We start from the raw sequence: 57671 nt of genomic DNA on the forward strand, positions 1-57671 counted from the left end.
AGTGGCGCAACCTCGCCAAGCGGCAGCTTGAGGATATCGTGCCCCCGGCCGAGCTGCCCGACTGGCTGAACGGCCGCAAGCTCGATGCCGTGATCCATCTCGGTGCGATTTCCGAGACCACCGCCACCGACGGCGATCTCGTGATCGAGACCAATTTCCGCTTCTCGATGCGTCTGCTCGACTGGTGCACGGCCAATGCGGTGCCGCTGATCTATGCCTCCTCGGCGGCGACCTATGGTGACGGCGCACAAGGTTTTGACGACGACGCCTCGCTCCCGGCGCTCAAGAAGCTGCGGCCGATGAATCTCTACGGCTGGAGCAAATACCTGTTTGATATTGCGGTTGCCGAGCGCGTCGCACGCGGCGACAAGCTGCCGCCGCAATGGGCGGGGTTGAAATTCTTCAACGTGTTCGGGCCGAACGAATACCACAAGGGCTCGATGATGAGCGTGCTGGCGCGCCGCTTCGACGACGTCAAGGCGGGCCGTGTCGTGCAGCTGTTCAAGTCGCATCGCGAGGGCATTGCCGACGGCGACCAGCGCCGCGATTTCATCTATGTCGACGACGTCGTGCGCGTGATCATGTGGCTGCTGGCGACGCCATCGGTGTCGGGGCTGTTCAATGTCGGGACCGGCAAGGCGCGCAGCTTCAAGGACCTGATGCTGGCGGCCTATGCCGCGCTCGGCACCAGGCCAAACATCGACTATGTCGACATGCCCGAGCAGATCCGCGGCAGCTATCAATATTTCACGGAGAGCAAGGTCGATCGTCTCCACCGTGCCGGCTATAACGGCGGCTTCACGACGCTCGAGGACGCGGTGAAGGCCTATGTCGGCGACTATCTCGACCGGCCCGACCGCTTCCGCTAAGGCCACAAGATCATGCCGACGCCCATTCTCGATTTCGATGCCCTGGCGCAAGCCATCTCCGGTCGCACGGTGCTCTGCATCGGCGACATCATGCTGGACGAGTTCGTATATGGCGAGGTGTCCAGGATTTCGCCGGAGGCGCCGACGCCCGTCATCGCCGCCCAGCGCAGCGAGATCCATATCGGCGGCGCCGGCAACGTCGCGCGCAATATCGCCTCTCTCGGCGCGCGCTGTGTCTTCGTCGGTCTTGTCGGCGACGACGATGCGGGGGCGCGGCTGAAGGCTGCGCTGGCAGACCATGCCGGCATCGAGAGCGCGCTGGTGTGCGATCCGTCGCGCCCCACCACGCGAAAGGTTCGCTTCGTTTCCGAGCACTTCTCCACGCATATGCTGCGGGCGGATTGGGAGCAGGCGATCGCGGCCTCCGATGAGGTCGAAACCAGGCTGATCGAGGCGATCCTGCCGCAGATCGCGCGCGCCGACATCGTGCTCCTGTCCGACTACGCCAAGGGCGTGCTGACCGCGCGCGTCATCCGCCACACCATCGATGCCGCGCGCCAGGCCGGCAAGCGCGTGATCGTCGATCCCAAGAGCCTGAACTGGGCGATCTATCGCGGCGCCACGCTGCTGACGCCCAATCGCAAGGAATTCTCGGAAGCCACCCGCAGCCGCGCCGACACGCCGCAGAGCATCGTCGATGCCAGCGAGGACGTGATGCGGCTCGCCGATTGCGAGGCGATCCTGGTGACCCAGGGCGAGCACGGCATGACGCTCGTGCCGCGCCATGGCGAAGCCGTTCATGTGCCCGCTTTCCCCGTGAAGGTGCGCGACGTCTCCGGCGCCGGCGACACCGTCGCGGCGGCGCTCGCGGTCTCGATCGCGGCGGGCGCGGACTGGGACACGGCGCTGCGGATGGCGAGCGCGGCGGCCGCGGTCGCCGTCGGCAAGCAGGGCACCGCCACGGTGAGCGCAGACGAGCTGCGCCGCAAGATCCTGCCCCATGCCACGCTCGCGGCCGAGGAGAAGGTTGTGAGCGCGGCTGATACGCTCGATGCCCGGCTCGCCGAATGGAGGCAGGAGGGGCTGCGCGTCGGCTTCACCAATGGCTGCTTCGACATCCTGCATCCCGGCCACGTCAAGGTGCTGACCGCGGCACGCGCCGCCTGCGACCGCCTGATCGTCGGGCTGAACAGCGATGCCTCGGTGCGGCGCTTGAAAGGCGCGGATCGTCCGGTCCAGGACGAGCGGGCGCGCGCCGAGGTGCTGGCCGCGCTCGAAGCTGTCGATCTCGTCGTCATCTTCGAGGAGGATACGCCGATCAACCTGATCACGCGCATCACCCCGAGCGTGCTGGTGAAGGGCGGCGACTACACCCGTGAGCAGGTGGTCGGCCACGAGGTCGTCGAGGCCGCCGGCGGGGTGGTCGTGCTGGTGGACATCCTGAAGGGTTTCAGCACGACGGCGCTGGTTCATCGCGCACGCGGAGGGACAACGTGACGGCACTTGCGCAGGAGACGACCGTCCAGATGCTGTGGCGGCGTTTCCGCAGCCCGGCAGCCTGGGGCGAGACGGTCGATCTGTTTGCGATCCTCACGGTGGCCTCGCTGCCGTGGTCGACCTCGCTCACAGCGATCTTCAACGCCGCGTTCCTGGTCTGCATGGTGCCGTTCCTCGACTGGAAGGCCTTCCTGCAGTCGCTGGCGCGCCCGATCTGCGCGGCGCCGATCGCGCTGGTCCTGCTCGCGCTGGTGGGAACGCTGTGGTCGGACGCGGCCTGGGGCGCGCGCCTCTATGCGCTCAGTCCCACCGTCAAGCTGCTCGTGCTGCCCGTGCTGCTCTACCATTTCGAGCGCTCGCCGCGCGGACACTGGATCTTCGTCGCCTTCCTGGTGTCCTGCGCGCTGCTGTCGGTGATGTCGTGGCTGGTCGCCTTCTATCCCAGCCTGTCGCTGAAGCCCTATGACCCGCTCGAGCGTGGCATCTTCGTCAAGAACTACATCGACCAGAGCCAGGAGTTTACCCTGTGCGCGGTTGCGCTCGCTTATCCCGCGCTGCTGTTGCTGCGCGAGAAGCGCTTCTGGCTCGCCGGCCTGCTCATCGCGCTGGCGCTGAGCTTCATGGCCAACATGGTTTTCGTGGTGGTGTCGCGTACCGCGCTCGTTACCGTGCCCATCATGCTCGCAGTCTTCGCAATGCTTCATTTGAGATGGCGCAGCATCGCCATTATCTCCGCCGCACTGATCGTCGGCGCCGCCATTGCCTGGCAGGCCTCGCCTCAATTGCGCAAGACGGCCGACACGTTTTCGCGGGACTATCGGCTCTACATGCAGGAGAACGTCCCTACCTCCATGGGCGAACGCCTCGAATATTGGCGGCACGCAATCCGGTTCTTCGTGCAAGCTCCGCTTGCGGGGCATGGCACAGGCTCCTCGCAAGGACTGTTTGAGCGGGCCGCCAACGAGCCGTCATGGATTCCCGGCGTCAGGGTCTTCCCAAATCCGCATAACCAGACCCTGCACGTCGCCGTGCAATGGGGCGTTATCGGCATCGTCGTACTGTACGCGATCTGGATTTCTCATTTCCTGCTGTTTCGCGGCGAAGGGTTTGCGAATTGGATCGGCCTTCTGGTGGTGGTGCAGAACGTCTTCACGTCGCTGTTCAACTCCCATCTGTTCGACTTCCATGAGGGCTGGATGTACGTCATCGGCGTCGGCGTTGCCGGCGGCATGGTGATTCGGGCGCAACAGACCGACGCCAAGATGGGGGAAGCGGGTTCCTGAACGGCCGTGCGGCTGGCAAGTCCGTCTAAGATGGGCTATCAGCGCGGTCAGGTTGCACTCACCAGGTTTTCATCGGTCGGCGGATGACGCGTCTTTCGCATCTTACTTTGCGCAATTTCATGATCGCGCTGCACGACCTGCTGGCGACGGCGGCCGCGCTGTTCGTGGCTTTCTATCTGCGCTTCGAGGGTGGCGAGGGCTTCTACGAGCGCCTGCCGCTGCTGTTCCAGATCCTGCCCTATTTCCTCGCCTTCAGCGTGGTCGTGTTCTTCATCTTCAACCTGACCACGACGAAGTGGCGCTTCATCTCGCTGCCTGACGCGATGAACATCATCCGCGTCGCGACCGTGCTGACGGTTGCGCTGCTGGCGCTCGACTACATCTTCGTCGCCCCGAACGTCCGCGGTGCCTTCTTCCTCGGTAAGGTGACGATCGTCCTCTATTGGTTCCTCGAGATCTTCGCGCTCAGCGCCTTGCGCATGGCCTACCGCTACTTCCGCTATACGCGGGTGCGGCGCCATGCTCGCACCGAGGATGCCGCCCCGACGCTCTTGATCGGCCGCGCTGCGGATGCCGAGGTGCTTCTGCGCGGCATCGAGAGCGGAGCGATCAAGCGGATCTGGCCGATCGGCGTGCTGTCGCCGTCGAGCTCCGATCGTGGCCAGCTCATCCGCAACGTGCCGGTGCTGGGCGGGGTCGACGATATCGAGGACGTCGTCGCCGACTTCGCCAAGCGCAACAAGGCGATCACGCGCGTGGTGATGACGCCGTCGGCGTTCGAGCCGGAGGCTCATCCGGAATCGATCCTGATGCGCGCGCGCAAGCTGGGCGTGATCGTCAACCGCATGCCTTCGCTGGAGAGCGGCGACACGCCGCGGCTGACCGCGGTCGCGGTCGAGGATCTCCTGCTGCGGCCGAGCGAAAAGATCGACTATGCGCGCCTCGAAGCCCTGATCAAGGGCAAGGCCGTGATCGTCACCGGCGGCGGCGGCTCGATCGGCTCGGAGATCTGCGAGCGCGTCGTCGCCTTCGGCGCCGCGCGCCTCCTGATCCTGGAGAATTCCGAGCCGGCGCTCTATGCGGTCACCGAGACGCTCGCCGCGGATGGCACGGGTGCCACGATCGAGGGGCGGATCGCCGACATCCGCGACCGCGAGCGCGTCATGCGGCTGATGGCCGAGTTCAAGCCTGACATCGTGTTCCATGCGGCCGCGCTGAAGCACGTGCCTATCCTGGAGCGCGACTGGAGCGAGGGGGTCAAGACCAACATCTTCGGCTCGATCAACGTCGCCGACGCGGCGCTGGCCGCCGGCGCCGAAGCCATGGTGATGATTTCGACCGACAAGGCGATCGAGCCGGTGTCGATGCTGGGCCTGACCAAGCGTTTCGCCGAGATGTATTGCCAGGCGCTCGATCACGATCTTGCGGCGGGGGCCGCCGGCGCCAAGCCGCCGATGCGGCTGATCTCGGTGCGGTTCGGCAATGTGCTGGCCTCGAACGGCTCGGTGGTGCCGAAGTTCAAGGCCCAGATTGAGGCCGGCGGCCCGGTGACGGTGACGCATCCGGACATGGTCCGTTACTTCATGACTATCCGCGAGGCCTGCGATCTCGTCATCACCGCGGCGACGCATGCGCTCGGCACGCAGCGTCCCGACGTCTCGGTCTATGTGCTCAACATGGGCCAGCCGGTGAAGATCGTCGATCTCGCCGAGCGCATGATCCGTCTCTCCGGTCTGCAACCCGGCTACGACATCGAGATCGTGTTCACGGGGATGCGGCCGGGCGAGCGACTGCACGAAATCCTGTTCGCCTCGGAGGAGCCGACCCGCGAGATCGGCGTCCCCGGCATCATGGCTGCGCAACCGAACGAGCCGCCGATGCTGACGCTGCGCAAATGGATCGCCGCGCTCGACCAGGCGATCGCGCGCGATGATCGGGCGACCATCAGGACCATCCTGAAGGATGCGGTCCCCGAATTCGGGTCGACCGCGGCCTGACCATGCAGCCGCAAGACAAGATCGAAGACAAGATCGCTGGCAAGATCGTCGTCGCGAGCCAGCATTATCCGCCGGATCCGAGCACGACCGCGGCGATCATGGCCGAGATCGCCTGCCGTCTCGCCAGGGAGCACGAGGTCGTCGTGCTGTCGGGCTCACCAGGCGCGCTGCCGGCCTCGCAGCGAGGTGCGGACAAGCCGCGCGTGATTGCCGTCAGGAACCGGATGGCGGGGAAGGCGGCGTTGCTCCGGCGCGGCCTCTCCGAGCTGCTGTTCGTGCTGCGCATCTTCATCGCGCTGCTGCGGTGCCTGCGACGCGGCGACGTCGTGCTGACGGTCACGGCGCCGTTCATGCTGCCTTACGCGGTGGCGGTCGCGGCGTGGCTCAAAGGCGCGCGCTCGGCGCTGATCATGCACGACCTGTTTCCCGACGTGCTGGTGATGACGGGCCTGTTGAAGCCGCGCTCGATCGTTGCGGGCGTGATGCGCGCCGCCAACAGCCTGATGTTCCGCCTGCTCAATGCCGTCGTCACCATCGGCCGCGATGCGGAAGCCCCGCTGCTCAGCTATTCCGGCATGACGCGGAACAAGATCCGCTTCATCCCGAACTGGGCGACGTTGGCGCCGGCCGTGCGGCCGGTGTTACAGGACAATCCGTTCCGCAAGCACCTTTCGGCCCGCTTCATCGTCGGGCTGTCGGGCAATCTGGGTTTCACCCATGATCCCGAGATCGTGTTCGAGGCGGCGCGCCGGCTCAAGGACGACGCGAACATTCACTTCCTGCTCTCCGGCTGGGGCATCGGCTTCGAGCGGCTGAAGCAGTTGCAGGCGGACACAAACCTCGCCAATGTCTCGTTCGTGGCGCGGGTGGAGGATGCCGAGCTCGAGGCGTTCCTGGCCGCGGCCGATCTCTGGATCATTCCGTACCGCAAGGATGTCGCCGGGGTGTCGGTGCCGAGCCGCTTCTATAATCTGCTGGCGGTCGGCCGGCCGGTCGTGCTGGTCTCCGAGCCCGAGGCCGAGGCGGCCTTGACCGTGGTGGAGAACGGGCTCGGCTGGGTGGTGACGCCGGGGCGCGCCGATCAGCTCGCCGCTTCGATCCGCGCGGCGTCCGAGTCCCCGGACGGTGCCATGGCCGAGCGTGCGGTGAAGGCGGCAGCGAAGTTCGATCGCAGCGCTGCGTTGAACGGCTATGCCGCGCTGATCGAGGAATTGTTGCACAACCCGAAGCTGAGGGAGCAACGATGAGCGAGAACAAGCGGGTTGTGCTGGTGACGGGGGCGAGCGGATTCGTCGGCCGTCACGTCGTGCCTGACCTGGTGCGCGAGGGATGGTCGGTCCGCCGCGCGGTCCGCAGCCCCGAGGGCCTCGACGACGAGGTCGTCATCGAGACGATCGGTCCCGACACCGATTGGACGGCAGCGCTCGAGGGCGTCGATGCCGTCGTTCATCTTGCCGCGCGTGTGCATCACAAGCACGAGGAGCACGCGGTCCAGCTCTACCGCAACGTCAACATCGCCGGCACGCTGCACCTGGCGCGCTCTGCGGCGACTGCCGGCGTGCGCCAGTTCATCTTCGTCAGCACCGTCCTCGTGCATGGCCGCAGCAATGAGGGCCGTGCCCCGTTCAGCGAGGGTGACGTGCTGACGCCGCGCGGCCTCTACGGCATGTCCAAGGCGGCAGCCGAGGCGGGCCTGCGGACGCTGGCGCGCGAGAGTGACATGAAGATCTCGGTGATCAGGCCGCCGCTGGTCTATGGCGCCGGCGCCAAAGGCAATTTTGCACTGCTGACGCGCGCGGTGAATTTGGGAGTGCCGCTGCCCTTTGCCGCGATCCGCAACCACCGCGCCTTTCTTGCCGTGCAGAACCTCTCGTCCTTCATCCTGCGCCGGCTGGCCCATCCGGACCTCGCGAGCAATTTCGAGATCTTCCTGGTGGCCGACAGGGAGCAGGTCTCGACACCCGAATTCATCGAGCGCCTGGCGCGGGCGTCGGGCAAGAGCCCGCGGCTGTTCGGCATGTCGCCGGAGCTGCTGGGCTCGCTGTTCGGTCTGCTTGGTCGGCAGGATACGCATGACAGCCTGATCGGCTCGCTCGAGCTCGACGTCTCCAAGGCAATCGCGACGGGATGGCAGCCCGAGGTGTCGCTCGACGAAGGTCTGCGGCTGGCGCTGGCGGCTCAGGACGCCTGAGGGCGGGAGAAACGTCGCAGCACGAAGGCGACCGCGATCGCGCCCGCAACAAGCGCGAGCAATGTGATCGTCGTCGAGCCGGCGCGAACCGTGACGAGGGCAAGCGCCGCCAGCACGAGGTTGAGCGCAAATACTTCGCCGGTGACGCGCGAAACCGTAAACCCGTTGTCGGTGGCGCGCTGGTAGAAATGCGAACGGTGCGCCGACCAGAATTGCTCGCGCCTGATGATGCGGCGAAACAGCGTGATGGTGGAATCGGCGAGATAATAGGCCGGCAGCAGCAGCGCCGCGATCGGTTGCCCGTGCCAGGCGAGCTCGAGCAGGCACCAGCCGAGCAGAAGGCCGATCGGCAGGCTGCCGACATCGCCCAGAAACACCTTTGCGACCGGCTTGTTGAACGGTGCAAAGCCGAGCATGGCGCCGCACAGGGCCGTGGCGAGCAATGTTGTCGACAGCGAGAGGTCGCCAAACCATCCGAATAGCCCGAGCGCGGCCGTCACAGGCACTACCTCGACCACCGTCATCAGGTCGAGCCCGTCCATGAAATTGACGAGGTTCACGAACCAGATTCCAGCGATGAGAATGAGAGTGCGTTCAACGGCAGGCGGCAAGGCCGGAACGATCCGCAGCGCCTCCGGCGCGGTGAATACGATGAAAGCCACGGCTCCCGCCTGCAGAAGAAGTCGAAGCCAGACAGGCAAGGGCCTAATGTCGTCGACGAGCCCGACCAAAGCGATCAGCACGGCGGAGCCGATCAAGGGCAGGGAAATCGAGACGAGAGCACCGGCGACAAGCAGGGTAGCGGCGACAACAGCGATACCCCCACCTTGCGGTGTCGGAATCTTGTGTGACGAGCGCGCGTTCGGACGCGCCAGCGCGTAACGCTGCAGCAGCGGCATGCTCAGCCAAGTGGTGCAGGCGGAGATCGGCGCAGCCAGCACAGCCGGTGCGAGCACCAGCAGCGCCAGTCCGGTCGCACCGCCTTCGGGAGCGAAGAACGTGGTCACTCCGGCACCCCAAGCTGCGCCGAGCCTTGCGCGGCTTTCTCCGCGCTGAGGATCCAGACCAGGCCGCCGAACGCGCCGACGATGAACGAGACCGCGCCGAACAGCAGCGAGATGTTGACGCCTTCATTGGCCGCGAGCCCGGCGAAGCCGAAGGCCAGCCCCATGCTCGCCTCGCGCACGCCCCAGCCGGCGATCGAGATCGGCATCAGGGTGATCAGCATCACCGGCGGCACCAGCAGGAAGACCTGGGCGAAACTGACCGGCGCTGCGATCGACTGCACCACGCACCAGGCGATGACGACGGCGAGCACGTGAACCAGCAGCGACAGGACCGCGATGATGGGTCCGCGCGTCCGATTGAAGATGACGCGGTTGGCGATTACGGCACAGGCGTGGATGTGATGGGTGGCCCACCAGGTCTTCAACCGCGACCATTTCAGCGCGCCGAAGATCAAAAAGCCGATGCCGCCGGCAAGCGCGGCGAAGTCGACCAGCAGCAGCGCCGAGCGGCCGTTCGGATCTGTGATGAGCCGATAGCTCCAGGGCAGGCTCGCGACGATGAGGATCGCGAGGGCGACGAGGCCGATGGCGCGATCGACGAAGATCGAATAGGTCGCCGCGCGCCATCCGGCGCCGGCGCGCGCCACCAGCCAGAGCCGGACCGCATCGCCGCCGATCGCGGACGGCAGGGTCTGGTTGAAGAAGGAACCGATCACGTTGTAGCGCATGGCGCGGGGAAGTTCGAGCGGCGCACCGCATTCGGCGCTGATCTCACGCCAGCGCAGCACGCCGACGAAGATCTGCAGGAACGTGACCATGATCGCCATGGCGATCCAGAACAGGCTTGTCGCGGTGAAGCGCGACAGCAGCTCGGTCAGGTCGACCTTGCGCAGCGCCAGATAGAGCAGCGCCGCGGAGATCAGGATTTTGGCCGTCGACAGCAGGATTCGGCGCATCTCGTCCGCGGGGTTTGCGAAGATGGGAGGCAACCCGACGCGAGGCGCCGAATTCGGCCACTTTGGTATGGTTTTGGCGCCGATCTTGCAATAGCTGACATGGCCAGAGCTGGCATGGCAGGAGCTGACATGGCTGGCCAGCCGATCCGGCCCTTTAACCATGGCAAAATGCGCTGCGGCTTCACCTATCTTGACGCCGCGGCCCGTGTAGTATCCAAGCCGATCGCACGGGGTCCACAATATTGTCACCTGGTATCGGGTCGAGTTCAAGGTTTGAGATGACGATGGACAAACGCATAATCCCCCTGATCATGTGCGGCGGCGCCGGCACGCGGCTGTGGCCGGCTTCGCGCGAGGTGCGCCCGAAGCAGTTCCTGCCGCTGTTCGGCGCGCGCTCGACCTTCCAGGACACGCTGCTGCGTGTTTCAGACGCCGCGCTGTTCGACCGTCCTGTCGTCATCACCAATGCGGCCTATCGCTTCATGGTGCTGGAACAGCTCGCCGAGATCGGCATCGAGGCCGACGTGATCCTCGAGCCGATGCGGCGCGACTCCGGCCCCGCCATCGCGGCCGGCGCGGCGTTCGCGCAAAACCGCACCAGTGAAGCGATCGTGCTGGCGCTCGCCGCCGACCACGTGGTGCAGGACAACGCCGCCTTCGTCGCGGCCTGCCGCGAAGGTCTTGCGGCTGCGAGCACGGGACACATCGTCACCTTCGGCGTCAAGCCGGAGCGGCCGGCGACCGAATACGGCTATATCAGTCCGGGCGAGGGGATATCAGGTGAGGTGCACGCGGTTGCGCGCTTCGTCGAGAAGCCCGATGCGGTGACGGCCGCCGACTACGTCAATTCCGGCTATCTCTGGAACAGCGGCAACTTCATGTTCCCCGCAAGCCTGCTGCTCGACGAATATCGCAAGGTGGATGCGGCAAGCGTGGAGGCGGTGGTCAGCGCTGTCGCCAATGCCGGCCGCGATCTCGGCTTCGTCACGCTGGAGCCGCAGGCGTTCGGCGCGGCAAAGGCGATCTCGATCGATTATGCGGTGATGGAAAAGACCTCGCGCGCGGCGGTGGTGCCGGTGTCCTGCGGCTGGTCCGACGTCGGCTCCTGGCGCGCGGTGTGGGAATTGTCCGAGAAGGATGCGCAAGGCAATGCCGCGCACGGCACCGCCGTGTTCGAGGATTCGCGCAACTGCAACGTCACGACGGATCATGCGCTGGTCGCGCTCGAAGGCGTCGACGATCTCGTCGTGGTCGCGACCGCCGACGCTGTTCTGGTCTCGCGCCAGAAGGATGCCAACGGCCTGAAACGTCTCGTGGCCAAGCTGAAGGCGATCGCGCCGAAGGTCACCGAAGAGCATCTCAAGGTGCATCGTCCCTGGGGCAGCTATCAGTCGGTCGACAATGGCGAACGCCACCAGGTCAAGCGCATCGTGGTGAAGCCGGGCGGGCGGCTGTCGCTGCAGAAGCACCACCACCGCGCCGAGCACTGGATCGTGGTCCGTGGTGCGGCCCGCGTCACCGTCAACGACACCGTGAAGACGGTGCACGAGAACGAGTCGATCTACATCCCGATGGGCGCCGTCCACCGCATGGAGAACCCCGGTAAAATCATGCTGGAACTGATCGAGGTCCAGACCGGCTCCTATCTCGGGGAAGACGACATCATCCGGATTGAAGACGACTATCAAAGGTCGTAACCAGCGAACTCCGAATCACGCGATCCGGGTCCCAAAAGCCCGCTTTCTACGGCTAAGGCCCGGAGAACGTGTAATTTTTTGAATCAAATCGTGTCCGGCCAATTCGACCAGCATTCGCCACATCTGTGGCGGCCGTGCTAGAAGCGGCTCGGGGATTTTGCGTTGAATCGGGGTTTGCTCAGATGAGTTCCATGGGATCACGACCGGCCAAGGCCGGCTTGCGCGTCGGTGTCATCGGCGCCGGCGTGATGGGGAGCAATCATGCGCGCGTGCTGGCCGGTCTGCCAGGCGTCAGCCTGGTCGGCGTGGTCGATCCTTCGCCGGCGCATCGGACGCGCGCCACCGAGCTCGCCGGCTGCAACAGCTTCGAGACGCTCGACCAGCTCCTCGCCGAAGGCGTCGATGCCGTCACCATCGCAGCGCCAACCCATCTGCACCACGAGGTGGCGCTCGCCTGCATCGCCAAGAACATCCACGTGCTGGTCGAGAAGCCGATCGCCTCCACGGTGGAAGAGGGCCGCGAGATCGTCGCCGCCGCGCACAAGGCCGGCGTCACGCTGATGATCGGCCATGTCGAGCGCTTCAATCCGGCGGTCGCCGCCGTCAAGCAGGCCATCGCGGGCGAGGACATTCTCTCGATCGCGATCACGCGCGTCGGCCCGTTCCCGCCGCGCATGTCCAATGTCGGCGTCGTCATCGACCTTGCCGTGCACGACATCGATCTCATTCGTTGGTTCACCGAATCCGACATCGTCGAGGTGCAGCCGCAGCTGTCGAGTGCGGTTGCCGAGCGCGAGGACATCGCGCTGCTGCAGTTCCGCACCGCCAGCGGCGTGCTCGCGCACATCAACACCAACTGGCTGACGCCGTTCAAGGCGCGTAGCGTCACCGTTGCGACGCGCGGCAAATATGTGATGGGCGATCTGTTGACGCGCCAGGTCACCGAATGCTTCGGCTTCAAGCCTGACGGCAGCTATTCGATGCGGCATCTGCCTGTGGGCCATGACGAGCCGCTGCGCGCCGAGCTGATCGCCTTCCTCAAGGCCGTGCGCAACGGCGAGACCCCCGCGGTCACCGGCGACGAAGGCGTTGCCAGCCTCGAGATCGCAACGCAGTGCCTCGAGACGCCGTCGCGGCCCGCAGCGACGTCGCCCGCCCGCAAGAGCCCGCGCCGCGTCGCCGGCTAACACCCTTTCCATGTCGACCAATCAGGAAGGCGCCAGGAAGCAGGCCATGAACCAGCATCTTCGTTCCGAACCCATTCCCTTCATCGACGTCGCCTCGCAGCGCGCCCGGCTCGGCGCCTCGCTCGATGCCGCCGTCAAGCGCGTGATGGACCACTGCCAGTTCGTCAACGGTCCTGAAGTTTTCGAGCTCGAGAAGCAGCTTGCGGCCTATTGCGGCGCCAAGCACGTGGTGGCCTGCTCCAACGGCACCGATGCGCTTCTCATGGTGCTGATGGCGAAGAACGTCGGGCCCGGCGATGCCGTGCTGTGTCCCTCCTTCACCTTCATCGCGACCGCCTCGCCGGCGGCACGGACCGGCGCGACGCCTGTCTATGTCGACGTCGATGAGACGACTTTCAACATGGATCCGGAGTCGCTCAAGCGCGGCATTGCGGCCGCGCGCAAGGCCGGCTTGAAGCCGGTCGCGGTCATTCCGGTCGATCTGTTCGGACAGCCTGCCGACCACGATGCCATCGCCGAAATCGCCGCGGCCGAAGGCCTCTTCATCATCGATGACGCCGCGCAAGGTTTTGGCGCAAGCTATAAGGGCCGCAAGCTCGGCACCTTCGGCCTCGCCACCACGACCAGCTTCTTCCCGGCAAAGCCGCTCGGCTGCTTCGGCGATGGCGGCGCGATCTTCACCGATGACGACGAGCTCGCCGCCACGCTGCGCAGCATCCGCGTGCACGGGCAGGGCGCCGACAAATACGACAACATCCGCCTTGGCCTGACCGGCCGGCTCGACACTATGCAGGCCGCGATCCTGATCGAGAAGCTGAAGATTTTCGACGACGAGATCGCGGCCCGCAACAGGGTGGCCGAGCGCTACGCACGCGGCCTGTCCAACGTGGTCACCGTGCCGCGGCTCAGCCCCGGCAACACCTCGGTCTGGGCGCAGTACACCATCCGTCTCCCCAAAGGCACCGACCGCGATGGCTTCGCCGCCGCGCTGAAGGCCCAGGGCGTGCCGACGGCGGTCTATTACGGCAAGTCGATGCATCAGCAGTCCGCCTACAAGCACTATCCGGTGGCCGACGGCGGTCTGCCTGCTTGCGAGAGCCTGTCGCAGGACGTCATCAGCCTGCCGATGCACGCCTATCTGACCGAAGCCGATCAGGAGCGAATCATCGCCGCCGTCCGCGGCGCGATTGCGGGGTGATTTCACTTTTCTTCACCTCTCCCGCTTGCGGGAGAGGTCGGCGCGTAGCGCCGGGTGAGGGTTCTCTCCTCTGGGGGAGTCTTTGTCGTCGAGACACCCTCTCCCCAACCCTCTCCCGCAAGCGGGCGAGGGGGCGCACCTTCTTCGCCGCTACCACCTAGACCTAATCCTGCCATGCTCTAAAACAGACGCATGCTCGGACGCATTTTCACGGTCGGTGGTTACACGCTGCTCTCGCGGCTGACGGGGTTTGCCCGCGATATCATGCTCGCGGCGATCCTCGGCGCCGGCCCCGTGGCCGACGCCTTTTTCGTGGCACTGCGGCTGCCCAATCATTTTCGCGCGATCTTCGCCGAAGGGGCCTTCAACGCCGCCTGGGTGCCGGCCTATGCGCATGTCCATGGCGAGAAGGGGGAGGCGGCAGCACACCTGTTCGCCGATCGCATCTTCACGCTACTGCTGGCCTCGCAGGTGGTGCTGCTGATCGTCGCCTGGCTGTTCATGCCGCAGGCCATGAGCCTGCTTGCGCCCGGCTTTTCCGACGACGCCGAGCAGCGCAAGCTCGCGATCGAGCTGACCCGCATTACGTTTCCCTATCTGCTCTTGATCACGCTGGTGACACTCTATGGCGGCATGCTGAACGTGATGCAGCGCTTTGCCAGCGCCGCGGCCGCGTCCATCTTCCTCAACGTCGCGATGATGATGACGCTGGCGGTTGCCGTCTGGTTTCCGACCGCGGGCCACGCCGCGGCCTGGGGCGTGCTGATCTCGGGCTTCATGCAATATTTCCTGCTCGCCGGCGATCTCGCCCGCCATGGCGGTCTGCCGCGCTTTGCGCCGCTCAAGCTCGACGAAGACGTCCGCGGCTTCTTCAAGGCGCTGGGGCCGGCGACACTGGGCTCGATGGGCACGCAGGTCGCGCTGTTCGCCGACACCATCATCGCGACCTTCCTGCCGGCCGGCGCACTGTCGGCGCTGTATTATGCCGACCGCCTCAATCAATTGCCGATCGGCGTCATCGGCATCGCCATCGGCACCGTGCTGCTGCCGGAGATGTCGAAACGGATCACGGCCAATGACCATGACGGCGCAATGAAGGCGCAGCGCCGCGCCTTTGATTTCACGCTGCTGTTCTCGATCCCCTTCGTCGCGGCCTTCCTCACCGTGCCCGACGAGATCATGCGCGCGCTGTTCGCACGCGGCGCGTTCTCGAAGGCCGATGCGGTTGCCGCCGGCGGCACGCTTGCGGCCTATGCCATCGGCCTGATCCCTTTCGTGCTGATCCGCAGCGCGGTCGCGACCTTTTACGCGCGCAAGGATACGGCGACGCCGGTGCGGGCGTCTCTGACCGGCATCGCCGTCAACGTCGCCCTGAAGGTGGCCCTGATGGGATCGCTGGCCCAGATCGGCCTCGCGCTGGCAACCGCCGTCGGTGTCTGGACCAATCTGCTGCTGGTGCTGTTCTTCGCCGTGCGGCGCGGCTTCCTCGTGCTCGATCGCGCCTGGCTGATGTCGCTCGCCAAATTTCTGCTGACCGGGGTCGTCCTCGCCGCCGCCTTCTGGCTGATTGCGCGTGTCAGCGGATCTTCGCTAGGTGCGATGCGCTTCCACGATGAAGTGACGCTGGTCCTGCTCGCCGTCGGCGGCACCATCGTCTACGCGCTCGCGATCCTCATCCTGTTCGGCCGCAGCTGGCTGGTCTCGCTGGTGCGCGGCTAGGGACGCGTTTCAACGGCTGGCCGACGGAGGTCCGCTCGGCCCCTTGGCGAGCCGTACGAAATTTCGGCCGCGGCGGCTGTAACCTTTTGGCTGAACCATCCGAACCTTGGGTCACGAGCCAGCTGCATTGCTGGACGTTCATGAGCCGCCAGGAGATGACGATGCGCTTTACGAGAATGACCGCTGTGGCCTTATTCGCCGTTGCTATGGGGTTCGGCTCCGCCGCTTTCGCTGCGACGGAGGTGCCGTTCACCCAGCAGGCCTTCGATGCAACCCAGCATGAGGGCAAGCCAATCCTGGTCCACATCATCGCTCCATGGTGCCCTTATTGCGCCAAGCAGCGGCCGATCCTGAATAATCTTGAAAATGACCCCGCATTCAAGGAGCTGGTCGTCTACACCATCGATTTCGATACCCAAAAGGACTCTGTGCGCGCCATGGGCGCCCAGAAGCAAAGCACGCTGATCGTATTCCACGGTGCCGTCGAGAAGGGGCGCTCGACCGGTGATACCGATGCCAATTCGATCAAGACGCTGCTCCAAAAGGCGACGGACTAGGTCCGGGGAACATCGCCGTGACCTTGCCATTCGTCGGCATGGGATTCGGGTTCGTCGCGGGCATGCTCTCGACCCTGTCCCCGTGTGTCCTGCCGCTGCTGCCGCTCGTGCTCGGGCCCGCGCTCGCCGTGCATCGCCTGGGTGTCGCTGCATTGCTGGCGGGCCTTGTCCTGTCCTTCTCCGGCATCGGGCTTTTCGTCGCGACCGTGGGCTTCGCGATCGGTCTCGATGGTGACGTCTTCCGCGACATTTCCGCCATCCTGTTGGCCGGATTGGGCGGAGTCCTGCTGAGCGGCGCGTTGCAGCAACGCTTCGCATTGGCAACCGGCGGCGTCAGCAATGCCGGAAGTCGCCTCATCGCTCGCATGACCCCGACCGGCATCAAGGGGCAATTCCTGGTCGGCGTTCTGCTGGGCGCCGTCTGGAGTCCCTGCGTCGGGCCAACGCTCGGCGCTGCGTCGGTCCTTGCGTCCCAAGGGCGGGATCTCGCAGTGTGGCGGCGGTCATGGTGGCATTCGGGTTGGGGACATCCGTTCCCTTGCTGATCGTCGGATCACTTTCCCGAGCGGCGATGATGCGCTGGCGCGGCAAGATGATGAATGCCGGAAGGATGGGGAAGCTCCTGATGGGTGGCAGCGCATTGGCAGTGGCAGTGCTCATTCTCACCGGCGCAGATCACGCGCTCGAAGCTGCACTCGTTGCCGCGTCGCCCGCCTGGTTGACCGACTTCACCACCCGGTTTTGAAGTGTCCGACTTACGCGTCGTGGATCCGCAGGAATGGTCGGCGCTCATGGTGCGAGGGCAGCGTGGGGACGTAAACGCTTATCACCGGTTGTTGCTCGGCATCACGCCTTATCTACGGGCAATTGCGAACCGTGCGCACCGCAATGCCAGTGATGCTGAAGATACCGTCCAGGATATCCTGCTGACACTGCATGTGGTTCGGCAGACATACGACCCGTCACGCCCGTTCAAGCCTTGGCTGGCTGGTATCGCGCGACATCGTGTTGCGGATCGCTTGCGCGCGCTGGGACGCGTGGCGGCAGGCGAAGTGATGTTGGAAGCCGAGCACGAGGCGCTTGCAGCCGAACAACCTCATGACCTGGTGTTGAATAGCCGGGTTGTGGACGCCGCGTTGCAGGCCCTTCCGACCGGCCAGCGCCAAGCCATCACGCTCTTGAAGTTACAGGAGAGGTCATTGAAGGAGGCCGCCGCGCAGAGCGGAATGTCGATTGCATCCTTGAAGGTTTCAGCCCATCGGGGCATCAAGGCGCTCAGGCGCCTCCTGGGCGAGGGAGACGATTAGAAGCGATGGATACCACCGATCTCATTCAGATCCTCGCGAACGCGGCGCGGCCGGTCCGCGTCCTTCGCCCCCCGCTGTTCCGGGCCGGCGGTTGGCTCCTGATCGCACTTGCCATCGTGATCCTGCTCGCCGTCGAACATGGCCTTCGGTCGGATATTGCAGATCAGCTGCGCAATCCGTCTTTCGTCGTTGGGATCATGGCCTCCTTCCTGACGGGCGCGCTCTCCGCGCTAAGTTGCCTGATGGCAGGCCTGCCCGACCGTTCGCGGTTCTGGTTGCTGCTCCCGTTGCCCTCGCTTGCGGTGTGGATGGCAACACTTGGCTATGGTTGCTTGACGGATTGGGTGAGCTACGAGGCGGGTAGCTTGCGGATGGGCGCGGCTGTTCAGTGCTTTGCCACGGTGCTCCTCGTCAGCCTGCCCCTATCAATATCGATTTTCGTGATGCTGCGTCATGCCGCCCGCCTGCGTCCGACTTTGGTGATGCTGGTGGCCGGACTGGCCGTTGCAGGCATGACGTCGACGGCCATGTCGCTCCTTTATCGCCTTGATGCCACTGTCATGAACCTGATCTGGAATCTCGGAGCGGCAGTGCTGATCGCGGTCATTGAGGCCATCGTTGGACGACGCGTCCTCGTGCGGATGGCAGATCTCAACTCGCCAGTTTTCTCTCCTTGGCGAACGGGCTGAGACCAAGCCAGGTTTGCATCGAGGATGCGATTTGCCGGTCGCCGGTCAGAATCATCCGACGACTGCCTACGGCCGCCCGCACCGTGTCGAACCCCATCCAGATTGCAGTCATGCTGCGCAGATCGACGGAAATATAGAGGTCGACGTCAAATCCGGGATCGACTGAGCACAGATCGACGCCTTCCTTGGGATCGACGATCAGCCACCAGTGTCGCTGGGTCGCCGAGAGCTCGGGGTAGACGAACTGGATGATGTTTCGCCGTCTGGGCATTGGCGTTGGATTCAGATTTCGCCGCATATCCCACATCAGCAGTTGAACGTCGAGGTGCTGGAGCGACAGGTCGGCCTTGATCCGGCGTTGGCCCCAGATACCAAATCCATCGACGATGGGAGTGAGTTCACGTCCCGCCGGCGTCAGCCGATATTCATAGACGCCAGGCTCCGAAGCCAATGCTTCTCGCGCGAGGATACCTGCCGACTCGAGATCCTTGAGCCGCTGTGACAGCAGCGCGGGCGACATTCGGGGGACACCACGTCGCAGATCGTTGAACCGCGTCGAGCCGGCAATCAGCTCTCGCAGCAGCACCACAGTCCAGCGCGTGCACAGAACCTCGGCGGCCATTGCGACCGGACAGAACTGCTTGTAGCTGCCAGCAGCCATGTTCTCTCTCCCTGTGGACCATTTGCGAAACGTACTGCCGAATTCGCCCGGGCTTCCAGTTCAAAATCTGTACCGGCATCGATTCAGTTCGTGAACTAGTGGCGCGCAAAGGGTCCTTGCTACCTCTCAGCAATGCGGACTTGGACCGCTCCACCGGCTTGAAGGACCGTCGCGACGCGTCGGCCGACAGCCTTATGGCATCAACTCACAATGACAAGGTAATTGCGATGACAAGGATTTTCTGCAAACCCCGGCTCTCCATGGCGAGCGCTGCGATGTTCGGCACGGTGTTGCTCCACTCTGGCACGGCATCGGCCGCTGCAGCCACGATTACCCGAAGCGTTGACGTGAAGGCGGCTGCCCAGGACGTTTGGTCGCTGATCGGGCCGTTCTGCGCAATCAGGGATTGGCTGCCCCCGGTGGGTCAGTGCATCGAGGATGGCAAGGCGCCATCGACGCGCATTCTCGTCACGAAGGACGGAAAGGCCGCTTTCGTCGAGACCCAAGTCGCTCGGAATGAAGCCGAGCGCAGCTACTCCTACAAGTTTCTGACGAGCCCTCTTCCGGTCTCGAACTACACCGCAACGATCAAGGTGACTGCGAAGGCCAATGGATCTTCCACCGTTACGTGGAACGGCTCCTATACCCCCGAGCCAGGGCAGGAGAAGGCTGCCAGCGAAGCACTGCTCGGCGTCTATGACGCGGGCCTCGCTGAAATCCAGGCAAGGTTCGCGAAATAGGGCCGAAGCTTCAGTTCGACACATCAGATCAAGGAGATCGACATCATGACGATTTACAGCGGCAAGTGCTTTTGCGGCGCGGTAGAAATCGAAGCGGAGGGAGCACCGGAGGCAATGGGATATTGCCATTGCTCGTCGTGCCGCTCCTGGTCGGCCGCCCCAGTGAATGCATTTACATTGTGGAAGCCGCAGAACGTGCGGGTGACCAAGGGCGCTGAATTCGTCGCCACCTACGCACAATCGGAGCTGAGCCATCGTCAATACTGCAAGCGCTGCGGGGGGCACCTCATGTGCGACCATCCGCCGCTTCGGCTCGTCGACGTGTACGCAGCCACATTGCCCATGCTGAAGTTCGCGCCGGGCGTGCACGTCAACTATTCCGAGACGGTGTTGCCGATCAGGGACGGCCTGCCGAAACTGAAGGATTTTCCCGCCGAGTTCGGAGGCTCAGGTGTTGCCGTTTCCGAATAGCCCTCTGGTCTGGACGTTGATCGCGCTGATCTTGTCCATAGCCGGAATCCTTCATGACCTCAGCTGAGCTCCTGCGTAGGAGAGCGGCTGTCTTGTCGGCCGGCGATCTCTTTTCCGCGGCGTACCGCCGCGGAAAAGAAGACTTGCCTTGGTCGGACCCCTGCAACGCCGTTTCGCGTGCTGGCGAACACTCGCCTGAAAGGAGTGCTCGGCTTCCATGCATCCCTTGATTTTGTCCGGTTGCTATGGTAGTGGGGCTGCATGATTAAATGCTCGCGCAAAGTCAACTTCAACCACATGACCCGCTTCGGCTGGGCCGTGGAAGGAGTCGTGCGCTAGCATTTCGACGACGACATCTTTTTCACCAGGCCCCGCCGGCATCGGACGGGGCCTTTTGTTTGGCCACGCTCCCTGTCGGCACAACAGCAGGAGCGTGCGATGCCACCACAACAGACGGATATCTCACCCGGGATTGAGGCCGACGCCGCAAGGCGCGGCCTCGCCCTCTCGATCGTGCAGGCAAAGGGCGCGATCGACCAAGCGCTGGCGGAGCGCCTCAAGGCGTCAGCCAAGGCGCTGGATGGCGCTTTGCTGGACAAGGAGGCCGGATCGGGCCGAAGCGTCCTCGGCCTGCTCAAGCGGTCTTGGCGTGCGCTTCAGCGGCGACGCCAGGGCCTGCGGGTCTCCCTGTACGACCTTGGCGACAGAGAGCTGATGGACATCGGCCTGACGCGCGGGGAGATCAACTACCTCACGCCTCAGCGTGCCATCGATACGTTGAGAGACAGCACGACGCATCTGTGGAGCGGTCGTGGGATGTGAATGGCCATCCTGCGCCAGTGCAAGAGAAAGGCTGACATCATGTCCTCACATGCGGTCATTCCCCAGGCGGATTTTGAAATCCGGCGATTGACGGTCGATGATCTGGATTGTCTTCGCGAGATTCGCGCGGAGGCAATTCAGATGCATCCTCAATCGTTTGGCTCTCCCGAAGAGGACGAAGGCGGCGAAGTGATGATGGCGGCTTATCGCCATTGGCTCGGCGATACGATCTTTGGCGCATTCGGATGCGAGCGCCTGATCGGAGTCGCCGGCTTCTATGTCTCGCGATACAAGAGATCGCAGCACAGGGGGCACATCTTTTCGGTCTTCGTCAGGGAGAATGATCGCGGCAAAGGCGTCGGAGATCGGCTCATCAAGAAGCTTCTTGCCCATGCTGAGGCGCGTGTCGAACAGGTGCATCTTGCCGTGGTGTCGACGGCAGTCGCTGCAATCAAGACCTACAAACGCAACGGGTTCGAGATTTGCGGCACGGATCCCCGTGTCGTTCGCATAGACGAGGCTACTTATGACAACTACCTCATGATGAAGACATTCGGCCATTGACGGCGGTCCAGACGGGGAACGCCAGCCTCGTCGTGCCAGAAAATGGGCGTGCCGAACGGGCGCCTAATCAACGCCCTCACAGGGAAATGACCGCGCTGCGGCCGTTCCGTCCGATTCCGCTGTGAGGCGCGAAGGCACGGTCGATTTTTAGCGGGCCGTACATGGCTAAAGGCGTTTGCCTTGCCAGTTTTTCCACGGCAATATGCCGCCAAAATAACCATGAGAAACGGGAAGATAGAATGGCAGCCCCCATCAAGTTCGGCGTCGGCCAAAGCGTGCTGCGCAAGGAAGACGACGCGCTGATCCGCGGCAAGGGCCGCTATACCGACGACTACGCGCCGCAGGCTGCGCTGCGCTGCCTGGTGCTGCGCTCGCCGCATGCGCATGCCAAATTCACCATCGATGCCGGCCGCGCCCGCACCCTGCCGGGCGTTGCGCTGATCCTGACCGCGGCTGAGGTCGCCGATCTCGGCAATCTGCCCTGCCTGTTCAATCTCGAGACCGATCCGTTCACCGGCCCGCCTTACCCGATCCTGGCCAAGGACGAGGTGCGGCATGTCGGTGATTCCGTCGCCTTTGTCGTCGCCGAGACCATCGACCAGGCCCGCGATGCGATCGAGGCGATCGAGGTCAAATGGAGCCCGCTGCCGGCCGTCACCGGCGTCGTCAACGCCATCAAGAAGGGCGCGCCGCAGGTCTGGCCGGACAAGCCGGGCAATGTGCTGTTCGACGTCTCGATCGGTGACAAGAAAGCGACTGAAGCTGCGTTCGCGAAGGCACATGCCGTCGCCGAAATCTCCATCGTCAATCCGCGCGTGGTCGCGAGCTTCATGGAGACGCGCGCGGCGGTCTGCGAATACGACGCCAAGGCTGATCATCTGACGCTGACGGTCGGCAGCCAGGGCAGCCATCGCCTGCGCGACATTCTCTGCCAGAACGTGCTCAACATCCCCACCGACAAGATGCGGGTGATTTGCCCCGACGTCGGCGGCGGCTTCGGCACCAAGCTGTTTCCATACCGCGAATACGCCCTGATGGCGGTCGCGGCGCGCAAGCTGAAGAAGGCCGTGAAGTGGGCGGCCGATCGCTCAGAGCATTTCATGGGCGATGCGCAGGGCCGCGACAACGTCACCACCGCGAAGATGGCGCTGGCCGAGGACGGCAGGTTCCTCGCGATGGATTGCGACCTGATGGGCGACATGGGCGCGTATCTGTCGACCTTCGGGCCCTACATCCCGCATGGCGGCGCCGGCATGCTGCCGGGCCTCTACGACATCCAGGCCTTCCACTGCCGCGTGCGCACCATCTTCACCCACAGCGTGCCAGTGGACGCCTATCGCGGCGCGGGCCGGCCTGAAGCCGCCTACGTCATCGAACGTCTGGTCGATGCCTGCGCGCGCAAGCTCGACATGACGCCGGACGCGATCCGTCGCAAGAACTTCATCCCGCCGAAGGCACTGCCCTACAAGACCGCGACCGGCAAGGTCTACGATTCCGGCGATTTCGCCGCGCATCTGAAGCGCGCGATGGAAATTGCCGAGTGGAAGGAATTTGGAAAGCGCGCCAAGGCCGCGAAGAAGCACGGGCTGATCCGCGGCATTGGCCTTGCGAGCTATGTCGAGATCTGCGGCGTGATGGGCGAGGAGACCGCGAATGTGCGGCTAGACCCCAACGGCGATGTCACGGTCCTGATCGGCACGCAGTCGAGCGGGCAGGGCCACCAGACCGCCTATGCGCAGATCGTCGCCGAGCAGTTCGGCGTAGCGCCCGAACGTGTGCACGTCCGCCAGGGCGACACCGCGGAGATTGCGACGGGCCTCGGCACCGGCGGCTCGGCCTCGATCCCGTCAGGCGGCGTCAGCGTCGAGCGCGCCACGCGCGAGCTCGGCCAGAAGCTCAAGGAGATCGCGGCACAAGCGCTGGAAGCCAGCGCCGGTGACCTCGAGATCACCGACGGCATCATCAGGATCGCCGGTACCGACCGCTCGATGAGCTTCGCCGATGTCGCGAAGCGCGCCGGCGCCGATCCGTCGAAGCTGAATGGCAGCGCGACCTTCGCCAGCGCTGACGGCACCTACCCGAACGGCACGCATCTGGCCGAGGTCGAGATCGATCCCGCCACCGGCATCATCAAAATCGTCAACTACGTGATCGTCGACGATTTCGGCAAGACGCTCAATCCGCTGCTGCTGGCAGGCCAGGTGCATGGCGGCGCCATGCAGGGCATCGGCCAGGCCTTGATGGAGCAGGTGGTCTATGGCGCGACCGATGGCCAGCTCATCACCGCGACCTACATGGACTACGCGCTGCCGCGCGCGGCCGATGGTCCGTCCTTCGTGTTCGAGACCCACAACATTCCCTGCACGACCAATCCGATGGGCGTGAAGGGCGCGGGCGAGGCCGGCGCGATTGGCTCGTGCCCGGCCGTCGTCAACGCCATCGTCGACGCGCTCTGGCGTGAGTACAAGATCGACCACATCGACATGCCGGCGACGCCCGAGCGGGTGTGGATCGCGATCAACGAGCACCATCGCCGGCACAGCCTGTAAGGCGCGGCTTCCGCGCGGCGGGAATGAAGTGCCCGCCGCCGGGTTCTAACCATCAATCGCCTGTTCCCCCCAAACCGACTTGCGAGCCGGAGAAGAAGACTCATGAAACGAATGTTTGTTGTCGCGGGCACCCTGCTTCTGGGTGCGGGCGCTGTGATGGCGCAGCAGGAGGTTGCCGTCCAGCAGGACAATCTGATGCGCTCGCAGGCCAAGAGCCTGTACACGGTCATCCTGAAGATGACCAAGGGCGACATCCCCTACAATCAGAAGGCGGCAGACGAGGCGATCGCCAATCTGGAGGCGGACGTTGCCAAGATCGCCAAGACCTTCGAGGTCAATCCCAAGCAGGACGTGGTCAACGCCACCTACGGCTCGTCGCCGAAGGTGTGGCAGCAGAAGGCCGATTTCGAGTCAAAGATCCCGCCGGTGCAGAAGGCGATCGCCGACGTCAAGGGCAAGATCCACAATGTCGCCAGCCTGAAGGCGGCCTACACCGCGATCAACGACCGCTGCAACGACTGCCACGAGACCTATCGGTTGAAGCTGAAGTAAGGCGAAGCAGGCCCTTCGCGACAAATTCGCCGTCATCGCCCGGCTTGACCGTGCGATGACGGCGGGAGGTGCAGCAATTTCTCCTCCGATAGCCTGACGGATCGCCGTCAGAAGGACTATGTTTGCTCGCGCCGCCGCGGCGTTGATGCCTGACGTTATCGTGAGTTCCGACGCGCGGGCGGCGATCGCAGGCAACAGCGAGACAGGCCATGGCAAAACCGTTCCCGTCGAAAACCCATATCGGCAACCATATGCTGCATCCGGAAACGCTGATGCTGACCTATGGCTATGATCCGCAGCTGTCGGAAGGCGCCATCAAGCCGCCGGTGTTCCTGACCTCGACCTTCGTGTTCAGGACGGCCGAGGACGGGCAGGATTTCTTCGATTTCGTCGCCGGTCGCCGCGAGCCGCCGGAGGGCATGGGCGCCGGGCTGGTCTATTCGCGCTTCAACCATCCCAACAGCGAGATCGTCGAGGACAGGCTTGCGATCTACGAGCGCACCGAGAGCTGTGCGCTGTTCTCGTCAGGCATGTCGGCGATCTCGACGACGATCCTGGCGTTCGTCCGTCCCGGCGACGTCATCCTGCATTCCCAGCCGCTCTATGGCGGCACCGAAACGCTGCTGACCAACACGCTGTCGCGCTTCTCGATCGGCGCGGTCGGCTTTGCTGATGGTGTTGATGAGACAGTGGTCAATCAGGCGGCGGAAGATGCGATGCGCAAGGGCCGCGTTTCGATGATCCTGGTCGAGACGCCGGCCAACCCGACCAATGGCCTCGTCGACGTCGCACTGATGCGCCGCGTCGCCGACGCCATCGGCAAGGCGCAGGGGCACACGCCGATCATCGCCTGCGACAATACGCTGCTTGGCCCGGTGTTCCAGCGCCCGATCGAGCATGGCGCCGACATCTCGCTGTACTCGCTGACCAAATATGTCGGCGGGCATTCCGACCTGATCGCGGGTGCCGCGCTCGGCAGCAAGGCGATCATGAAAGGCGTCAAGGCGCTGCGCGGCGCGATCGGCACCCAGCTCGATCCGCATTCGTGCTGGATGATCAACCGCTCGCTCGAGACTCTCAGCCTGCGCATGGAGAAGGCCAACAGCAATGCGCGGCTCGTGGCCGATTTCCTGCGCGATCATGCCAAGGTGGCGAAGGTGCACTATCTCGGTCATCACGCCGAGACCTCGCCCTCGGGGCGCGTGTTCGCGCGGCAATGCCTGGGGGCGGGATCGACGTTCTCGTTCGATATCGTCGGCGGGCAGGCGGCGGCGGAGAAGTTTCTCAACGCCTTGCAGATCTTCAAGCTCGCGGTCAGCCTTGGCGGCACGGAATCGCTGGCGAGCCTGCCGGCGACGATGACCCATTCCGGCGTCCCGGCCGATATCCGCCGCAAGATCGGCGTGCTGGATTCCACGATCCGGCTGTCGATCGGCATCGAAAATCCATCTGATCTGATCGCCGATCTCGAGCAGGCATTGAGCGCGGCGTGAGCGCCTTTCAAAGCGGATTGGACGTGCGACATGCCGACATGATCGCCGCGGCCGCCTCGTTGGACTGGGCACCCGAGAGCTGCCGCACGAGGCAGACATAATAGCCCTTGCTGGATGCGTTCAGCAGCGAGTCGCCATTGACCGCGAGCCAGTTGCAGGCCGAACGGATGTACTGCACGGCAAGCGGCGATCGCGTGTCGCGGATGGCGGAGAGCTCGCATTGAGCCTGCCTTTCCATGTCGGTTTGCGCGATGGCGGACCCGCCCAGTGAAAGAAGCAGTCCTCCGGCGACGACGGCCGTCGGAATGGCCAATAGCTGGCGAGCTACGTCGCGGGATGCGACGTGCGGCGCACGGGTCCGTTGCATCGATGCTTTGCTCATGAGCCGCTCCCGGCGCTGCGGATGAAGGCGCCTCGATCGACCATTCTAGCTTCGAGACCTGATTGGTCCATCCGGGCGACGGGATACATTTGTTGTCCCTGGAATCGAAAAGGCCGGACGCTTGCGTCCGGCCGTCATGAAAAGTTGATCTGAATCTTACTTGGTCACCTGGCCGCGGATCTCGCCGCCCGGATTGGCCGCAGTGTGAATGTTGACATAGAGCTTGCCGGAGAGGAGATCGGAGGCTTGCGCGTCGGTCAGGGTCGCCGAGCCCTCCGCCGGGCTCTTGGCGATGCCGGGGATCGGCACCGCGACGCCGGCGTTCTTGCCGACCTCGGCGGGGCCGTGGAAATGGGCGGCGGTGGCCGGGCCGGAGAGGCCGGAATAGGTCACCTTCCAGGTGAGCTTCTTGGTGGCGGCGTCATAGTCGAGATCGGCCGTGCCGGTACCACTGGTGGTGGTGGCGGGCACTTCGGACTTGCCGTCCAGCGTCGCCTTCAGTTTTTCCGCGCTGGCCGGGCCTGCGAATGCGACGGCGGCTCCGAGTGCCAGCGTGGCAAAAAGCGCTTTGTTCATGAGTCTCTCCCTGTTGACGCCTGATTGCAGTCAACTTGCAAACAGTGCAGTTCCGACTTTATTCCCGCATTCCGATCAAACCATCTAAATTATTCGTGGCTGGAGCGGCTGCGGGATGATCCGTAAATACGCTTGAGCTCAAAGGGATCCTCGATGCTGCGACGAACAATTTATGTCATTTTGATTGCTGCTGTCGCAGCCTTTGCCGTCTACTGGTGGCTGACCGCGCCGACTGCCCTCGCCCTGCCGGCGCCGACACGCGAGCCCGATCTCGCCAATGGAGAGGAGCTGTTCAATGCCGGCGGCTGCTCGTCCTGCCACGCCGTGCCCAATCAGCCGGATCGTTTGAAACTCGGCGGCGGCCTGGCGCTCGGCTCGCCGTTCGGCACGTTCTATGCGCCGAACATTTCGCCTGATCCGACCGATGGTATCGGCCGCTGGAGCGCGACCGATTTCGTCAACGCGGTGATGCGCGGCATCTCGCCTGAAGGCACGCATTATTTCCCGGCATTTCCCTATACGTCCTACCATATCGCCAAGCTCGACGACGTTCGCGATCTCTTCGCGTATCTGAAGACGCTGCCGCCGGTTTCGGGGCGCGTGCGCGACCACGATCTGCCGTTTCCCTTCAACATCCGCCGCAATGTCGGCATCTGGAAATTGCTGTTCATGGATGTCAGGCCGTTCGTGCCGGCGGCAATGCATCCGGCGCAATGGAATCGCGGCGCCTATCTCGTGAACGGCTTTGGCCATTGCGCCGAATGCCACAGCCCGCGCAATTTTCTCGGCGGCGTCATCAGCTCGCAGCGCTTTGCCGGCGGTCCCAATCCCGAAGGCGAGGGATGGGTGCCGAACATCACGCAGAAGGGCATCGGTGACTGGAGCGAGAAGGATATTGCCGACTTCCTCGAGACCGGCGACATGCCCGAGGGCGACAGTGCATCGGGCGCGATGCGGCCGGTGATCAAGAACCTCGCGCAGCTCAAGCCGGAGGATCGCGCCGCGATGGCGGCCTATCTGAAGTCGCTGCCGCCGGTCGATGGCCCGACGCCGCCCAAGCGCAAGGAGGCTGGCCGCTGAACGCGCACGAAGCTAGCCCGCGCCGAACGCCTTGAAGGTGATGATGGTGAGGGTGTCCTGGATGCCCGGCAGCACCTGCACCTTCTCGTTGACGAAGTGGCCGATGTCGGTGTCCTTGTCGACGTAGAACTTCACTAGCAAATCGTATTGGCCGGCCGTGGAGTAGATCTCGGAGGCGATCTCGGCTTCGGCAAGCGCGTTGGCGACCGTATAGGACTGGCCAAGCTTGCATTTGATCTGGACGAAGAAAGGAACCATGGCAGTCACTCCGAGGGCACATCTTGCCGGCTAATAGGCCAAAACCGTCCGGATTTAGCAAGCGGGCTGGCCGGCCGCCAGATGCCGGCCGGCGCCCTAGGAGGCCACCGCCGCCGCGGCGAACGCGTCCCTGAGCCGCTGGGCGAGCTCGGCCTTGCCGTAGGGCTTGGTCAGGACGACCGAGTGCGGGTGCGTGCGGCCCTGCTCGACCAGGGTCTCCAGCGCATAGCCCGAGGTGAACAGCACCGGCAGGCCGGGCCGGATACGCCGGGCCTGATCTGCGAGCTCCCAGCCGCTCATCCCGCCGGGCATGACGATATCGGTGAACAGCATGTCGATGCCGGGTTCGGCGCGCAATCGCTGCAAGGCTTCGTTGCCGTTGACTGCGGCGATGACGTGGTAGCCGAGCGCCTCCACCCTCTGGATCACCGAGGAGCGCACGAACGGATCGTCCTCGGCGATCAGGATGGTCTCGTGGCCACGTGGCACGGCCTCGTCGCTCTCCGGCAGGTCGGTCGGTGATTGTCCGCCGCCGGGGCGCGGCAGGTAGATCCGGACGGTCGTCCCCAGGCCCCGTTCGCTATAGATCGAGACGTGGCCGTCGGATTGCTTGGCGAAGCCGTAGACCATGCTCAGCCCGAGGCCCGAACCCTTTCCGACCTCCTTGGTGGTGAAGAACGGCTCGAAAGCGTGCTCGATGACCTCGGGCGTCATGCCTTCGCCGTCGTCGGTGACTGATATCAGCGCGTAGGCGCCGGAGGTGACCTCCGGATGCAGGGCGCGATAGTCCTCGTCGATCGCGGCGAGCTCCGTGCTCAGCGTCAGATGTCCTCCCGACGGCATCGCGTCGTGTGCATTCAGTGCAAGGTTCAGCACGGCGGATTCGAGCTGAGAGCGGTCGGCAAAGGCCTGGATCGTGCCGGATCCGAAGCTGGTGCTGATCTCGATATTCTCGCGCAAGGTGCGCTTGAGCAGCTTGAGCATGGACAAGATCAGCTCGCTGCAATCGATCGCCTGCGGTCGCAACAGCTGGCGACGGCTGAAGGCGAGCAGCCGCTGCGTCAGCTCCGCGCCGCGTTCGCCGGACTGGCAGATGTCGTCGGCAAACTGACGCAAATCGGGCTTGGCCTTGAGCTGCTCGCTGAGATGCTCGGCGTTGCCGATGATCACGGTCAGCAGGTTGTTGAAGTCATGGGCGATGCCGCCGGAGAGCTGCCCGACCGTCTCCATCTTCTGCGCCTGCTGGAGCTGCTGCTCGGTGAGCTTTCGCGCGGTCAGATCGTGGATGATGCCGACATAAATCAGCTCGCCGTCCTGCCACGCCTGGCCGACCGACAGATCCATTGGAAAGCTCGATCCGTCCTTGCGCAGGCCGGCGGTTTCGCCCGTTGCGAAACGATGCGTCTGAGCTGTGGATGAGCGCTTCCCGTCATCTGACATCAGCATGCTGATGTCGAGGTTCATGACCTCCTCGGCGCGATAGCCGAACAGCCGTTCGCAGGCGGGATTGAACAGGAGAATGCGGGCTTGCGCATCGAACAGGATGACGCCGTCGACCGCGGTCTCGACGACCGCGGTGAGCCGCGTCACGCTTTCGCGCATCGCGCGCTGGGCCTCCCCGACCTGCTTGAGCAGCTGCGTCGCGTCGCGGCGCTTGGTCTCCTCCACCTCGAGCGCGGCCTGGACCTTTTGCAGCTCGAACGGGGAGGGGATGGCCAGAATCTTGGGGAGAAGCGGCCAGAGCGCGGCCGCGGTGAAGATCGACGCGAGTGCGGTCGCCGCCTTGACCAGGCCCTCGATGCCGTAGATCGGCACCCAGAGCGTGTAGATCGACAGCACATGCGTCAGGCCGCAGGCCATGATGAAGGTCGCGAAGGCCCAAAAGACCCAGCCGAATTTGAGGTCACGCCGTTTGGTGACGAGGATCGCCAGCGCAAACGGGATCGAGAAATAGGCAATCGCAATGCTGGCGTCGGAGACGACGTGGAGCCAGATCAGCTCGGGTTCCCACAGCAGGCAGATGCCGTGCGGTGAGAACATCGAGGAGTCCAGGATGCGTTCGAAATAGGCCCACATGATCGGTTCCCGAGAGGGTTGCAGCCCGCAGCGGTCCGCAACATCGCGTCGCCCGCGAATCAATTGATATTTCGACCCATCTGGAGGAGCGCGCCAAGGCCGGGTGATGCCGAGGTCATATTTCGCGCGATATGCACGCTCGCGGGACGACAGGGCGGTGCCGGCCCATTTCGCCTGATTCGCGGCTGCGCGAGCGGGGACCCAGCGGCCGGCCTGGCTTGCTGGTGCCGTGGGGGCAGGCTAGGACAGGCCAATGTCAGGACAGATCATGACCGGGTCTTCTTCAAGCGAGCGTACCACGCCTGTGGCGATCACCATCGCCGGCTCTGATTCGAGCGGCGGTGCCGGGATCCAGGCCGACCTGAAGACCTTTGCCGCGCTCGGCGTTTACGGCGCCTCCGCGATCACGGCGCTGACGGCGCAGAACACCCAAGGCGTCACCGGCATTCACGCCGTGCCGGCTGCATTCGTCACCGCGCAGATCGATGCGGTGTTCGCCGATCTCGACGTCGGCGCAGTAAAGATCGGCATGGTGGCGCAGGCTGGCAGCATCGACGCGATCGCCTCAGCGCTGTCGCGCTGGAAGCCTCGCCACGTCGTGCTCGATCCCGTGATGGTGGCAACCTCGGGCGACCGGCTGCTGGCTGCGGAGGCCGTCGAAGCCTTGCGCGCGAAACTGATGCCGCTCGCATCCGTGATCACGCCCAATCTGCCGGAGGCGGCCGCACTGCTCGATGAGCCGGTCGCGCGAAGCGAAGCCGAGATCGAAGGCCAGGGGCGCCGTCTGCTCGGGCTCGGCTGCCGTGCGGTCCTGATCAAGGGCGGGCACGGCGAGGGCAGCGAGAGCATCGACTATCTCGTCAGCGCCCATCACACGATCGCGCTCGCCGCGCCGCGCGTCGCCACCCGCAATACCCACGGCACCGGCTGCTCGTTGTCCTCGGCGGTCGCGGCGGGCCTTGCCAAGGGCGAGGATCTCGAGACGGCCGTGCGCAACGCCAAGAGCTGGATCAGCGCAGCGATCGCAGCCGCCGACCGCTTCAGTGTCGGACATGGCCACGGACCGATCCATCATTTCCACAGGTTTTACTGACGCAGCGGCGATTCATCCGTTTGGCGCGGCTGTCTCACCCTCCCCTGGAGGGGAGGGTCGGCTCACATTGAGCGCAGCGAAATGTGAGACGGGGTGGGGTGACGGTTTCTCCGCATCCGACCGTGCCCGTGTTGAGAGATCACCCCACCCCGCTCGCGCTGCGCGCGATCGACCCTCCCCCTCCAGGGCCCTCCAGGGAGGGTAAGAGTTCGTCCCTCTGTTGGTCGGCTTGTCGCTTCCCGGTTCATGAGTGAACTCGTGCCGCCCCATGTCGCCTGATTGTCGCATGCGGCTGATATTCGCGGGGAGGGCGAGGCAAGGTCTGATTCGTATCTGAGGGTGCCTCAAAGGTTCAATCGTCATCCCCCTGTCACGGGACATTGTTACAGGCTGTCGCATGGGAAGTTACGATGTGAGTGACGAGAGCCCGGAGCGGCGCTTTCGCACGTTGTTCATCTCCGACGTCCATCTCGGAGCCCGCGGCTCGCAAGCCGACCTGTTGCTGGACTTCCTGCGCTACCACGATGCCGACACGATCTATCTCGTCGGCGACATCGTCGATGGCTGGGCGCTGAAATCGAGCTGGCACTGGCCGCAATCGCATAACGACCTGGTTCAGAAGCTGTTGCGCAAGGCGCGCAAGGGCGCCAAGGTCATCTACGTCCCCGGCAATCACGACGAGTTCCTGCGCAACTATTACGGCACCCATTTCGGCGGCATCGACGTCGTCGAGAACACCGTCCACGCCGGCGTGGACGGCAAGCGCTATCTCGTCATCCACGGCGATATCTTCGACCTCGTGGTGCAGAATGCGCGCTGGCTCGCCCATCTCGGCGACAAGGCCTACGACTTCGCGATCCAGATGAATCGCTTCGTCAACTTCTTCCGCCGCCTGTTCGGCGTGCCCTATTGGTCGCTGTCGCAATGGGCCAAGCAGAAGGTGAAGAACGCGGTCAACTATATCGGCGCGTTCGAGCAGGCGCTCTCGGCCGAAGCGCGGCGCCATGATGCCGACGGCGTGATCTGCGGTCACATCCACTACGCCGTGATCCGCGACGAGAACGGCATCCGCTACATGAACTGCGGTGATTGGGTCGAAAGCTGCACCGCGCTGGTCGAGCACGACGACGGCCATTTCGAGATCATCACCTGGGCCGATCATTTGCGGAAACCCGCGGAAGTCCCGCAGGTGGCGGCAAGAGCTGCCTGACGAGAGCTGCTTGATGCGCATCCTGGTCGCGACCGACGCCTGGCACCCGCAAGTCAACGGTGTGGTTCGGACGCTGACCAAGCTGGCTGATGCCGCCGAGGGACTCGGTGTCGAGTTCACATTCCTGACGCCGCAATCGTTCCGCACCTTCGCGATGCCGAGCTATCGCGACGTGCGGCTGGCGATGCCGCGCCCGGCGCGCATCGCGAGGCTGATCGAGGAAGCGCGCCCCGACAGCATCCATATCGCCACCGAAGGGCCGATCGGCCTGATGGTCCGCCGCTATTGCCGCCAGCGCAGACTGCCGTTCACGACCAGCTTCCACACCCGTTTTCCCGAATATGTCCGCGCCCGCGTGCCGGTTCCGGGCTCGCTGATCTGGCGGGCGCTGCGCCGTTTCCACAGCCCGAGCCAGGCGGTGATGGCGGCAACGCCGGCGCTGGCCCGGGAGCTCAGCGAGCGCGGCTTCGACAATGTCGTGCTGTGGCCGCGCGGCGTCGACACGCATCTGTTCCATCCTCGCGCCGTCGATCTCTGCCTGCCGGCCCCGGTGTTTCTCTCGGTCGGCCGCGTCGCGGTGGAGAAGAATCTGGAAGCGTTCCTCGACCTCGATCTGCCCGGCACCAAGGTGGTGGTCGGCAACGGGCCGGCGCGCAACGTGCTGGAAGAGGCCTATCCCGAGGCGATCTTCCTGGGCGAAAAGCACGGCGAGGAACTGGCCGACATCTACGCCGCCGCCGACGTCTTCGTGTTTCCGAGCAAGACCGATACGTTCGGCCTGGTCCTGCTCGAGGCGCTGGCGAGCGGCCTGCCGGTTGCCGCCTTCCCTGTGAAGGGGCCGCGCGACGTCATCGGCGATGCGCCGGTCGGCGCCCTCGACGAGGACCTGCGCAGCGCCTGTTTCGCGGCGCTCGACATTTCCAGGCAGGCCTGCGTCGAATTCGCCGCCAACTACACCTGGGAGGCCTCGGCGCGGGCCTTCATTGACAGCATCCGCGCGGTCGGGGCGGTGCTGCCGGGCCGGAGCGGGGCGGAACAGCCGCGCTTCGTCGCCTAGGGGGCAAAACCCTCGCGCGGAGGTGTCTTGCCCGGGCCTCGCCAGCCGCGATAACATCGGCGCATGTCCGAACAGCCCCTTCCGATCGGCCCTGCCGATATCGACGCCGCAGCGCGCGTGCTCGCGCCCTTCGCCGTCCGCACCCCGCTGTTGTCGTTTCCCGTGCTCAATGAGCGCGTCGGCGCAAAAGTGTTCCTGAAGCCGGAGATGCTCCAGCGCACCGGCTCCTTCAAGTTCCGCGGCGCCTTCAACAAGGTGTTCTCGATCCCGCAGGACAAGCGCGCCGGCGGCGTCGTGGCTTTCTCATCCGGCAACCATGCGCAGGGTGTGGCTGCGGCGGCAAAAATCCTGGACATGCAGGCAACCATCGTGATGCCGGCGGACGCGCCGCTGTCGAAGCGCGAGCGTACCAAATCCTATGGCGCCGAGGTCGTGCTGTACGACCGCTACAACGACGATCGCGAGGCGATCTCGCGCGGTATCGCCGAGAAGCGCGGCGCGACGCTGGTCCGGCCCTATGACGATCCCTTCGTGATCGCGGGCCAGGGCACGGCCGGCCGCGAGATCGCGGAGGACATGGCGATGCTCGGCCTTGCTCCTGATATCGTGGTGGCGCCGGCCTCCGGCGGCGGCCTGATCGCGGGCGTCGCGACGGCCGTGAAGGCGCGCTATCCGCAAACCGAGATCGTGGTGGCCGAGCCCGAGGCATTCGACGATCACGGCATCTCGCTGACCGCGGGCCATCGCGAGCCGCATCCGCCCGCGGGCCGCACCATCTGCGATGCGCTGATGGCGCTGATCCCCGGCGAGATGACCTTTGCGATCAACAGCAAGCTGCTCGCGCGCGGCGTGACCGCCTCGGACAAGGAAGTCGGCGCAGCTGTCGCGTTTGCCTATCATGAGCTAAAGCTCGTGGTCGAGCCAGGTGGCGCGGTGGGCCTTGCCGCGCTGCTGGCGGGACGTCTCGATGTCGCCGGCAAGAACGTCGTCATCGTGCTCTCCGGCGGCAATGTCGATGCGGATTTGTTTGCCGAGCTGGTGGCCTGATTTCAGCTCGACGGTGCGAGCGAGGAAGCTCGGTTTACCTCTCCCTACGGGAGAGGTGCCGCCCGACCCACGGGCCGATACTTAATTTCATGAAGCTTTGTTTGGTGGCATGAAGAAGGGGCGGAGCGTGTCCGCTCTGCCCCTTTGTCGTTCGGCTGCCGCGTTCAGTGCATGAAGCCGCGGTGGTTGTTGCCGCCGCCCATGCTCGGGGCCTGGTTCATCGACTGGCGGAAGTTATTGCCGCCATTGTTGATCCGGTTCGTGGTGTTGAACTGCGGACGGTTGTTCTGGACCTGCACCTTGTTCACCGGGTTGTTGTTCAGCTTCACGCCGTTGTTGACATGGATCGGGTTGTTTTGCGTCTGGACGTTGACCGGCTTGACGTCGCCGGCCGAGCCGCCCTTGGTCACCGGCATGCTCACGACCTTGCCCGTGCCGGCGTTGTTGTTGCCGTTGTTCTGCGTGGTGTTGGTCACCGGCAGCGTCACGATCTTGCCGGTGCCGCCGGTGTTGGTCGTGGTGTTGGTCGGCGCGGGCAGGGTGACGATCTTGCCAGGAGCCTGCGACGGCGTGCCATTGCCGAGCTTGCTGATGACGTTGCCGTCGACCGGCTTCTGCACGACCGGCAGGTTCGCGTTCATCTGCGAGCCGTTGCCCTGCTGAATCAGCGGCATGTATTTGGGCTGGCCGAGATTGCCGATCTTCAGGGTCGGGGCAATGTTCTGCGGAGCCAGGAACTTCGTCGCCTGCATCAAGGGGATCAGCTTCGGCTGCGCCTGCAGCTTCAGCGCCATCTGCGCATAGGGGCTGTTGCCGTATTTGCTGTAGAAGGCCTGGTAGCCGATCGGCGAGTTCAGGAGCACCGCTTCGTGCCAGGCCTGCGAGATCAGCAGGTTCGCAAGCAGCCAGCGGATGTGATCACACAGCGGGTCGTGCGGATACATCTGGATGAATTCCTGATAGTACTCCGGCCGTCCTTCGGACACGACGTAATCATAGGCTTGGCGGGTCGAGCGGCTCGGCAGGTTGGAAGCCATCTGCACCACCGGCGTATGCACCGGCGCGCGGTTGGCGGCCACGGCCGTGTCGCCGAAGAAGGTGAAGTCGGAGGTGAGCGAAGAGCTCTCCCACGGAATCTGCGCGCCGCTGGTGGTCTGGTTCACCGCAAGACGCACGCGCTTGAACAACTGCTCGATCGGCACGTTGGGCTCGCGCGCGATGTTCAGGAAGGCCTGAGTATAGGGGCTGTGGCCATTGTTGCCGTCGAGCGCCTCGGCGCCCGGCGCGGTCGAATAGCCGACGATCGAGCCGTTCGGCGCATCGACGATGGCGAGGCCCCGGCCTGCGTCGTTGACGTTGGGGAAGGGGTTGTTGCGGCAGGCATCGAGGATGACGATGCGCATCCGGCTCGGGATCGTCTCCAGCGTCGACATCACGTCGACAAGGCGGACCGAGTCATTGACGAGCTCAGTCTGGTTGGAGACCTTCGCATCGACGGGTACGAGGTAGTTCTCGCCGGCGAGCTGCACGCCGTGACCGGCGTAATAGACCATCGCCACCGTGTTCGGACCGCGCGCCGACACTTTTGCGGAGAAATCCTGCACCACGCGCAGCATGTCGTTCTGGCCGATATCGGTGGCTGAGATCACTTCGAAGCCGGCCGAATTGAGGAATTGCGCCATCGACTGCGCATCGTTGTCGGGATTGGCGAGCTGCGGCGCATTCTTGTAGTTCGAATTGCCGATCACCAGCGCCACCCGCTGCTCCGGACCTTGCAGCGCGGCAGGCACAGCCGGTTCGACGGGGGCGACTTGCGCGGAAACCGGGCCGCAGGCGAAGCCAAACAGGCTTCCCACGAGGCCCGCGGTCATCAAAGCGGATTTCAGGCGGAACATGGCGTGCTCCTTTGGCACTCATCTCGATGCGAGATTGGTTGCGAGGAACCCTGACCACGTTCGAGCCTACCGTCCGTGATCGCGGTCACCTTGGCGAGCTGCGTGATCTAAATCACGCAAGATATGCCCCGAGCTTCGGTGTCGTGCAGGTCGGGGATAGTCGCGGCTAAGAGAGCTCCCTGATCCGCCGCGGCGTCATCAGCGAATTCAGGGGAAGCTGCGGACGATTTCGATCAAGCCGACGATGGCGTCATTGAACGCATCGAGATCCTCGGCCGGAATCCAGTACTCCAGATGCGAGCGGCCTCCCGCCTCCTGCACGTCGTACTTGGCGATGAAGCTCCGCGTGACTTCAAAGCGGGTCACGAAGCCGGAGCCGCTTGCCGGCACGTTCCAATCGCGCGCGATCTTGACGGCGTAATCCTCTGTCAGCACCGGATAGAAGATTGGCTGGTCCGGCAGACGCGGCGGGAAGGCGCGCATGCCGGATTGCCGGATCAGCTCAAGTTCTTGCGGGCCGACGGGGCGCCAGAGGGTGAGGGTGTCTTCGGTCGGGGACACGAATGCCGCTTTACGAGAAGAACGCGATTTTCTCGGCCTGGGTCATGCGGCGGATCGGCGCCAGCGCGTCGTTGGCCGCGGTGCGAGGCTGCTGCAGGATGCCGCTGGCGAGAATGGTGGCGCCGAGCGAGGGCTCGGGCGTCGGCGAGGGCGTCGGCAGCGTCGCGGTCGGTGCGGCGGCGGATGTTGCCGCGGTCGCCATGATGGGAGCTGGCTGCTGCATGACTTCGGCGGCTGCCTCCGCAATCGCGTCGGTGAGGCGCGCGAGCGATTCCATCGCGATCGGGGCTTCGGCAACCGGCTCCTCGACATCGGGCTCCTCAACATCAGACTCCTGGACGTCAGGTTCCTCGACATCAGGCTCTTCGACGTGGGGCGCGATCGGCGCCTCCATCGCGACCAGCTCTGCCGTCATGGGCTCCGGCATCGGTTCCGGAACGGCCGCTTCCATCTCCATCGGCTCGACGATCGCATCGAACTCCGGATCGGGCGCGGCCATCTCCAACGCGATGGCGTCGAGGATGGCCTCGTCCTCGGCTTCCGCGGCCGCATCGAGCGAGAATTCGTTGGTGATCTCGGCGATGGCAGCGGGGTCAGAGAGGCTGTCCCCGGCCGCGGCAAGACTCTCTTCGACGGCGGTTTGGGTTTCGGCGATCTCGGGCGCGAGGGCGGTGTCCATCGCCTCCTCGGCGACGACGCTCTCGTCAACGGCTGCCTCCGGCTCGGCGATCTCCTGCGGTTCGGGAACGATCTCCTGCGGTGTCTCCGTAAATGCCACGGGTGCTTCGCTAGCCGCTGCAGCCGGCGCTTCGGCATCAGGCGCTTCCGCAGCCGGCGGCGCGTCCTGCACCGGCGCCGGAGCGGGGTGTGCTGCGCCCTGCGGGGCTGCGTCGCCTGCGTCGATCTGCTCGACCCGGTCCTTGAGCAGATCGAAGGCGGCCTTGAGGTCGCCGCGCGGGTCGATGGCCGACACCTGGGCGCAGGCCGCTTCGATCGAGGCAAGCTGCGAATCAATGAGGTCGCAGATTCGCCCGTCGGCGCCGATCTCGCGCCAGCGCCAGGAGATCTCCTTGATGATGCGTACGCCGCGCGGGATCGGCGCCAGGCTTGCCGCGATCGCGGCGGGATCGAATGCCTTGCTGGCGGCGCTTTCCGCCTCCTCGACGGCGCGGCGAATTGCGACCAGCGCTTCGGGCAGACGATCCTCGACGACAGGTTGGCGCTGCGCCGCAAGGGTTTCTTCGATTTTCGCGACCGCATCGAGCACCATGCTTGTGTCGGCGTTGCGGTTGCGCTTGGCGTATTCGCCGAGGAACCAGCGGCCGCGCGCGGTCTCCATGAAGGCTTCGCGGATCGCGTCGTAATCCTGCTCGTTCGGCTCGGCCGCGCGGGCAGACATGGGCGAGAGGGCGAATGCTTCGTTGGCCATGACAATCTCGTCGCGCAAATCACCGCGCGTTACTGTAACGATCACCACGATATCGACCGAATCGCAATTGGTTTGATGCCACCCGAATCACAAATCCCCATCACGGCGACGGTCAAGCGGCAATTCGCCGTGAGTCTGGCGCTGTTCTATTCGGCGGTGTTCGCGGTATCAGGCACGCATCTGCCGTTCTTTCCGGTCTGGCTCAAGGCGATCGGCGTCGAGGCGTCCTGGATCGGCCTGATCAACGCGCTGCCGGCGCTGACGCGCTTCACCACGCTGCCGCAGATCACCGCCTTTGCCGAAAAGCGACACGCGATTCGCGCCGGCATGATGATCTCGGTGCTGGCGACCGCGATCGGCTTTGCGGCCGTCGGCTTGCAGCAGCAGCCGCTGGCGCTGTTCCTGATCTACGCGCTGACCTGCATCATGTGGACGCCGACGACGCCGCTGACCGATGCCTATGCACTGCGCGGCGTCGCGCGCTACGGCCTCGACTACGGACCCCTGAGGCTGTGGGGCTCGGCGGCCTTCGCGGCCGGCTCGCTCGCCTGCGGCTATCTCGTCGACATCATCGCGGCGCGCGATCTGATCTGGATCATCGTCGCATGGGCCATCGTCGCGGTGCTCGCGGGCCTGCTGCTGCAGCCGCTCGATGACGTCAGGCGCAAGACGACGGAGACGCATGCTGGCAAGGCGCTGCTGCGCGATGGCGGCTTCTGGGCCGTGATCGCCTCGGCTGCGCTGATCCAGGGCAGCCACGTCGCCTACTACACCTTCTCGGCCATCAACTGGCAGCTCCACGGGCTGGGCGGGCTGACCATCGCGGGATTGTGGACGCTTGGTGTGATCGCCGAGATCGTCGTGTTCGCGCTGTCGCCGCGCTTCTCGCTGCATCCGTCGACGCTGATGGCGATCGGAGGCCTGAGCGCAGTGCTGCGCTGGATCATCACCGCGAACGAGCCGCCGCTCGCGCTGCTTGCGATTGCGCAGCTCGGTCACGGGCTCACCTTCGGCATGACGATCGTCGGCACGATGACGCTGCTGGTGCAGCGCGTGCCGCCGCATCAGATCGCGCGGGGGCAGGGCTACCTTGCCGCATGCAGCGGGTTGCTGGGCGCGACGACCTCGATCGCCTCAGGCGCGATCTACGCCCGCATCGGCGACAGCCTGTACTACGTCATGGCGGCGATGGCCGCGGCCGGCGCGCTCGTGATCTGGTCGGCGCGGCATCGGCTCGTGGCTCATCCCCACAGTGAGACGTCAGGCGGATAGACCAGGCTGCCGTCGTAACGCAGCGCGTGATCGCGGTCGCGCGCGAGCAGCAAGGGTCCGTCGAGATCGACGAAGCGCGCCTGCGGTGTCACCAGCATGGCGGGGGCCATCGACAGCGAGGTCGCGACCATGCAGCCGATCATGATCTCGAAGCCGAGCGCCTGCGCCGCATCGGCCATCGCGAGCGCCTCGGTGAGGCCGCCGGTCTTGTCGAGCTTGATGTTCACGGCGTCGTAGCGGTCGCGGAGCGGCGCCAGCGACTTGCGGTCATGCACGCTCTCGTCGGCGCAGACGGCCAGTGGTCGCTTGATCCGCGCCAGCGCGTCGTCCTTGCCCGCCGGCAGCGGCTGCTCGACCAGGGTGACGCCGGCGGCGGCGCAAGCGGTGAGGTTGGCTTCCAGGTTGGCCTCGGTCCAGGCCTCGTTGGCATCGACGATCAGCTCCGATTCCGGCGCGGCCTGGCGCACGGCGGCGATCCGCATCGCATCGCCATCGCCGCCGAGCTTGATCTTGAGCAGGGGTCGCTGCGCCGCCCTGGCGGTCGCTGCCGCCATCGCCTCGGGGGTGCCCAACGAAATCGTGAAGGCGGTGGTGCGCATCCCCGGCGATGGGCGGTCCAGCAGGTTCCAGGCCCGTACTCCGGCCTGCTTGGCTTCAAGGTCGATGAAGGCGCAGTCCAGGGCGTTGCGAGCTGCGCCGGGCTTCATGGCGGCCTGGAGGGCTTGCCGGTCGAGACCGTCCCGGACCGCGTCCTGCATGGCCAGGATCGCCGCCAGCGTCGCCTCGGGGGTCTCGCCATAGCGTGGATAGGGCACGCATTCGCCGCGGCCGATACGGCCGTTCCGGCTCAGTTCGGCCACGACGGTCACGGCTTCGGTCTTGGCGCCCCGGCTGATGGTGAAGCTGCCGGCGATGGGAAACCGCTCGATTCGCGCGGCAAGGGCAGGAACTTTGCTGGAAGTCATTTTGAACTCTGGCGAAATCTGAACCTGCTGGTTACCTCTAGCAACTAACATTAACCAGTTGGGGATACCTTTTCCGGGTAAGGGCGTGTGCGCAACTATCTGATTTTCTCCGCCCCGGGACGGGAGCGGACATCTTGAGCGGCGATCCCAAGCTGGAACGGATTGCCAAGGGCAATGCGCTGGCTCTCTGCGCCACCGGGACCTGGACTGCGAACTTCGCGCCGACCCTGGAACGGATGGTGGCCGACGCCGAGAAGCTCGCCGGCGGCCCCCAAAGCATCTTCATCGACGTCTCCGAGGTCGCCAAGCTCGACACCTTCGGCGCCTGGCTGATCGAGCGGCTACGACGCAGCCTGACGCAAGGCACCGTCGAGGCGCAGATCGCGGGGTTGTCGGCAAACTATGCGAGCCTGGTCGACGAGGTGCGCCGGGTCCGCGCGACCCCGGTGGTCGAGACGTCCACAATCACCATCACCGGCATGCTGGAGCAGATCGGCCGGACCGTCGCGGGCCTCGCCGGCACGGTGGCCGGCCTCGTCGACATGCTCGGCGCGGTGCTTGCCGCGGGCGGCCGGGTGCTGATCCATCCGCGCTCGTTCCGCCTGACCTCGACCGTGCATCACATGGAGCAGGTCTGCTGGCGCGCGGTGCCGATCATCGTGCTGATCACTTTCCTGATCGGCTGCATCATCGCCCAGCAGGGCATCTTCCATTTCCGTCGCTTCGGCGCCGACATCTTCGTCGTCGACATGCTCGGCGTGCTGGTGCTGCGCGAGATCGGCGTGCTCTTGGTCGCCATCATGGTCGCGGGCCGCTCCGGCAGCGCCTACACCGCCGAGCTCGGCTCGATGAAGATGCGCGAGGAGATCGACGCGCTGCGCACCATGGGTTTCGACCCGATCGAGGTCTTGGTGCTGCCGCGCATGCTGGCGTTGGTGCTGGCGCTGCCGATCCTCGCCTTTCTCGGCGCCATGGCGGCGCTCTATGGCGGCGGGCTCGTCGCCTGGCTCTATGGCGGCGTCGATCCCGAGGCTTTTCTTTTGCGTCTGCGCGACGCCATCTCGATCGATCATTTCATCGTCGGCATCGTGAAAGCGCCTGTGATGGCCGCGGTGATCGGCATCGTGGCCTGCGTTGAGGGCCTCGCCGTGCAGGGCAGTGCGGAATCGCTCGGACAGCACACCACCGCGTCGGTGGTGAAGGGCATCTTCTTCGTCATCGTGATGGACGGCGTGTTCGCCATCTTCTTCGCCTCGATCGGGATGTGACGATGGCAAGAGAAGCTCAAAGCGAGATTCAAAACCCCATCATCCGCGTCCGCGACATCACCGTGCAGTTCGGCGCGACGCGTGTGCTCGACGGCCTCGACCTCGACGTCAAGCGCGGCGAGATCCTGGGATTTGTCGGCCCGTCAGGCGCGGGCAAATCGGTGCTGACGCGCACCATCATCGGCCTCGTGCCGAAGGTTGCCGGCTCGATCGAAGTGTTTGGCGTCGATCTCGATTCCTCCAGCACGTCGCAGCGGCGCAATGTCGAACGGCGCTGGGGCGTGCTGTTCCAGCAGGGCGCGCTGTTCTCCTCGCTGACCGTGCGGCAGAACATCCAGTTTCCGATGCGCGAATATCTTCGCGTCTCGCAGCGGCTGATGGACGAGATCACCATGGCCAAGCTCGCCATGGTCGGCCTCAAGCCTGAGGTCGCCGAGCGTTTCCCCTCGGAACTCTCGGGTGGCATGATCAAGCGTGTCGCGCTCGCCCGCGCGCTGTCGCTCGATCCGGACCTCGTGTTCCTGGACGAGCCGACCTCCGGCCTCGATCCGATCGGCGCCGGCGATTTCGACGAGCTGGTCAGGACGCTCCAGCGCACTTTGGGGCTGACCGTTTTCATGGTAACCCATGACCTCGACAGCCTTTACACCGCTTGCGACCGCATCGCCGTTTTAGGGAACGGTAAGATCATCGCGGCAGGGTCGATCGCCGACATGCAAGCCTCGCAGCATCCCTGGCTGAGGCAGTATTTCCATGGCAAGCGCGCCCGCGCGGTCATGAGTTGAGTAGCCGGAGCACCTGATGGAAACGCGGGCGAATTACGTACTGATCGGATCCTTCACGCTGGCGGTGATCGCGGCTGCGATCGGCTTCGTGCTGTGGTTCCAGTCGCTGCACACCACCAAGCAGCGCAGCCCCCTGCGCGTCGTGTTCGAAGGCCCGGCGGCGGGCCTGCGCAACGGGGGCAGCGTCAATTTCAACGGTATCCGGGTGGGCGAGGTGGTCTCGGTGAAGCTCGACAATCCGCGGCGGGTTGTCGCACTGGCCATGGTCGAGAACAGCACGCCGCTCCGCAAGGACACCCTGGTCGGCCTCGAATTCCAGGGCCTGACCGGCGTTGCTGCGATCTCGCTCAAGGGCGGCGACGAGGCCGCCCCGCCGCCGCCGCTCGACGAGGACGGCATTCCGACGCTGATGGCCGATCCGAACAGGCTGCAGGACGTCACCGAGGCCATCCGCGGCACGCTGCAGAACATCAACAAGATCGTCGCCGACAATCAGGAGTCGGTGAAGAACTCGCTGAAGAATCTGGAGACCTTCACCAACTCGCTCGCGCGCAACTCCGAGAAGATCGACGGCGTGATGGCCAAGGTCGACGGCGTCATGCTCAAGGCCGACAACCTCATGCTCGGCCTCAACTCGCTGGCCGGCGGCAAGGACGGCGGCGAGCTGTTCCTGACGGTGAAGTCGATCCGCGAACTCGCCGAGGATTTCGACAAGCGCTCCGGTGCGCTGATGACCGATGGCCGCCGCACCCTCGGCGACATCAGCCGCGCCGTGAACAACTTCGATCGCAACCCGACCCGCGTGCTGTTCGGCGCCAGCAACAGCAGTGCGCAGCCGGCCCCCGCGCCCGAGCCGCCGAAGCCGGCGCCGGCGAACGAGCGCAAGCGGCAGTAGGCGTTTCTCTCCTCCGTCATTGCGAGCGAAGCGAAGCAATCCAGACTTTCTCTGCGGAGACAGCCTGGATTGCTTCGTCGCTTCGCTCCCTCGCAATGACGAGGGCTCCCCGCCCATACGAAAGTATGGGGGTCTGGCCGCGCCAAGGTAGGGGGAGGGCCGGCGGGCGTTGTCCGCTATATCGCGCTCAAGGCGCGCTTCACGAAAAGTGCGTCGACTTCACTCACAGGGGAGGAGACAGCGTGATACGCCTGCTGCTGTTGTTGCCGTTCATCGGCCTGATGATCGTGCCGTTCTACAATATTCGCGAGCCCTATCTGCTCGGCTTTCCGTTCTTCTATTGGTATCAGCTCGCCTGGGTGCCGCTGACCTCGCTGCTCACCTACACCGTCTACAGGAGCGTGCGCCGTGCTGACTAATGTCGATAGCGCGGCGTTCGCCGTATTCCTCGTTTTGTTCATCCTCGTCACCGGCATGGGCTTCGTTGCAGCGCGCTGGCGCAAGCCCGAGACGCTCGCCCATCTCGACGAATGGGGCCTCGGTGGCCGCAAGTTCGGGACCTGGATCACCTGGTTCCTGGTCGGCGGCGATTTCTACACCGCCTATACCGTGATCGCCGTGCCCGCGCTGGTCTACGCAGTCGGCGCCTACGGCTTCTTCGCGCTGCCTTACACCATCATCGTCTATCCCTTCGTGTTCGCGGTGATGCCGGTGTTGTGGAAGGTCGCCAAGGAGCGCGGCTATGTCACCGCGGGCGACGTGGTGCGCGGCGCCTATGGTTCGCGCGGGCTCGAGCTCGCCGTCGCCGCAACCGGCGTGCTGGCGACCATGCCCTACATCGCTCTCCAGCTGATCGGCATGGAAGTGGCGATCAAGGCGCTCGGACTCAGCGGCGAGGTGCCGCTCGTTCTCGCCTTCCTGGTGCTGGCGCTCTACACCTATTCGTCGGGCCTGCGCGCACCGGCGCTGATCGCCTTCGTCAAGGACATCATGATCTACATCGTGGTGATCGCCGCGGTCGCGATCGTGCCGTCCAAGCTCGGCGGCTATGGCGCGATCTTCACGGCGGCCGATGCGGCCTTCGCGGCGAAAGGCGCGGGCGGCATCCTGTTGTCGCCGGCGCAGATCGTGCCCTACGCCTCGCTGGCGCTCGGCTCGGCGCTCGCGGCCTTCATGTATCCGCACACGTTGACCGGCATCTTCGCCTCATCTGGCGGCAACACCATTCGCAAGAATGCGATGCTGCTTCCGGCCTACACGCTGCTGCTCGGCCTGCTCGCGCTGCTGGGCTACATGGGCCATGCTGCGGGATTGAAGCTTGCGAGCAACAACGACGTCGTGCCGGAGCTGTTCAAGACGCTGTTCCCGAGCTGGTTCGCGGGCTTTGCCTTCGCGGCGATCGCGATCGGCGCGCTGGTGCCGGCAGCCGTCATGAGCATCGGCGCGGCCAATCTGTTCACCCGCAACTTCTGGAAGGTGTGGGTCGATCCGAAGGTGACGCCGGCGGGTGAGGCGAAGGTTGCCAAGATCACCTCCATGCTGGTGAAGGTCGGCGCGCTGCTCGCGATCCTGCTGATGCCGACGCAGTTCGCGCTCGACCTGCAACTGCTTGGAGGCCTCTGGATCCTCCAGACGCTGCCGGCGCTGGTGTTCGGCCTCTATCTGAACTGGTTCTCGAGCCCGGCGCTGCTGGCCGGCTGGGCCGTCGGCCTTGCAGGCGGATCGTGGCTGGCCTGGTCGGATGGCTTGAAGCCGCTGCACGGTATCGACTTCGGTGCCGGCAAGGTCGCGATCTACACCGGTCTGCTGGCGCTCGCGCTCAACATCGTGGTCGCGGTCGTGGTCAACCTCGTGCTCAAGGGCCTTCCGCAGGCCCGCCTGTCGCGCGAGGCGGCCTGACGTCAAGTCTTGATCGGCGGCCGGTCATCCGGCCGCCGATCCAAAAGTGCCTTTCACGCGATTGAAAACGCTTTGGAGCTTTCCGTTCCGACTAGATCGGAACGGAAAGCTCCAGATTCTTGTTTTGACGCGTTTTCTTTACGCGAACCGGTGTCCACTTCGCTGGAAAACGCTCTAATATCCGCCTGCGTTCCGACCTCTCGATGAGCGGGCGGATCGGTCTCGAGTGAGGATATCTTGCAGGCGTGGTTCGTTCTCGCGGTCGCAGCCGGTTATGTGACCACGCTGTTCCTGATTGCCTGGTGGGGCGATCGGCGGAGCGTGGACGGTCCGCTGGTTTCGCCAAAATCCTGGGCGGCCGCGGTCAGCTATTGCCTGACGCTTGCGGTCTACAACACCTCGTGGAGCTTCTACGGATCGGTCGGCCGTGCCGCCACCAGCGGACTGGACTTCGCCACAATCTATATCGGTCCGACGCTGGTGCTGCTGTTCGGCCAAAAGCTGCTCGCCAAGGTGATCGCAATCGCGAAAGCGCAGAACGTCACCTCGATCGCCGACTTCATCGCCGCGCGCTATGGCAAGAGCCAGGCGCTTGCCGCCTTCGTGACCCTCGCTTCGCTGCTTGGCGTGCTTCCCTATATCGCGCTTCAGCTCAAGGCCGTGGGCAAAAGCTTTGACTATCTGATCCTGCAGCCTGAGCGGGCCGGCGGTGAGGCGCTGCGGTTCTGGCAGGACTCGGCCTTCGGCGTCGCCGCGTCGATGGCGCTGTTTGCGATCGTGTTCGGCGTTCGCCATGTCCACGCCAGCGAGCATCATCGTGGTTTGATGCTCGCGATCGCCTTCGAGAGCGTGGTCAAGCTGGTCGCCTTCCTCGTTGTCGCGCTGTTCGTGCTGTTTGGGCTCTCGGGCGGACCGGCCGGGCTGCTGTCGCAGTTCTCTTCGGATCCGCAACTGGCTGGGATCCTCGCCTTCGATCCCGCCCAGCCGGTCTGGCCGTCGACGATCATCATCTCGGCCATCGCCTTTCTCTGCCTGCCGCAGGCGTTCCACGTCGCCGTCGTCGAGAACGAGAGCCCTGGCCATACGCGCACCGCAGCCTGGCTTTATCCCGCCTATCTCGCGCTGTTCAGCCTGCTGATCCTGCCGATCGCCGCCGCCGGCCTTGCGAGGTTCGGTGCGATGATGGACCCCGACACCTATGTCATCTCGCTGCCGATTGCGGCGGATGCGGGTACGATCAGCTTGATCGCCTTCCTGGGCGGACTGTCGGCCGCCACCGGCATGGTGATCATGACCTCTGTCGCGCTGAGCACCATGCTCTGCAACGACGTCATCATGCCGCTGTTGCTGCGCTCGCGCTTCTTCGGCCCGCGTGCGCAAAGCCGGCAGGTCGCCTCGGTGCTGATGACGGTGCGCAGGATCTCCATCCTCGGCATCCTGCTGCTGGCCTATCTGATGCACCGCCTGGTCAACCAGGCCTATCCGCTCACCGTGATCGGTCTGCTGTCGTTCGTCGCGGTCGCGCAATTCGGTCCGGCGTTCGTCGGCGGCCTGTTCTGGCAGCGTGCCAACAAGATCGGCGCCTCGATCGGGATCGCGGCCGGATTTTTCATCTGGGCCTATACGCTGCTGCTTCCCTCGGCCGCGCCGCTATGGCCCGCTTTCGAGGGCGTCGTTCGCCACGGTCCATGGCAGCTCGCCTTCCTCAAGCCGAACGCGCTGTTCGGGCTCGACGGGCTCGATCCGATCTCGCATGCGACGCTGTGGAGCCTTGCTGCCAACCTCGTTTGTTTCGTCGCGTTTTCGCTGCTGGGGCGGCAGACCACCGTCGAGCGCAACCAGGCTGCGGCGTTTGCTGACGGCGTCGTCCGCGACACCGTGCCAAAGCTGTCCTCACGCGTGGTGGTCCGGCTCGACGATCTGCGCGCGCTCGCACGGCGCTTCGTCGGCGCCGAGCGCGGTGCGGCGGCTTTTGACGGCTATCTCGCGGCGCGCAAGTCGGGCGCCGGGCCGCGTCTTGATCCATCGGGCCTCGTCGATCTCGACTCGATCCGCTTTACCGAGAATCTTCTCGCCGGCGCGATTGGCGCGGCGTCGGCGCGCGTGGTGATTGCGGCCTCGCTGGAAGGACACTCGCTGTCGCGGCGGGCGGCGATGGCGATGCTGGACGAGGCGTCGGAGGCGCTGCGCTTCAATCGCAGCCTGCTGCAGAGCACGCTGGAAAGCGTGCCGCAGGGCATCTGCGCCTTCGACGCCGATTTCAACATCACGGCCTGGAACGGTCGGTTCATAGAACTGCTCGACCTGCCGCCGGATTTCGTGCGCGTCGGCCTTCCGCTCGCCGAGCTGATCGCCTTCAACGTCGAGCGTGGCGAATACGCCGCCTCCGAATTCGCAGCGCTCCTGGTCAATCGCGACGTCGCGACCCAAAGCTGGCCCTATCTGTACGAGCGCAAGCGGCCGGACGGCACCGTGCTCGAGATCGTCTACGATCGCGCCGCCGAGGGCGGCTACGTCTCGACCTACACCGACGTGACCGAGCGTCACCGCGCCGCGGAAGCCCTGCGGCGTGCCAACGAGGATCTCGAGCTGCGTGTCCGCGAGCGGACCGAGGCGCTCGAGCAGGCGAAGGCGGAGGCCGAGCAGGCCAATCTGGGCAAGACCCGCTTCCTCGCGGCGGCCAGCCACGATCTGCTGCAGCCGCTGAACGCAGCGCGTCTGTTCCTGTCGGCGCTCGACGAGAGCCTGCATGCCTCATCGCATGCGGGTAGCGCCGAGAAGGAGCGTAACCTGGCGGGCAGCGCCATCACGGCGCTGCGCTCGACCGAGCATGTGCTCGACAGGCTGCTCGATATCTCCTCCTATGATGGCGGTGCCGTTCGTGCCGAGCCGTTCGACTTCCCGATCGCGGATCTGCTCACGCAGCTGAACGTGGAATTCTCCGCGATGGCGCGCGAGCGTGGACTCGTCCTCCGCGTCATCGATTGCCGGCTCGCGGTGCGCAGCGATCCGCATTTGCTGCGGCGTATCTTGCAGAACCTGCTCTCGAATGCGCTGCGCTACACGCCGGGCGGACGCATCCTGCTCGGCTGCCGCCGGCGCGGAGATGATCTGCGCATCGAGGTCTGGGATACCGGCATCGGCATCGCCGCGGCCGACCAGAAACGGATCTTCGAGGAGTTCCAGCGCCTGGCGCCCGGATCGGAGAAGGGGTTGGGACTGGGACTTGCGATCGTTGACCGTATCTCGCGCCTCCTCGGGCATTCCGTCGATGTCCGTTCGCGCCCGGGCCACGGCTCATGCTTTGCCGTCATGGTGCCGCTCGCGCATGGACCGGGAACGCCGCTCCAGCGCAAGGCGGCAGCCGCGGCGCCTGATGTGACGGAGCGGCCGCTGACGATCCTGTGTCTGGACAACGATGCGCCGATCCTCGACGGCCTGACGGCGCTGCTTGGCGGCTGGGGCCATCGCGTGCTGGTCGCAACCGATGCTCCTAGCGCGATGGCTCTGGCTGCGGCGAGCCCACCTGATGTCGTGCTGGTCGACTATCATCTCGAGGGCGAGCGCACCGGCTTGGACTTTCTCGACGATCTCAGGCAGAAGTCGGGACGCGGCGTCTGCGCGCTCGTCGTCACCGGAGACCGCAGCGAAGTGGTCCGCACGGCGGCGAAGGCGCGCGGCTGTGAGGTTCTGTCCAAGCCGGTCAAGCCGGCGGCGCTGCGGCGCTTCCTTGGTGGCGAAGCCTTGAGCCGGCAGTTCGGGACGAAACAGGGAGCCTCATCAGTGTGACCATGCGCATCCTTATCGGCGATGATCATCCGCTGGTGCAGGCTGCGCTCCGCAGCGCACTGTCGACCGTGCTGCCTGACCTCGACATCGTCGCCTGCCAGTCCCTCGACGAGGCGGTGAGCGTGCTCTCGGCCCAGTCGGACGAAATCGACCTGATCCTGTGGGACCTGACAATGCCTGGCATCCAGGGCTTTGCCGCGCTGTTCATTCTGTCGGCACAATTCCCGACGGTGCCAGTTGCGATCATCTCGGCGCGGCAGGAGGCCGCCACGATCCGCCGGGCCATCGCCTATGGCGCATCCGGCTACATCCCGAAATCGCTCGGCCTGCCCGAGATGGCCGATGCGATCACGAAGATCCTGGCCGGCGAAATCTGGATGCCGCCCAATGTCGGCGGCCGCGGATCGATCCAGAGCGATGACGTCGAGCTCGCCGCACGCATGGCTTCGCTGTCGGCGCAGCAGCTGCGCATTCTGGCGATGATCGTCGAGGGCAAGCTCAACAAGCAGATCGCCGGCGAGCTCGACATCGCCGAGCAGACCGTGAAGGGCCACGTCTCGACGATCCTGCGCAAGCTCGGCGTCGGCTCGCGCACCCAGGCTGCGGTCCTTGCCGAGCGGCTGTCGTTCGGCCAGCCCGGCGGGACCTGACGGTCGCAACGTCAAAACAAAACGGAGGCCGCGAGGCCTCCGTTCTTATTCGCATTCATGAGCGCTGCCGCTTATCCCAGCCGACCCGCCGCATGTGCCAGCAGGGTGTAGACCAGGCCCGTCTCCGAGGTCAGGTGGCTGCGCAGCTCCTGCGGGCCGCGGCCGTCGCGGGCGACTTCGTCAAGCAGGCGTTCGAACTCGCCGATATAGCGGTCGACGGTGCCCTTGAAGTTGCGGTCGGCGCGATATTTGCGTGCGACCTCGTCAAAAGCCTTCTGGCCGGCGGGCGTGTACAGGCGCTTGGTGAAGGCCTTGTTCTCGCCACGCTGGTAGCGGTCCCACATCTCGGCGGCGAGGTTGCGGTCCATCAGCCGGCCGATGTCCAGCGACAGCGATTCCAGCGGATTGCTGCTCGCCTGCGGGGCCTGCGGCTGCGGAGCGGGTGCAGCCTGGCGGCCGCGCGGGGCTTCACGCCCGCCCGGAGCGGCCTGGCCTGCGTCCGTGCGGTTGAGCAGGTCCGACAGCCAGCCATCGCGGCCCGGGTCATTGCCGGGAGCGACCGGAGGGGCCTCGGTGCGACGCGAGGGCGCGGGCATGCCGAGGTCCGGCGGCGGCAGCGTCGAGGCGCTGCCGGTGTCGCGCATGCGGGTCTCCGTAGCGCGAGTGCCGGCAGTCGCCATCATCGGCTCTTCCTGGCGCTGGACGGCGACGGAAGCGCGGTTCGTCGTGGTGACGTCGAGGCCGCGGCCGTGCTGGGCCACGATGCGGTTGAGCTCGGCGAGCGCCTCGATCTGGTCGACGATCACTTTGCGCATCTGCGCGGTGCTTTCGGCGGCCTCCTGCGGCATCTCGAGCACGCCGCGGCGCAGCTCGTTGCGGGTGGCTTCGAGCTCGTTGTGCATCTCGAACGCCATCTGCTTCATGCTGGCGACGAGGTTGCCGAACTTCTCGGTCGACTGCTTGAACATCGCATCCGCCTCGTCGGTGGTCTGGCGGTAGATGTCGTGCATGGCCTCGATGGTCTGGCGATGCTCCTCCTCGGACGCCGACCGTACCGCCTCGAACTGGCGGGTGATCGCGGCCGAGCCTGCGCCGGCGGTCTCCGCGACCACGCGGGCGATGTCGCGGGCACGCTCTTCGGCCGCAGCGAGCGATTCATCGAGCAGGCCGGTGAAGCGCGACAAGCGCTGGTCGAGATCGGTGGTCCGCAGGTCGATGGTGGTGACGAGCGATTCCAGCGCCGCCTTGCGTTCGGCAAGCGAGGCGGTGGTGTTCTTGTTGCTCTGCTCGACGACCTGCGCGGCATCGACCAGGGCCTTGCCGTGCGCGTCGAACTGGGTAGACAGCTCGCCGAGGTCCTGCAGCGCCTTCGTCGTCTTACTGTTGAAGACGTTGAGCTGGTCTTCCAGGTTCTGTGTCGCAGCGCCGTTGCGCGAGGTGACGTCGTTCATCGCCGAGACGAAGTCGGCAACGCGCGTCACCAGCGCCCGCTCGAGCGAGTTGAGGTTGTCGTGCGCACCGGTCAGCACCTCCTGGAGCAGGATGTTGCCTTCGCGCAGGCGCTCGAACAGGGCGACCGTGTCGGTGCGCAGGATCTTGCTGGTCTCCTGCATCTCGGTGACGGCCGCGATCGAAACCTGGCGCGACTGGTCGATCGCCGCGCGCGAGGCCGACTCGAGGTCCTTGAGCGACCGGCCGACGGCGCTGGTCGCGACTTCGCTCGCTGCATTGATGGTCCGGGCAACCTCGTTGCCGTTGCCCATCATGGTCTGCGAGAAGGCCTGGCCGCGCGTCTCGATCGACTTCAGCGCGTCGGAGGTGACGCGGTCGATGTCGAGCGTGAGCTGGCTGGTCTTCGAGCCGATCGCGTCCACGAGCGAGCCGCGCTTGGCGTCGATCATGTTGGAGAGGCGGTCGGCCTGCTGCTGCACATAGGTGACGATCTCGTCGGTCTTGCCGGTCATGGCCTGGCCGAAGCTCGAGGAGGCGGCGAGCACCGAGCGCTCGACGTCGGCCGAGCTCGACTTGACCCGCGAACTCGCCTCGTTGGAAGCGGAGATCAGCGCGTTCTGTGCATTGATCGCGCTGGTCTGGATGTCGTTGGTCGCGTTCGACGTGGCCGTGCTCAGCGTACGCTCGATCTCGGTCGAGATCATGCGGATCTGGCTCGCGGCATCTGCCGAGGTCGAGGTCAGCGAGGTCTGGGCCTCGCGGGCGCTGTTGAGGATGGTCGAGGCGGTGTCGGCGCCGACCGCGGTCAGCGTGCGCTCGATATCCGTCGTCAGCGACTTGATCTGGCTCGCCGCGTCGGTCGAGGCCGAGATCAACGTGCCCTGGGCCTCGCGCACGCCGCTGGTGAGCGCCTCGATGGTGGCGCCGCCGGCGGTCGCCAGCGCGCGCTGCATCTCGGCGGCGAGCGAACGGACCTGGCCGGTTTGCTCTGCGGAGACAGCAAGAAGGGTGCTCTGGGCGTCGCGGGCGCTGGTCGTGATCGTCTCAGCGGTGGTCTGGCCGACCTGCGACAGCGAGCGGTGCACTTCGGCCGCGAGCGACTTGACCTGGCTCGCCGCATCCGAGGACGCATTGACCAGGGTGCTCTGGGCTTCGCGCGCGCCGGTCATGATGGTCTCGGCCGTGGAGGTGCCCGCCATCGAGAGCGAACGCTGCACGTCGGAGGACAGCGCCTTGATCTGGTTGGCGGTCTCGGTCGAGGCCGCGATCAGCGCGGTCTGCGCATCGCGGGCGCCGGCGGTGATCGATTCCGCCGTGGTGGTGCCGGCCAGCGACAGCGAGCGCTGCACGTCCGCCGTGAGCGTCTTGACGTGGTTGGCCGCATCCGAGGAGGCGGTGACGAGCGTGGTCTGCACCTCGCGGGCGCCGGCGAGGATCGAGGCCGCGGTGGCCGAACCTGCCGCGGAGAGCGTGCGTTCGACGTCGGCCGCGAGGCCCTTGATCTGGTTGGAGGCATCGCCTGAAGCGGCGACGAGGGACGACTGCGCCTCGCGGGCGCTGGTCAGGATCGAGTTCGCAGCACCGGTGCCGACCGCGGTCAGCGCGCGCTCGACCTCGGCCGAGGTCATCTTGAGCTGGGCGTTGACGTCGGAGGAGACGGTCATCAGCGACTGCTGCGCGGTGCGCGCACCGGTCTGGATCGTCTCGCTGGTGTTGACCACGAGGTTGGTCAGCGAGCGTTCGGCGTCCTCGACATGCGAGCGGATCGCGGTCGAGATCATCTCGGCGCGGGACATCATGTCCTCGCTGGCCTGGCGGCCGCTGCTCTCGATGCGGCCGGCGACGGCCTCGACGCGCGAGCCGAGCAGGTCTTCGAACTGCGCGACGCGGACGTCGATGTCGCTCGCAACCGAACCGACCTTGGTCTCGATCACCTGGTGGATGTCCTGGAAGCGCGCCGTGACCGTGTCGGTCAAATGCATGCTGCGGCCGTCGATGAGCTCGGCGACGCTGCTGATGCGGCGGTCGACCGCCTCGATCGCCTGCGCCGTGCCGTCCGTCAGCGTCGAGGTCAGCAGGGTGAGGCGGGTGTCGATCGACTGCACCGCCTGTGAGGCGCCGTTGGTCACCGCCGTGGTCAGGTAGGTCAGGCGGGAGTCGATGGATTCGAGCGCCTGCGTCGCGCCGCCCGTGAGGGTGGTGGTGAGGTGGGTCAGGCGCGTATCGATCGACTGGATCGTCTGCGACGTGCCATCGGTCAATGAGGATGTCAGGTGGTTGAGGCGCGCATCGATCGTCTCGATGGCCTGCGAGGCGCCGTCGGTGAGCGACGTCGTGAGGTGGGTGAGGCGGGAGTCGACCGTCTGGATCGCCTGCGCGGCACCGTCGGTCAGCGAGGCGGCGAGCGAGTTGAGGCGGCCGTCGATGGTCTCGGTCATCGACTTCGCGCGGCTGTCGAACGACTGTTGGAGCGCGGCGACGCGGCCGCCGAGCTGCTGGTCGAAGGTCTTGATGTGGCCTTCGATCGTGCCGTCGAGGCCGGCGATCTTGCCGTTCAGCGAGGCATCGAGATGATTGACGCGTTCGCCGATCGTGGTCTCGAACTGCACGAGGCGCTGGTCGAGCGCGGCCGTGATCTCGCCGCCGTTGGAGGTGAAGCGGGTGTCGAAATTGTCGACATAGGTCTTCAGCGACTCGTGGATGTCCTGGGTGCGCTGGCCCATGCGTTCGACGATCTCGCCGCCGAAGGTCTTCACGGTGCGGTCGAACTCGGAGATGTGGCGCGTGATCAGGGCACCCAGCGTGCCGGAATCGCGGGCGAACTTCTCGACCAGCTCGGACCCCTGGTTCTTCACCAGCTCGTCGAACGCGCTCATCTGCAGCGACAGCGAATCGTGCGCGGTCTCGGTCTGGCTGACGACCTTGGCGACGAGGCTATTGACCGTGGCGTCGAGCGCTTCGCTGGCCTTGTCGCCAGAGGTCATGATCTGGCCGGCGAGGCGGTTGCCGGCGTCGTCGATCTTGGCGGAGAGGTCGTTGGAGCGCAGCTCGAGCTCGAGCAGCAGCGAATCCGCCGAGTTCTTCAGGCTGTCGTGCACCTGCTCGGTGCGCTCGGAGATGCCGTCGACGATCGCGGCGGAGCGCTGCTCGAACTCGCCGGTGATGCGGTCGATGCGCTCGTTCAGCATTTCGTGGACGCGGTCGGCGAGGTCGACGAACTCGTCGTGGACGTGGCCGGTCTTGAAGTTGAGGCTGGTGGTCAGCCGCTCGCTGGCGTCCAGCACCGCGCGCGTGGTTTCGGCACTGGCTTCCTCGAGGCGGTCGAGCAGGTCGCCGCCGCGCTCGCCGAGAGCCAGGATCATGTTGTCGCCGGCATGGCTCAGCGCGCCCGTGATGTGGGCGCCGCGCTCTTCCAGCGCGCCGGTGATGGATTTCGCCACCTCGTCGACACGCGAGGCGATCGCGTCCGAGATCAGCGCGATGTCGTGGCGGAGATCGATCTGCACGCCGGAAATGGCGCTGCGGACCTGCTCGGCCTGGCCGACCAGGTTGTCGCGCTGATGCGCGATGTCCTGGAGCAGAGCGCGGATGCGGACTTCGTTGTCGGAATAGGCGCGCTCCAGCGCTGCGACCTCATTGGCAACCAGCGTCTCGAGCTCGCCGGCGCGTGCGATCGCGCGCTCGATGCCGTCGCCCATTGCCGCGACCTCACGGCGGATGGCCTGGCCGACGGTGACCATGGAATCGGACGCCGAGCCTTCGGGCTCGGAGAAGCGGATCGCGACCTGGGCCATCGCCTGGGCGACCTGGCTCATCTGCTGGCCGCGCCAGACGAGGCTGGCGAGGAAGTAGAACAGCATGATGGGCGCAAAGAACATGGTGGCGAGGCCGGCGATGGCCAGCACGCCGCCGCTCTCACCCATGGCGGCACGGATCGAGGGCAGGAAGCCAACCGTCAGCGCGGCGCAGGCAGCGAGCCAGACCACGGTGAAGATGGTAGCGCCGGTGTAGATGTTGCGGGCAGGGCGGCCGGTCTGCAGCGACTGCAGCAGCTGGCCGATGGTGGCGCGGTCGTCATTGGCGGCGCGGCGCGAGGAGCGCGGTTCCTCGATGGACTCGAACACGGCGCGCTCGTTGGCGGCAGGCCGCGGCTCGAAGGCCGGCTCGTCGAACACCGGCGGCGCGGGCGGGACGACCGGAGGCGCCGTTTCGTTGCGCATCGCGTTGCGGCTGGTATCGGCAGCCGTATCGCTGATGTTGAGGGCTTCCTGGATCGCAGAAAGCGCAACTTCTGTGGGGTCTTTGACCTTTTTGGGAGTATTGGCCATGTTCAGTCCGAGCCCTCGTTACTTTTTACGCGTCCCCCCCGCGAGCCCTGCGCGCTACGCAAGCCCACAGTCCGGATTATGCCGCTTGCGCGGATCTCCGAGCCATCCCCACCCGGATGGCTTGTCCGCCAATTTCCGCAACATCCTATTGGCAGAGCGTCGCGAATGAAATGCCCGCGATTAAGACATTCTTAATCATCGTTAACAGGAATGTGCCCTAACACCTTAGGCCTAAATGAAATTCTCCACCGGACTCGGGCGATTGCGGCAACTTTTCGTCAATAACCGGGCGGATTTACGTAAAACGGCCCAAACACTTCGTTAACCATTTTCGTGCTTCGGTTACGAGGAACCGCCGGACCGGCGGACCATCGCGCGATGCCGGGGCCGGCGCCATGACACCTGAACTGCAACGGATGGACTGGATGCCCTCGCCCCCGCTTGCGCCCATCGACAGCCCGCTCGACCTCGATCACCTCTCCCGCATGACGCTCGGCGACGCCGAGCTGGAGCAGGAGGTGCTTGCCATGTTTGCCGAGCAGGCGGTCCGACTGCTCGCGGCGATGACGGCGCTGCCGGCCGAAACCGGCGCGCTCGCGCACAAGCTCAAGGGTTCGGCGCGCGGAATCGGCGCCTTTGCGGTCGCGGATGCGGCTGCCAGCCTGGAGACCGCGGTCCGGATCGGGCATAATCAGCCCCACGCCCTCGCGGCACTGAAAGAGGCGGTCGCAGAGGCTCGCGCCGCCATTGCGGCGATCCTCAAGCACTAGCCCGGGGTCCTTCCCAGAGCCGGAATTATCTCGCACTAGTCTTCTGTTTTGACGCGTTTTCTTCAACGAGAACCGGCAACCCACTTCGCCTGAAAACGCTATGGCGCGGTCTTGAGCGACCCGTTATAGGACAACCCGGACCCTCCTTTTTCCCCCGATCGCGGCAGCACGAGAACACATGGCCAAAATTCACTTTGTCGACCACAAGGGCGAAACCCGCACGGTGGAAATCGAGAACGGCGCAACCGTGATGGAAGCCGCCATCCGCAACAGCATTCCCGGCATCGAGGCCGAGTGCGGCGGCGCCTGCGCCTGCGCAACCTGCCATGTCTATGTCGACGAAGCCTGGCGCGAGAAGGTTGGCAGCCCGACGCCGATGGAAGAGGACATGCTCGACTTCGGCTTCGACGTGCGCCCGAACTCGCGCCTGTCCTGCCAGATCAAGGTCTCCGACGAGCTTGACGGGCTGGTCGTCGGGACGCCGGAACGTCAGGCCTGATCTTCCCTAAAGAGACGATGTGCCCGGCAGCGCGACCTCGATGCCGCGCTTGTGCCAAGGCTTGAATTTCGCGATCAGCTCTGCGGTCAGCGGCGCCGGCCGGCGCGTCGCCTCGTCGAGCAAGACGCCGACCGACGTCGCCGACGCGATGCACTTTCCATTCGCGAACACGACCTGCTCGAAGGTCACCGACGTGCGCCCGAGCTTCACGACGCCGAGGCCGAGCTCGATCGTGTTCGGCCAATGCAGCTCGGCGCGAAAATGGATGTCGAGCCGCACCATGATCCAGGCAAGGCCCGGCGGGGTCAGCCCGTATTCGGGAAGCTTCATCAGCGTGACGCGGCCGGTCTCGAAATAGGTGGCGTAGACCGCGTTGTTGACGTGCTGGTTGGGGTCGAGATCACCGAAGCGGACGTTGTCGCTGAGGCG

Annotated in this window: 48 protein-coding genes and 1 pseudogene (2 of these 49 cut by a window edge); 36 read left to right on the forward strand and 13 right to left on the reverse strand. The window is 65.1% G+C overall.

Annotated features, from left to right (window positions below; genetic code table 11):
- From rfaD to XH89_RS11725, 6 genes are all read left to right on the forward strand, one after another.
- A protein-coding gene (rfaD, locus tag XH89_RS11700) for an ADP-glyceromanno-heptose 6-epimerase (RefSeq protein WP_194467205.1) crosses the window boundary here: on the forward strand, window positions 1-869 show its 3' portion. 112 nt of this gene lie to the left of the window's left edge; 869 of the gene's 981 nt are visible here — the last part of the coding sequence; the start codon falls outside the window, past its left edge; it ends in the stop codon at window positions 867-869.
- A 12-nt stretch (window positions 870-881) separates the two neighbouring features.
- The gene (rfaE1, locus tag XH89_RS11705; RefSeq protein WP_194467206.1) at window positions 882-2366 is read left to right on the forward strand and encodes a D-glycero-beta-D-manno-heptose-7-phosphate kinase; all 1485 of its coding nucleotides are present in this window, start codon (window positions 882-884) and stop codon (window positions 2364-2366) included.
- Window positions 2363-3649 (forward strand): O-antigen ligase, encoded by a 1287-nt coding sequence (locus XH89_RS11710; RefSeq protein ID WP_194467207.1) that lies wholly within the window; start codon window positions 2363-2365, stop codon window positions 3647-3649. Before rfaE1 ends, XH89_RS11710 begins: the two co-directional genes overlap by 4 nt.
- A gap of 83 nt (window positions 3650-3732) precedes the next feature.
- Window positions 3733-5646, forward strand: a complete 1914-nt coding sequence (locus tag XH89_RS11715; RefSeq protein WP_194467208.1) for a nucleoside-diphosphate sugar epimerase/dehydratase — start codon at window positions 3733-3735, stop codon at window positions 5644-5646.
- A gap of 2 nt (window positions 5647-5648) precedes the next feature.
- On the forward strand, window positions 5649-6893 hold the full coding sequence (locus XH89_RS11720) for a glycosyltransferase family 4 protein (RefSeq protein WP_194467209.1): 1245 nt from the start codon (window positions 5649-5651) through the stop codon (window positions 6891-6893).
- On the forward strand, window positions 6890-7837 hold the full coding sequence (locus tag XH89_RS11725) for an NAD-dependent epimerase/dehydratase family protein (RefSeq protein ID WP_194467210.1): 948 nt from the start codon (window positions 6890-6892) through the stop codon (window positions 7835-7837). The genes XH89_RS11720 and XH89_RS11725 overlap by 4 nt, the downstream gene beginning before the upstream one ends.
- On the opposite strand, the gene XH89_RS11730 is transcribed toward XH89_RS11725, so the two are convergent.
- Together XH89_RS11730 and XH89_RS11735 are read right to left on the reverse strand one after the other, a co-directional pair.
- Entirely contained in the window at window positions 7825-8805 is a 981-nt protein-coding gene (locus XH89_RS11730; RefSeq protein ID WP_371825228.1) for a glycosyltransferase family 4 protein, read from the reverse strand. The genes XH89_RS11725 and XH89_RS11730 overlap by 13 nt on opposite strands.
- Window positions 8806-8840: 35 nt before the next feature.
- The gene (locus XH89_RS11735) at window positions 8841-9800 is read right to left on the reverse strand and encodes a lysylphosphatidylglycerol synthase transmembrane domain-containing protein (RefSeq protein ID WP_194467211.1); all 960 of its coding nucleotides are present in this window, start codon (window positions 9798-9800) and stop codon (window positions 8841-8843) included.
- Between the two features lie 284 nt (window positions 9801-10084).
- Here XH89_RS11735 and XH89_RS11740 point away from each other — a divergent pair, with 284 nt between their 5' ends.
- The 8 genes and pseudogenes from XH89_RS11740 to XH89_RS11775 all read left to right on the forward strand — a co-directional run bounded on the left by XH89_RS11740 (window position 10085) and on the right by XH89_RS11775 (window position 18154).
- A complete protein-coding gene (locus XH89_RS11740; RefSeq protein WP_194467212.1) occupies window positions 10085-11497 on the forward strand; it encodes a mannose-1-phosphate guanylyltransferase/mannose-6-phosphate isomerase in 1413 nt (470 codons plus the stop codon).
- A gap of 182 nt (window positions 11498-11679) precedes the next feature.
- Window positions 11680-12684 carry a Gfo/Idh/MocA family protein gene (locus tag XH89_RS11745; RefSeq protein ID WP_194467213.1) on the forward strand — a complete coding sequence of 335 codons (1005 nt, stop codon included), beginning with the start codon at window positions 11680-11682 and terminating at the stop codon, window positions 12682-12684.
- Window positions 12685-12730: 46 nt separating this feature from the next.
- Window positions 12731-13882 (forward strand): DegT/DnrJ/EryC1/StrS aminotransferase family protein, encoded by a 1152-nt coding sequence (locus XH89_RS11750; RefSeq protein ID WP_194467214.1) that lies wholly within the window; start codon window positions 12731-12733, stop codon window positions 13880-13882.
- A 192-nt stretch (window positions 13883-14074) separates the two neighbouring features.
- A complete protein-coding gene (gene murJ, locus XH89_RS11755) occupies window positions 14075-15601 on the forward strand; it encodes a murein biosynthesis integral membrane protein MurJ (RefSeq protein ID WP_194467215.1) in 1527 nt (508 codons plus the stop codon).
- A 140-nt stretch (window positions 15602-15741) separates the two neighbouring features.
- A complete protein-coding gene (locus XH89_RS11760; protein WP_246767807.1) occupies window positions 15742-16158 on the forward strand; it encodes a thioredoxin family protein in 417 nt (138 codons plus the stop codon).
- A gap of 38 nt (window positions 16159-16196) precedes the next feature.
- Window positions 16197-16903 (forward strand): annotated as a pseudogene (locus tag XH89_RS11765) (cytochrome c biogenesis CcdA family protein).
- Window positions 16904-16922: 19 nt separating this feature from the next.
- On the forward strand, window positions 16923-17465 hold the full coding sequence (locus XH89_RS11770; protein WP_210345244.1) for a sigma-70 family RNA polymerase sigma factor: 543 nt from the start codon (window positions 16923-16925) through the stop codon (window positions 17463-17465).
- Between the two features lie 5 nt (window positions 17466-17470).
- Complete coding sequence (locus tag XH89_RS11775; protein WP_194467216.1) at window positions 17471-18154, forward strand: NrsF family protein; 684 nt, start codon at window positions 17471-17473, stop codon at window positions 18152-18154.
- Here XH89_RS11775 and XH89_RS11780 read toward each other — a convergent pair.
- Window positions 18117-18815: a helix-turn-helix domain-containing protein gene (locus tag XH89_RS11780; RefSeq protein ID WP_194467217.1), complete on the reverse strand. Its 699-nt coding sequence runs from the start codon at window positions 18813-18815 to the stop codon at window positions 18117-18119. The genes XH89_RS11775 and XH89_RS11780 overlap by 38 nt on opposite strands.
- 140 nt (window positions 18816-18955) lie before the next feature.
- Between XH89_RS11780 and XH89_RS11785 the strand changes: the two genes are divergently transcribed.
- The 7 genes from XH89_RS11785 (at window position 18956) to XH89_RS11815 (ending at window position 26006) form a co-directional block, all read left to right on the forward strand.
- The gene (locus XH89_RS11785) at window positions 18956-19555 is read left to right on the forward strand and encodes an SRPBCC family protein (RefSeq protein ID WP_246767808.1); all 600 of its coding nucleotides are present in this window, start codon (window positions 18956-18958) and stop codon (window positions 19553-19555) included.
- A gap of 45 nt (window positions 19556-19600) precedes the next feature.
- Entirely contained in the window at window positions 19601-20026 is a 426-nt protein-coding gene (locus XH89_RS11790; RefSeq protein ID WP_194467218.1) for a GFA family protein, read from the forward strand.
- 438 nt (window positions 20027-20464) lie between these two features.
- Window positions 20465-20848 carry a DUF1127 domain-containing protein gene (locus XH89_RS11795; protein ID WP_194467219.1) on the forward strand — a complete coding sequence of 128 codons (384 nt, stop codon included), beginning with the start codon at window positions 20465-20467 and terminating at the stop codon, window positions 20846-20848.
- Window positions 20849-21412 carry a GNAT family N-acetyltransferase gene (locus XH89_RS11800; RefSeq protein ID WP_194467220.1) on the forward strand — a complete coding sequence of 188 codons (564 nt, stop codon included), beginning with the start codon at window positions 20849-20851 and terminating at the stop codon, window positions 21410-21412. It abuts the gene before it with no gap.
- 239 nt (window positions 21413-21651) lie between these two features.
- Entirely contained in the window at window positions 21652-23961 is a 2310-nt protein-coding gene (locus tag XH89_RS11805; protein WP_194467221.1) for a xanthine dehydrogenase family protein molybdopterin-binding subunit, read from the forward strand.
- Between the two features lie 102 nt (window positions 23962-24063).
- A complete protein-coding gene (locus XH89_RS11810) occupies window positions 24064-24513 on the forward strand; it encodes a cytochrome c (protein WP_194467222.1) in 450 nt (149 codons plus the stop codon).
- Between the two features lie 209 nt (window positions 24514-24722).
- The gene (locus tag XH89_RS11815; protein WP_194467223.1) at window positions 24723-26006 is read left to right on the forward strand and encodes a cystathionine gamma-synthase family protein; all 1284 of its coding nucleotides are present in this window, start codon (window positions 24723-24725) and stop codon (window positions 26004-26006) included.
- A gap of 7 nt (window positions 26007-26013) precedes the next feature.
- Here XH89_RS11815 and XH89_RS11820 read toward each other — a convergent pair whose 3' ends face one another.
- The gene (locus tag XH89_RS11820) at window positions 26014-26388 is read right to left on the reverse strand and encodes a VF_A0006 family four-cysteine protein (RefSeq protein ID WP_246767809.1); all 375 of its coding nucleotides are present in this window, start codon (window positions 26386-26388) and stop codon (window positions 26014-26016) included.
- Window positions 26389-26544: 156 nt separating this feature from the next.
- On the reverse strand, window positions 26545-26964 hold the full coding sequence (locus tag XH89_RS11825; RefSeq protein ID WP_194467224.1) for a CHRD domain-containing protein: 420 nt from the start codon (window positions 26962-26964) through the stop codon (window positions 26545-26547).
- A gap of 153 nt (window positions 26965-27117) precedes the next feature.
- Between XH89_RS11825 and XH89_RS11830 the strand changes: the two genes are divergently transcribed.
- The gene (locus XH89_RS11830; protein WP_194467225.1) at window positions 27118-28044 is read left to right on the forward strand and encodes a cytochrome c; all 927 of its coding nucleotides are present in this window, start codon (window positions 27118-27120) and stop codon (window positions 28042-28044) included.
- A gap of 12 nt (window positions 28045-28056) precedes the next feature.
- On the opposite strand, the gene XH89_RS11835 is transcribed toward XH89_RS11830, so the two are convergent.
- Both XH89_RS11835 and XH89_RS11840 read right to left on the reverse strand, forming a co-directional pair.
- Window positions 28057-28302 carry an Lrp/AsnC ligand binding domain-containing protein gene (locus tag XH89_RS11835; RefSeq protein WP_028182135.1) on the reverse strand — a complete coding sequence of 82 codons (246 nt, stop codon included), beginning with the start codon at window positions 28300-28302 and terminating at the stop codon, window positions 28057-28059.
- A gap of 96 nt (window positions 28303-28398) precedes the next feature.
- Window positions 28399-30378, reverse strand: a complete 1980-nt coding sequence (locus XH89_RS11840; protein ID WP_246767810.1) for a PAS domain S-box protein — start codon at window positions 30376-30378, stop codon at window positions 28399-28401.
- Between the two features lie 253 nt (window positions 30379-30631).
- Here XH89_RS11840 and thiD point away from each other — a divergent pair, with 253 nt between their 5' ends.
- From thiD to XH89_RS11860, 4 genes are all read left to right on the forward strand, one after another.
- Window positions 30632-31471: a bifunctional hydroxymethylpyrimidine kinase/phosphomethylpyrimidine kinase gene (gene thiD / locus XH89_RS11845; RefSeq protein ID WP_246767811.1), complete on the forward strand. Its 840-nt coding sequence runs from the start codon at window positions 30632-30634 to the stop codon at window positions 31469-31471.
- 397 nt (window positions 31472-31868) lie between these two features.
- Window positions 31869-32681 carry a UDP-2,3-diacylglucosamine diphosphatase gene (locus tag XH89_RS11850; protein WP_194467226.1) on the forward strand — a complete coding sequence of 271 codons (813 nt, stop codon included), beginning with the start codon at window positions 31869-31871 and terminating at the stop codon, window positions 32679-32681.
- A 13-nt stretch (window positions 32682-32694) separates the two neighbouring features.
- The gene (locus tag XH89_RS11855) at window positions 32695-33738 is read left to right on the forward strand and encodes a glycosyltransferase family 1 protein (protein WP_194467227.1); all 1044 of its coding nucleotides are present in this window, start codon (window positions 32695-32697) and stop codon (window positions 33736-33738) included.
- Between the two features lie 63 nt (window positions 33739-33801).
- Window positions 33802-34785, forward strand: coding sequence for a threonine/serine dehydratase (locus tag XH89_RS11860; RefSeq protein WP_194467228.1), 984 nt, complete (start codon window positions 33802-33804; stop codon window positions 34783-34785).
- Window positions 34786-34949: 164 nt separating this feature from the next.
- On the opposite strand, the gene XH89_RS11865 is transcribed toward XH89_RS11860, so the two are convergent.
- From XH89_RS11865 to XH89_RS11875, 3 genes are all read right to left on the reverse strand, one after another.
- Entirely contained in the window at window positions 34950-36680 is a 1731-nt protein-coding gene (locus tag XH89_RS11865) for a caspase family protein (protein ID WP_194467229.1), read from the reverse strand.
- A gap of 207 nt (window positions 36681-36887) precedes the next feature.
- Entirely contained in the window at window positions 36888-37241 is a 354-nt protein-coding gene (locus XH89_RS11870; protein WP_194467230.1) for an ADP-ribosylation/crystallin J1, read from the reverse strand.
- 10 nt (window positions 37242-37251) lie between these two features.
- Window positions 37252-38670 carry a hypothetical protein gene (locus XH89_RS11875; RefSeq protein WP_194467231.1) on the reverse strand — a complete coding sequence of 473 codons (1419 nt, stop codon included), beginning with the start codon at window positions 38668-38670 and terminating at the stop codon, window positions 37252-37254.
- A gap of 75 nt (window positions 38671-38745) precedes the next feature.
- Here XH89_RS11875 and XH89_RS11880 point away from each other — a divergent pair, with 75 nt between their 5' ends.
- The gene (locus tag XH89_RS11880) at window positions 38746-39942 is read left to right on the forward strand and encodes a major facilitator superfamily domain-containing protein 6 (RefSeq protein ID WP_194467232.1); all 1197 of its coding nucleotides are present in this window, start codon (window positions 38746-38748) and stop codon (window positions 39940-39942) included.
- Here the strand turns inward: XH89_RS11880 and dgcA are convergent.
- Window positions 39912-40907 carry an N-acetyl-D-Glu racemase DgcA gene (gene dgcA, locus XH89_RS11885; protein WP_194467233.1) on the reverse strand — a complete coding sequence of 332 codons (996 nt, stop codon included), beginning with the start codon at window positions 40905-40907 and terminating at the stop codon, window positions 39912-39914. The genes XH89_RS11880 and dgcA overlap by 31 nt on opposite strands.
- A 134-nt stretch (window positions 40908-41041) precedes the next feature.
- On the opposite strand from dgcA, the gene XH89_RS11890 reads away from it, so the two are divergent.
- The 7 genes from XH89_RS11890 (at window position 41042) to XH89_RS11920 (ending at window position 50193) form a co-directional block, all read left to right on the forward strand.
- Window positions 41042-42175 carry an ABC transporter permease gene (locus tag XH89_RS11890; RefSeq protein ID WP_194467234.1) on the forward strand — a complete coding sequence of 378 codons (1134 nt, stop codon included), beginning with the start codon at window positions 41042-41044 and terminating at the stop codon, window positions 42173-42175.
- Between the two features lie 2 nt (window positions 42176-42177).
- A complete protein-coding gene (locus XH89_RS11895) occupies window positions 42178-42960 on the forward strand; it encodes an ABC transporter ATP-binding protein (RefSeq protein WP_194467235.1) in 783 nt (260 codons plus the stop codon).
- A gap of 16 nt (window positions 42961-42976) precedes the next feature.
- Window positions 42977-43855: an MlaD family protein gene (locus XH89_RS11900; RefSeq protein WP_194467236.1), complete on the forward strand. Its 879-nt coding sequence runs from the start codon at window positions 42977-42979 to the stop codon at window positions 43853-43855.
- Between the two features lie 242 nt (window positions 43856-44097).
- The gene (locus XH89_RS11905; protein WP_194467237.1) at window positions 44098-44274 is read left to right on the forward strand and encodes a DUF3311 domain-containing protein; all 177 of its coding nucleotides are present in this window, start codon (window positions 44098-44100) and stop codon (window positions 44272-44274) included.
- Complete coding sequence (gene mctP, locus XH89_RS11910; RefSeq protein ID WP_194467238.1) at window positions 44264-45754, forward strand: monocarboxylate uptake permease MctP; 1491 nt, start codon at window positions 44264-44266, stop codon at window positions 45752-45754. The genes XH89_RS11905 and mctP overlap by 11 nt, the downstream gene beginning before the upstream one ends.
- Before the next feature lie 237 nt (window positions 45755-45991).
- On the forward strand, window positions 45992-49543 hold the full coding sequence (locus XH89_RS11915) for a NahK/ErcS family hybrid sensor histidine kinase/response regulator (protein ID WP_194467239.1): 3552 nt from the start codon (window positions 45992-45994) through the stop codon (window positions 49541-49543).
- Window positions 49540-50193: a response regulator transcription factor gene (locus tag XH89_RS11920; RefSeq protein WP_194467240.1), complete on the forward strand. Its 654-nt coding sequence runs from the start codon at window positions 49540-49542 to the stop codon at window positions 50191-50193. Before XH89_RS11915 ends, XH89_RS11920 begins: the two co-directional genes overlap by 4 nt.
- A 71-nt stretch (window positions 50194-50264) precedes the next feature.
- Here the strand turns inward: XH89_RS11920 and XH89_RS11925 are convergent, their stop codons facing one another.
- Window positions 50265-55973 carry a negative regulator of septation ring formation gene (locus XH89_RS11925; RefSeq protein WP_194467241.1) on the reverse strand — a complete coding sequence of 1903 codons (5709 nt, stop codon included), beginning with the start codon at window positions 55971-55973 and terminating at the stop codon, window positions 50265-50267.
- A 395-nt stretch (window positions 55974-56368) separates the two neighbouring features.
- On the opposite strand from XH89_RS11925, the gene XH89_RS11930 reads away from it, so the two are divergent.
- Together XH89_RS11930 and XH89_RS11935 are read left to right on the forward strand one after the other, a co-directional pair.
- Window positions 56369-56743, forward strand: coding sequence for an Hpt domain-containing protein (locus tag XH89_RS11930; RefSeq protein WP_194467242.1), 375 nt, complete (start codon window positions 56369-56371; stop codon window positions 56741-56743).
- 178 nt (window positions 56744-56921) lie between these two features.
- The gene (locus tag XH89_RS11935; protein WP_092228188.1) at window positions 56922-57242 is read left to right on the forward strand and encodes a 2Fe-2S iron-sulfur cluster-binding protein; all 321 of its coding nucleotides are present in this window, start codon (window positions 56922-56924) and stop codon (window positions 57240-57242) included.
- A 6-nt stretch (window positions 57243-57248) separates the two neighbouring features.
- On the opposite strand, the gene XH89_RS11940 is transcribed toward XH89_RS11935, so the two are convergent.
- Window positions 57249-57671, reverse strand: the 3' portion of a protein-coding gene (locus tag XH89_RS11940; RefSeq protein ID WP_194467243.1) for a thioesterase family protein. 54 nt of this gene lie beyond the right edge of the window; 423 of the gene's 477 nt are visible here — the last part of the coding sequence; its start codon lies beyond the right edge, outside the window — the gene reads right to left on this strand; it ends in the stop codon at window positions 57249-57251.

This window comes from Bradyrhizobium sp. CCBAU 53340 (assembly GCF_015291645.1).
In the GTDB taxonomy this organism is placed as follows: domain Bacteria; phylum Pseudomonadota; class Alphaproteobacteria; order Rhizobiales; family Xanthobacteraceae; genus Bradyrhizobium.

Bases quoted from the DNA above. Each gene is read 5' to 3' on its own strand.
- XH89_RS11800 (WP_194467220.1), top strand. From the start codon at position 20,849: ATGGCCATCCTGCGCCAGTGCAAGAGAAAGGCTGACATCATGTCCTCA.
- rfaE1 (WP_194467206.1), top strand. From the start codon at position 882: ATGCCGACGCCCATTCTCGATTTCGATGCCCTGGCGCAAGCCATCTCC.
- XH89_RS11780 (WP_194467217.1), bottom strand. From the start codon at position 18,815: ATGGCTGCTGGCAGCTACAAGCAGTTCTGTCCGGTCGCAATGGCCGCC.
- XH89_RS11815 (WP_194467223.1), top strand. From the start codon at position 24,723: ATGGCAAAACCGTTCCCGTCGAAAACCCATATCGGCAACCATATGCTG.
- XH89_RS11835 (WP_028182135.1), bottom strand. From the start codon at position 28,302: ATGGTTCCTTTCTTCGTCCAGATCAAATGCAAGCTTGGCCAGTCCTAT.
- XH89_RS11775 (WP_194467216.1), top strand. From the start codon at position 17,471: ATGGATACCACCGATCTCATTCAGATCCTCGCGAACGCGGCGCGGCCG.
- XH89_RS11820 (WP_246767809.1), bottom strand. From the start codon at position 26,388: ATGAGCAAAGCATCGATGCAACGGACCCGTGCGCCGCACGTCGCATCC.
- XH89_RS11865 (WP_194467229.1), bottom strand. From the start codon at position 36,680: ATGTTCCGCCTGAAATCCGCTTTGATGACCGCGGGCCTCGTGGGAAGC.
- XH89_RS11900 (WP_194467236.1), top strand. From the start codon at position 42,977: ATGGAAACGCGGGCGAATTACGTACTGATCGGATCCTTCACGCTGGCG.
- XH89_RS11745 (WP_194467213.1), top strand. From the start codon at position 11,680: ATGAGTTCCATGGGATCACGACCGGCCAAGGCCGGCTTGCGCGTCGGT.
- XH89_RS11725 (WP_194467210.1), top strand. From the start codon at position 6,890: ATGAGCGAGAACAAGCGGGTTGTGCTGGTGACGGGGGCGAGCGGATTC.
- XH89_RS11790 (WP_194467218.1), top strand. From the start codon at position 19,601: ATGACGATTTACAGCGGCAAGTGCTTTTGCGGCGCGGTAGAAATCGAA.
- XH89_RS11875 (WP_194467231.1), bottom strand. From the start codon at position 38,670: ATGGCCAACGAAGCATTCGCCCTCTCGCCCATGTCTGCCCGCGCGGCC.
- XH89_RS11840 (WP_246767810.1), bottom strand. From the start codon at position 30,378: ATGTGGGCCTATTTCGAACGCATCCTGGACTCCTCGATGTTCTCACCG.
- dgcA (WP_194467233.1), bottom strand. From the start codon at position 40,907: ATGACTTCCAGCAAAGTTCCTGCCCTTGCCGCGCGAATCGAGCGGTTT.
- XH89_RS11895 (WP_194467235.1), top strand. From the start codon at position 42,178: ATGGCAAGAGAAGCTCAAAGCGAGATTCAAAACCCCATCATCCGCGTC.
- XH89_RS11825 (WP_194467224.1), bottom strand. From the start codon at position 26,964: ATGAACAAAGCGCTTTTTGCCACGCTGGCACTCGGAGCCGCCGTCGCA.
- XH89_RS11860 (WP_194467228.1), top strand. From the start codon at position 33,802: ATGTCCGAACAGCCCCTTCCGATCGGCCCTGCCGATATCGACGCCGCA.
- thiD (WP_246767811.1), top strand. From the start codon at position 30,632: ATGTCAGGACAGATCATGACCGGGTCTTCTTCAAGCGAGCGTACCACG.
- XH89_RS11805 (WP_194467221.1), top strand. From the start codon at position 21,652: ATGGCAGCCCCCATCAAGTTCGGCGTCGGCCAAAGCGTGCTGCGCAAG.
- XH89_RS11735 (WP_194467211.1), bottom strand. From the start codon at position 9,800: ATGCGCCGAATCCTGCTGTCGACGGCCAAAATCCTGATCTCCGCGGCG.
- XH89_RS11880 (WP_194467232.1), top strand. From the start codon at position 38,746: ATGCCACCCGAATCACAAATCCCCATCACGGCGACGGTCAAGCGGCAA.
- XH89_RS11930 (WP_194467242.1), top strand. From the start codon at position 56,369: ATGACACCTGAACTGCAACGGATGGACTGGATGCCCTCGCCCCCGCTT.
- XH89_RS11925 (WP_194467241.1), bottom strand. From the start codon at position 55,973: ATGGCCAATACTCCCAAAAAGGTCAAAGACCCCACAGAAGTTGCGCTT.
- XH89_RS11810 (WP_194467222.1), top strand. From the start codon at position 24,064: ATGAAACGAATGTTTGTTGTCGCGGGCACCCTGCTTCTGGGTGCGGGC.
- XH89_RS11760 (WP_246767807.1), top strand. From the start codon at position 15,742: ATGAGCCGCCAGGAGATGACGATGCGCTTTACGAGAATGACCGCTGTG.
- XH89_RS11750 (WP_194467214.1), top strand. From the start codon at position 12,731: ATGAACCAGCATCTTCGTTCCGAACCCATTCCCTTCATCGACGTCGCC.
- XH89_RS11935 (WP_092228188.1), top strand. From the start codon at position 56,922: ATGGCCAAAATTCACTTTGTCGACCACAAGGGCGAAACCCGCACGGTG.
- XH89_RS11855 (WP_194467227.1), top strand. From the start codon at position 32,695: ATGCGCATCCTGGTCGCGACCGACGCCTGGCACCCGCAAGTCAACGGT.
- XH89_RS11795 (WP_194467219.1), top strand. From the start codon at position 20,465: ATGCCACCACAACAGACGGATATCTCACCCGGGATTGAGGCCGACGCC.
- XH89_RS11715 (WP_194467208.1), top strand. From the start codon at position 3,733: ATGACGCGTCTTTCGCATCTTACTTTGCGCAATTTCATGATCGCGCTG.
- XH89_RS11830 (WP_194467225.1), top strand. From the start codon at position 27,118: ATGCTGCGACGAACAATTTATGTCATTTTGATTGCTGCTGTCGCAGCC.
- murJ (WP_194467215.1), top strand. From the start codon at position 14,075: ATGCTCGGACGCATTTTCACGGTCGGTGGTTACACGCTGCTCTCGCGG.
- XH89_RS11720 (WP_194467209.1), top strand. From the start codon at position 5,649: ATGCAGCCGCAAGACAAGATCGAAGACAAGATCGCTGGCAAGATCGTC.
- XH89_RS11850 (WP_194467226.1), top strand. From the start codon at position 31,869: ATGGGAAGTTACGATGTGAGTGACGAGAGCCCGGAGCGGCGCTTTCGC.
- XH89_RS11740 (WP_194467212.1), top strand. From the start codon at position 10,085: ATGGACAAACGCATAATCCCCCTGATCATGTGCGGCGGCGCCGGCACG.